52 protein-coding genes, 4 tRNA genes and 1 pseudogene are annotated in these 47,772 nt (G+C 68.4%); 27 read left to right on the top strand and 30 right to left on the bottom strand.

Annotated elements, in window-relative coordinates; all coding sequences use genetic code 11:
* Positions 1-194: 194 nt before the first annotated feature.
* The 13 genes from rplL to NB3_RS31375 all read right to left on the bottom strand — a co-directional run bounded on the left by rplL (position 195) and on the right by NB3_RS31375 (position 7,679).
* Positions 195-575: a 50S ribosomal protein L7/L12 gene (gene rplL / locus NB3_RS31435; RefSeq protein WP_043733084.1), complete on the bottom strand. Its 381-nt coding sequence runs from the start codon at positions 573-575 to the stop codon at positions 195-197.
* Between the two features lie 56 nt (positions 576-631).
* The gene (rplJ, locus tag NB3_RS31430; RefSeq protein ID WP_067810461.1) at positions 632-1,171 is read right to left on the bottom strand and encodes a 50S ribosomal protein L10; all 540 of its coding nucleotides are present in this window, start codon (positions 1,169-1,171) and stop codon (positions 632-634) included.
* Between the two features lie 409 nt (positions 1,172-1,580).
* A complete protein-coding gene (locus NB3_RS31425; protein WP_067810459.1) occupies positions 1,581-2,120 on the bottom strand; it encodes an NADPH-dependent FMN reductase in 540 nt (179 codons plus the stop codon).
* Between the two features lie 99 nt (positions 2,121-2,219).
* Complete coding sequence (gene rplA, locus NB3_RS31420) at positions 2,220-2,933, bottom strand: 50S ribosomal protein L1 (protein ID WP_067810457.1); 714 nt, start codon at positions 2,931-2,933, stop codon at positions 2,220-2,222.
* Positions 2,934-3,008: 75 nt separating this feature from the next.
* Positions 3,009-3,443 carry a 50S ribosomal protein L11 gene (rplK, locus tag NB3_RS31415; protein WP_040783829.1) on the bottom strand — a complete coding sequence of 145 codons (435 nt, stop codon included), beginning with the start codon at positions 3,441-3,443 and terminating at the stop codon, positions 3,009-3,011.
* A gap of 95 nt (positions 3,444-3,538) precedes the next feature.
* Complete coding sequence (gene nusG / locus NB3_RS31410) at positions 3,539-4,327, bottom strand: transcription termination/antitermination protein NusG (protein WP_067810456.1); 789 nt, start codon at positions 4,325-4,327, stop codon at positions 3,539-3,541.
* A gap of 117 nt (positions 4,328-4,444) precedes the next feature.
* Positions 4,445-4,843, bottom strand: a complete 399-nt coding sequence (gene secE, locus NB3_RS31405; RefSeq protein ID WP_067810454.1) for a preprotein translocase subunit SecE — start codon at positions 4,841-4,843, stop codon at positions 4,445-4,447.
* Positions 4,844-4,951: 108 nt separating this feature from the next.
* Positions 4,952-5,024 (bottom strand) — tRNA-Trp (locus NB3_RS31400).
* 222 nt (positions 5,025-5,246) lie between these two features.
* A complete protein-coding gene (locus tag NB3_RS31395) occupies positions 5,247-6,311 on the bottom strand; it encodes a fused (3R)-hydroxyacyl-ACP dehydratase subunits HadA/HadB (RefSeq protein ID WP_067810476.1) in 1,065 nt (354 codons plus the stop codon).
* A gap of 182 nt (positions 6,312-6,493) precedes the next feature.
* Positions 6,494-6,664 carry a 50S ribosomal protein L33 gene (gene rpmG / locus NB3_RS31390; protein WP_011211653.1) on the bottom strand — a complete coding sequence of 57 codons (171 nt, stop codon included), beginning with the start codon at positions 6,662-6,664 and terminating at the stop codon, positions 6,494-6,496.
* Between the two features lie 42 nt (positions 6,665-6,706).
* Positions 6,707-6,782 (bottom strand) — tRNA-Met (locus tag NB3_RS31385).
* 76 nt (positions 6,783-6,858) lie between these two features.
* Positions 6,859-6,931, bottom strand: a tRNA-Thr gene (locus tag NB3_RS31380).
* 665 nt (positions 6,932-7,596) lie between these two features.
* Positions 7,597-7,679: transfer RNA gene (locus NB3_RS31375), tRNA-Tyr, on the bottom strand.
* A 174-nt stretch (positions 7,680-7,853) separates the two neighbouring features.
* Between NB3_RS31375 and NB3_RS31370 the strand changes: the two genes are divergently transcribed.
* Entirely contained in the window at positions 7,854-8,345 is a 492-nt protein-coding gene (locus NB3_RS31370) for a YajQ family cyclic di-GMP-binding protein (RefSeq protein ID WP_067810453.1), read from the top strand.
* A gap of 16 nt (positions 8,346-8,361) precedes the next feature.
* Positions 8,362-8,826, top strand: a complete 465-nt coding sequence (locus NB3_RS31365) for a MarR family winged helix-turn-helix transcriptional regulator (protein WP_067810451.1) — start codon at positions 8,362-8,364, stop codon at positions 8,824-8,826.
* Between the two features lie 11 nt (positions 8,827-8,837).
* On the opposite strand, the gene htpX is transcribed toward NB3_RS31365, so the two are convergent.
* Positions 8,838-9,719, bottom strand: a complete 882-nt coding sequence (gene htpX, locus NB3_RS31360; RefSeq protein WP_067810450.1) for a zinc metalloprotease HtpX — start codon at positions 9,717-9,719, stop codon at positions 8,838-8,840.
* Between the two features lie 450 nt (positions 9,720-10,169).
* Positions 10,170-11,216, bottom strand: coding sequence for a polyprenyl synthetase family protein (locus NB3_RS31355; protein WP_280516610.1), 1,047 nt, complete (start codon positions 11,214-11,216; stop codon positions 10,170-10,172).
* 184 nt (positions 11,217-11,400) lie between these two features.
* Between NB3_RS31355 and NB3_RS31350 the strand changes: the two genes are divergently transcribed.
* The 3 genes from NB3_RS31350 to NB3_RS31340 are packed head-to-tail and all read left to right on the top strand — an operon-like array spanning position 11,401 to position 13,609.
* Positions 11,401-12,669, top strand: a complete 1,269-nt coding sequence (locus NB3_RS31350) for a geranylgeranyl reductase family protein (RefSeq protein ID WP_067810472.1) — start codon at positions 11,401-11,403, stop codon at positions 12,667-12,669.
* A 16-nt stretch (positions 12,670-12,685) separates the two neighbouring features.
* Positions 12,686-13,162 (top strand): helix-turn-helix domain-containing protein, encoded by a 477-nt coding sequence (locus tag NB3_RS31345; protein WP_067810449.1) that lies wholly within the window; start codon positions 12,686-12,688, stop codon positions 13,160-13,162.
* Between the two features lie 9 nt (positions 13,163-13,171).
* On the top strand, positions 13,172-13,609 hold the full coding sequence (locus NB3_RS31340; protein WP_067810448.1) for a VOC family protein: 438 nt from the start codon (positions 13,172-13,174) through the stop codon (positions 13,607-13,609).
* 45 nt (positions 13,610-13,654) lie between these two features.
* Here NB3_RS31340 and NB3_RS31335 read toward each other — a convergent pair whose 3' ends face one another.
* Positions 13,655-14,161 (bottom strand): DUF2505 domain-containing protein, encoded by a 507-nt coding sequence (locus tag NB3_RS31335; protein ID WP_067810447.1) that lies wholly within the window; start codon positions 14,159-14,161, stop codon positions 13,655-13,657.
* A 39-nt stretch (positions 14,162-14,200) separates the two neighbouring features.
* Between NB3_RS31335 and NB3_RS31330 the strand changes: the two genes are divergently transcribed.
* From NB3_RS31330 to NB3_RS31315, 4 genes are all read left to right on the top strand, one after another.
* Complete coding sequence (locus NB3_RS31330) at positions 14,201-14,674, top strand: DUF3592 domain-containing protein (RefSeq protein ID WP_084823826.1); 474 nt, start codon at positions 14,201-14,203, stop codon at positions 14,672-14,674.
* 98 nt (positions 14,675-14,772) lie between these two features.
* On the top strand, positions 14,773-15,915 hold the full coding sequence (locus tag NB3_RS31325) for a glycosyltransferase family 4 protein (protein WP_067810467.1): 1,143 nt from the start codon (positions 14,773-14,775) through the stop codon (positions 15,913-15,915).
* Between the two features lie 74 nt (positions 15,916-15,989).
* Positions 15,990-16,694, top strand: coding sequence for a demethylmenaquinone methyltransferase (locus NB3_RS31320; protein WP_067810445.1), 705 nt, complete (start codon positions 15,990-15,992; stop codon positions 16,692-16,694).
* Between the two features lie 102 nt (positions 16,695-16,796).
* Positions 16,797-20,954 (top strand): bifunctional nitrate reductase/sulfite reductase flavoprotein subunit alpha, encoded by a 4,158-nt coding sequence (locus NB3_RS31315; protein ID WP_067810443.1) that lies wholly within the window; start codon positions 16,797-16,799, stop codon positions 20,952-20,954.
* A 12-nt stretch (positions 20,955-20,966) separates the two neighbouring features.
* On the opposite strand, the gene NB3_RS31310 is transcribed toward NB3_RS31315, so the two are convergent.
* Positions 20,967-22,001, bottom strand: coding sequence for an aldo/keto reductase (locus tag NB3_RS31310; protein ID WP_067810441.1), 1,035 nt, complete (start codon positions 21,999-22,001; stop codon positions 20,967-20,969).
* 113 nt (positions 22,002-22,114) lie between these two features.
* On the opposite strand from NB3_RS31310, the gene NB3_RS31305 reads away from it, so the two are divergent.
* Positions 22,115-22,735, top strand: coding sequence for a TetR/AcrR family transcriptional regulator (locus NB3_RS31305; RefSeq protein ID WP_067810440.1), 621 nt, complete (start codon positions 22,115-22,117; stop codon positions 22,733-22,735).
* Here NB3_RS31305 and NB3_RS31300 read toward each other — a convergent pair.
* Positions 22,732-23,334 carry a TIGR03086 family metal-binding protein gene (locus tag NB3_RS31300; protein WP_067810439.1) on the bottom strand — a complete coding sequence of 201 codons (603 nt, stop codon included), beginning with the start codon at positions 23,332-23,334 and terminating at the stop codon, positions 22,732-22,734. The two genes, NB3_RS31305 and NB3_RS31300, sit on opposite strands and share 4 nt — an antisense overlap.
* Positions 23,335-23,460: 126 nt before the next feature.
* Here NB3_RS31300 and NB3_RS31295 point away from each other — a divergent pair, with 126 nt between their 5' ends.
* Together NB3_RS31295 and NB3_RS31290 are read left to right on the top strand one after the other, a co-directional pair.
* On the top strand, positions 23,461-23,709 hold the full coding sequence (locus tag NB3_RS31295) for a DUF8836 family protein (RefSeq protein ID WP_067810435.1): 249 nt from the start codon (positions 23,461-23,463) through the stop codon (positions 23,707-23,709).
* A gap of 129 nt (positions 23,710-23,838) precedes the next feature.
* Positions 23,839-24,075 carry an Rv3202a family protein gene (locus NB3_RS31290; RefSeq protein WP_067810433.1) on the top strand — a complete coding sequence of 79 codons (237 nt, stop codon included), beginning with the start codon at positions 23,839-23,841 and terminating at the stop codon, positions 24,073-24,075.
* An 8-nt stretch (positions 24,076-24,083) separates the two neighbouring features.
* On the opposite strand, the gene menD is transcribed toward NB3_RS31290, so the two are convergent.
* From menD to NB3_RS31275, 3 genes are all read right to left on the bottom strand, one after another.
* Entirely contained in the window at positions 24,084-25,727 is a 1,644-nt protein-coding gene (menD, locus tag NB3_RS31285; RefSeq protein WP_067810431.1) for a 2-succinyl-5-enolpyruvyl-6-hydroxy-3-cyclohexene-1-carboxylic-acid synthase, read from the bottom strand.
* A gap of 390 nt (positions 25,728-26,117) precedes the next feature.
* Positions 26,118-26,564 carry a DUF6918 family protein gene (locus tag NB3_RS31280; protein WP_039802041.1) on the bottom strand — a complete coding sequence of 149 codons (447 nt, stop codon included), beginning with the start codon at positions 26,562-26,564 and terminating at the stop codon, positions 26,118-26,120.
* Between the two features lie 74 nt (positions 26,565-26,638).
* Positions 26,639-27,295, bottom strand: coding sequence for a PaaI family thioesterase (locus NB3_RS31275; RefSeq protein ID WP_067810429.1), 657 nt, complete (start codon positions 27,293-27,295; stop codon positions 26,639-26,641).
* A 181-nt stretch (positions 27,296-27,476) separates the two neighbouring features.
* On the opposite strand from NB3_RS31275, the gene NB3_RS31270 reads away from it, so the two are divergent.
* The 3 genes from NB3_RS31270 (at position 27,477) to menE (ending at position 30,260) form a co-directional block, all read left to right on the top strand.
* Positions 27,477-28,370, top strand: coding sequence for a 1,4-dihydroxy-2-naphthoyl-CoA synthase (locus tag NB3_RS31270; protein WP_067810427.1), 894 nt, complete (start codon positions 27,477-27,479; stop codon positions 28,368-28,370).
* The gene (locus NB3_RS31265; protein ID WP_067810425.1) at positions 28,370-28,762 is read left to right on the top strand and encodes a VOC family protein; all 393 of its coding nucleotides are present in this window, start codon (positions 28,370-28,372) and stop codon (positions 28,760-28,762) included. The genes NB3_RS31270 and NB3_RS31265 overlap by 1 nt, the downstream gene beginning before the upstream one ends.
* 337 nt (positions 28,763-29,099) lie before the next feature.
* Positions 29,100-30,260, top strand: coding sequence for an o-succinylbenzoate--CoA ligase (menE, locus tag NB3_RS31260; protein WP_067810423.1), 1,161 nt, complete (start codon positions 29,100-29,102; stop codon positions 30,258-30,260).
* Positions 30,261-30,408: 148 nt separating this feature from the next.
* On the opposite strand, the gene NB3_RS31255 is transcribed toward menE, so the two are convergent.
* On the bottom strand, positions 30,409-30,837 hold the full coding sequence (locus NB3_RS31255; protein ID WP_067810412.1) for an organic hydroperoxide resistance protein: 429 nt from the start codon (positions 30,835-30,837) through the stop codon (positions 30,409-30,411).
* 98 nt (positions 30,838-30,935) lie between these two features.
* Here NB3_RS31255 and NB3_RS36875 point away from each other — a divergent pair.
* The 6 genes and pseudogenes from NB3_RS36875 to NB3_RS31230 all read left to right on the top strand — a co-directional run.
* Positions 30,936-31,532, top strand: a pseudogene (locus tag NB3_RS36875) (LLM class flavin-dependent oxidoreductase); the annotation flags it as partial.
* Positions 31,533-31,593: 61 nt separating this feature from the next.
* Entirely contained in the window at positions 31,594-31,872 is a 279-nt protein-coding gene (locus tag NB3_RS36460; RefSeq protein ID WP_244892158.1) for a hypothetical protein, read from the top strand.
* The gene (locus NB3_RS36455) at positions 31,869-32,573 is read left to right on the top strand and encodes an alpha/beta fold hydrolase (RefSeq protein WP_067810411.1); all 705 of its coding nucleotides are present in this window, start codon (positions 31,869-31,871) and stop codon (positions 32,571-32,573) included. The genes NB3_RS36460 and NB3_RS36455 overlap by 4 nt, the downstream gene beginning before the upstream one ends.
* 4 nt (positions 32,574-32,577) lie before the next feature.
* Positions 32,578-33,264, top strand: a complete 687-nt coding sequence (locus tag NB3_RS31240; protein WP_067810409.1) for a winged helix-turn-helix transcriptional regulator — start codon at positions 32,578-32,580, stop codon at positions 33,262-33,264.
* 115 nt (positions 33,265-33,379) lie between these two features.
* Positions 33,380-34,372, top strand: coding sequence for an ATP-binding cassette domain-containing protein (locus tag NB3_RS31235; protein ID WP_067810407.1), 993 nt, complete (start codon positions 33,380-33,382; stop codon positions 34,370-34,372).
* A gap of 64 nt (positions 34,373-34,436) precedes the next feature.
* Positions 34,437-35,270 (top strand): ABC transporter permease, encoded by an 834-nt coding sequence (locus tag NB3_RS31230; protein ID WP_067810405.1) that lies wholly within the window; start codon positions 34,437-34,439, stop codon positions 35,268-35,270.
* Positions 35,271-35,335: 65 nt separating this feature from the next.
* Here NB3_RS31230 and NB3_RS31225 read toward each other — a convergent pair whose 3' ends face one another.
* Positions 35,336-38,680: an AfsR/SARP family transcriptional regulator gene (locus tag NB3_RS31225; protein ID WP_307696243.1), complete on the bottom strand. Its 3,345-nt coding sequence runs from the start codon at positions 38,678-38,680 to the stop codon at positions 35,336-35,338.
* Positions 38,681-38,812: 132 nt separating this feature from the next.
* On the opposite strand from NB3_RS31225, the gene NB3_RS31220 reads away from it, so the two are divergent.
* Positions 38,813-39,277: an SRPBCC family protein gene (locus NB3_RS31220; protein ID WP_067810404.1), complete on the top strand. Its 465-nt coding sequence runs from the start codon at positions 38,813-38,815 to the stop codon at positions 39,275-39,277.
* A gap of 63 nt (positions 39,278-39,340) precedes the next feature.
* Positions 39,341-40,210, top strand: coding sequence for a 1,4-dihydroxy-2-naphthoate polyprenyltransferase (locus tag NB3_RS31215; RefSeq protein WP_067810402.1), 870 nt, complete (start codon positions 39,341-39,343; stop codon positions 40,208-40,210).
* Between the two features lie 86 nt (positions 40,211-40,296).
* Here the strand turns inward: NB3_RS31215 and NB3_RS31210 are convergent, their stop codons facing one another.
* The 5 genes from NB3_RS31210 to NB3_RS31190 form a co-directional block, all read right to left on the bottom strand.
* Positions 40,297-40,680, bottom strand: coding sequence for a phage holin family protein (locus NB3_RS31210; protein ID WP_067810400.1), 384 nt, complete (start codon positions 40,678-40,680; stop codon positions 40,297-40,299).
* 74 nt (positions 40,681-40,754) lie between these two features.
* Positions 40,755-41,336: a Clp protease N-terminal domain-containing protein gene (locus NB3_RS31205; protein WP_067810398.1), complete on the bottom strand. Its 582-nt coding sequence runs from the start codon at positions 41,334-41,336 to the stop codon at positions 40,755-40,757.
* Positions 41,336-41,557, bottom strand: a complete 222-nt coding sequence (locus NB3_RS31200) for a helix-turn-helix domain-containing protein (RefSeq protein WP_067810393.1) — start codon at positions 41,555-41,557, stop codon at positions 41,336-41,338. The genes NB3_RS31205 and NB3_RS31200 overlap by 1 nt, the downstream gene beginning before the upstream one ends.
* A 118-nt stretch (positions 41,558-41,675) precedes the next feature.
* Complete coding sequence (cds1, locus tag NB3_RS31195) at positions 41,676-42,761, bottom strand: L-cysteine desulfhydrase Cds1 (RefSeq protein ID WP_067810391.1); 1,086 nt, start codon at positions 42,759-42,761, stop codon at positions 41,676-41,678.
* Complete coding sequence (locus tag NB3_RS31190) at positions 42,758-43,120, bottom strand: DUF4229 domain-containing protein (protein WP_067810389.1); 363 nt, start codon at positions 43,118-43,120, stop codon at positions 42,758-42,760. The genes cds1 and NB3_RS31190 overlap by 4 nt, the downstream gene beginning before the upstream one ends.
* Positions 43,121-43,305: 185 nt before the next feature.
* On the opposite strand from NB3_RS31190, the gene NB3_RS31185 reads away from it, so the two are divergent.
* Positions 43,306-43,518: a BldC family transcriptional regulator gene (locus NB3_RS31185; RefSeq protein WP_039802103.1), complete on the top strand. Its 213-nt coding sequence runs from the start codon at positions 43,306-43,308 to the stop codon at positions 43,516-43,518.
* Positions 43,519-43,635: 117 nt separating this feature from the next.
* Positions 43,636-43,842, top strand: a complete 207-nt coding sequence (locus NB3_RS34620) for a hypothetical protein (RefSeq protein ID WP_043733248.1) — start codon at positions 43,636-43,638, stop codon at positions 43,840-43,842.
* 168 nt (positions 43,843-44,010) lie between these two features.
* Here the strand turns inward: NB3_RS34620 and NB3_RS31180 are convergent, their stop codons facing one another.
* Positions 44,011-44,619, bottom strand: coding sequence for a DUF8020 domain-containing protein (locus NB3_RS31180; RefSeq protein ID WP_067810386.1), 609 nt, complete (start codon positions 44,617-44,619; stop codon positions 44,011-44,013).
* A gap of 309 nt (positions 44,620-44,928) precedes the next feature.
* Between NB3_RS31180 and lppU the strand changes: the two genes are divergently transcribed.
* The gene (lppU, locus tag NB3_RS31175) at positions 44,929-45,579 is read left to right on the top strand and encodes an LppU family putative lipoprotein (protein WP_157112113.1); all 651 of its coding nucleotides are present in this window, start codon (positions 44,929-44,931) and stop codon (positions 45,577-45,579) included.
* Between the two features lie 279 nt (positions 45,580-45,858).
* Here lppU and NB3_RS35745 read toward each other — a convergent pair whose 3' ends face one another.
* The gene (locus tag NB3_RS35745) at positions 45,859-47,010 is read right to left on the bottom strand and encodes a GNAT family N-acetyltransferase (RefSeq protein ID WP_169810771.1); all 1,152 of its coding nucleotides are present in this window, start codon (positions 47,008-47,010) and stop codon (positions 45,859-45,861) included.
* A 52-nt stretch (positions 47,011-47,062) separates the two neighbouring features.
* Between NB3_RS35745 and NB3_RS35395 the strand changes: the two genes are divergently transcribed.
* The coding region (locus tag NB3_RS35395) for a helix-turn-helix domain-containing protein (protein ID WP_157112112.1) at positions 47,063-47,772 on the top strand (710 nt) is incomplete at its 3' end.

Genomic DNA, 47,772 nt, shown 5'->3' with positions numbered 1-47,772 from the left:
GCGCGCTCGGTCATCACGGTCGTCACGTGTGGGTTCGGTCACTGTAACTCATGGGACAGATCGGGCACACCCCAACCTGACTCCGTAGTAACTCCGCAATCCTTTCGGTATCGGCGATAGCGGCGAGATTGCCAGAAACGCAAAACGGGCGGTCCCCACAAGGGGACCGCCCGTTCGGCGTGTTCGGTCGTGAATTACTTGACCGAGACCTTGGCGCCGGCCTCTTCCAGCTTCGCCTTGGCGGCCTCGGCGGCCTCCTTGGCGACCTTCTCCAGGATCGGCTTCGGAGCGCTCTCGACGAGGTCCTTGGCTTCCTTCAGGCCCAGGCCGGAGACGATCTCGCGGACCACCTTGATGACCTGGATCTTCTTGTCGCCCGCGCCCTCGAGCACGACGTCGAACTCGTCCTGCTCCTCGGCGGCCTCGGCCGGAGCGGCGGCACCGCCGACGGCGGCGACGGCGACCGGAGCAGCCGCGGTGACCTCGAACTTCTCCTCGAACTTCTTCACGAAGTCCGACAGCTCGAGCAGGGTCATGTTGCCGAAGGTCTCGAGCAGTTCGTCAACGTTGGCCATTGTTGTGTTCCTTTCGGTAGTTGATGTCTATGCGGGCAGGTCGTGCCGCACGGGTATTACTCGGCGGCCGATCCGCCTTCTTCGGCCTGCTTCTTCTCCTGCAGCGCGGCGGCCAGGCGGGCCACCTGCGAGGCGGGAGCGTTGAACAGACCGGCGGCCTTGGTGAGGTTGCCCTTGAGCGCGCCCGCCAGCTTGGCCAGCAGCACCTCGCGGGTCTCCAGGTCGGCGATCCGCTCGACCTCGGCCACGGACAGCGGAGCGCCGTCCATGTAGCCGCCCTTGATGATGAGGGCCTTGTTGTCCTTCGCGAAGGTCTTCAGGGCCTTGGCCGCGTTGACCGGCTCACCCGTGATGAAGGTGATCGCGGTCGGTCCGACGAACAGCTCGTCAAGACCTTCCACGCCCGCCTCGGCGGCGGCACGCTTGACCAGGGTGTTCTTGGCGACGGAGTACGTGGCTTCGGCGCCGAGCGCGCGCCGCAGCTCGGTGAGCTTGCCGACCGACAGGCCACGGTATTCCGTGACGACGGTGGCCGTCGAGCTCTTGAACTGCTCCGCGATCTCCTCGACCGCGGTGACCTTCTCGGGTTTCGCCATACTTCGCCTCCTCTCTGATTGGTCGGTTCGTATACGCGAACTACCGATCAGGGGCCGGCGACAAAACAAACGCCCCGAACGCAGAGCGTTCCGGGGCGCAACAGAAAACCGATCCGGTGCACGCCCGGATCAATTCCCAGCCTCGGCTCTCCCTGCGTGGGCCGCCGGCAATGTCGCCGGACCTTCGACCGAACCCATGCGGGATCGGCGACCAACGGTCTTCGGTAGAACGGATTGGGTAGCGATCGAACTCGTCGATAACTGAACTCCAATGTACCCGGATGGGCCTCCATCTGCCAAAACGGGGTCAGGCCGCATGCCGGACCGAAACCGTCCGGCCGCCGAATCGTTGTGTGCCGACGTGTATTCCACTACGCCGCTCGACGGGAAACCCCGCCGGTGACGGTTCTCACGACGTCGCGCTCTCGGCATGCCGGACCAGCTCGCGCAGCACGTCCACGGCGCCGGACCGGAATTCCGCGCCTGCGATCAATCCGTCCGGACCGACGTCCTCGCGCAGCACCGGCAGCCGCAGACAGGCATCGGAAACGATGTCGGCTCCGACGTAGCCGAGCACGCTGCGCAGCGTCGCGGTCGCGCCGTCACCGCGCCCTGGGACCGCGACGGTGATCCAGGCGACCGGTTTGTCATGCAGATCGCCCGCGCCGACGGTCCAGTCCAGCAAGTTCTTCACGCTGCCCGGCAACGTACCCGCGTATTCGGGCGTGCAGAACAGCACGGCGTCGGCGCGCGAAAGGTGTTCGCGCAGAGCGACAACCGATGGATGAGCGGTGCCGTCGTCGTCCGGGTTGAAGGCGGGCAGGTCCGCCAGGCCGTCGTACCAGACGGTTTCGGCACCCGCCGGGGCGACGGCCGAGACGGTGCGCAGCGCGGCGGAATTGGTGGAGGCGGCGCGAGTGCTGCCCGAGATCAAGAGAACGACGGTCACATCGAGCCCAACCGCGCGGCGGGCCGGATTAGTCCGCGAACGCGCGACGGCGGGAACGCAGTACGCGTTCCCGCCGTCGTGGTTCGGCTCAGCCGCTGTTTACGCGTCCTCTTCGAGGAGGTTGCGGGTGCGGTTCGGGTCCACCGGGATGCCCGGTCCGGTGTTCGTCGAGACCGTCACCTTCTTGACGTAGCGGCCCTTGGCGGTCGACGGCTTGGCCCGCAGGATCTCGTCCAGCGCGGCGCCGTAGTTCTCCACCAGCTTGCTGTCGTCGAAGGACGCCTTGCCGATGACGAAGTGCAGGTTGGCCTGCTTGTCGACACGGAAGTTGATCTTGCCGCCCTTGATGTCGTTGACGGCCTTGGTCACGTCGGTGGTGACCGTGCCCGTCTTCGGGTTCGGCATCAGGCCGCGCGGGCCGAGAACGCGCGCGATCCGGCCGACCTTGGCCATCTGGTCCGGGGTGGCGATCGCGGCGTCGAAGTCCAGCCAGCCGCCCTGGATCCGCTCGATCAGGTCCTCGGCGCCGACGGCGTCCGCACCGGCGGCCTCGGCCTCGGCGGCCTTCTCGCCTGCGGCGAAGACGATGACGCGGGCGGTCTTACCGGTGCCGTGCGGCAGGTTGACCGTGCCGCGAACCATCTGGTCCGCCTTGCGGGGATCCACACCGAGACGCACGGCGACCTCGACGGTCGCGTCGGTCTTGGTGGTTGCGGTCTCCTTCGCCAGGCGCGCGGCGGCCAGCGGGGAGTAGAGCTTCGTGCGATCGACCTTCTCGGCCGCGGCGAGGTACGCCTTGCTTCGTTTTGCCATGATTCTCTGTCCTTGTTGCTAGTTCAGACGTGGTTATCGGGCCTGGCCGGCCCTCCCACCGGGGAGCGGTTCCGCTCAGCCCTCGATGGTGATGCCCATCGAACGCGCGGTACCGGCGATGATCTTGGCCGCCTGATCGAGGTCGTTGGCGTTCAGATCTTCCTGCTTGGTCTTGGCGATCTCGCGCACCTGGTCCATGGTCACCTTGGCGACCTTGTTGCGGTGCGGCTCCGCCGAGCCCTTCTGCACGCCCGCTGCCTTCAGCAGCAGCTTGGCGGCGGGCGGGGTCTTCAGCTTGAAGTCGAACGACCGGTCCTCGTACACCGAGATCTCGACCGGGATGACGTTGCCACGCTGCGACTCGGTCGCGGCGTTGTACGCCTTGCAGAACTCCATGATGTTGACGCCGTGCTGACCGAGCGCGGGGCCGACCGGAGGGGCCGGGTTCGCCTGGCCGGCCTGGATCTGGAGCTTGATGATCCCGGCGAGCTTCTTCTTCTTGGGGGGCATCTTTCTTTCCTAGGTGTTGGTGTCCCTTGCTCTTTGCAAGTCTGGTGCGTCGACCCGCGGCGCGGGCGCATCGTCCCGTCGTGGACGGAACCGATCTAGATCTTCGCGACCTGGGTGAACGCCAGCTCGACCGGGGTCTCGCGGCCGAAGATCGACACGAGCACCTTGAGCTTCTGCTGCTCGGCGTTGACCTCGGAGATGCTGGCGGGCAGCGTCGCGAACGGTCCGTCCATGACGGTCACCGACTCGCCGACCTCGAAGTCGACCTCGATGACCGGCTTCGGCGCGACCTCGCCGCCCCCGGTCTCCGTGGTGGCCGCCGCGGCCGCCGCGGCGGGCTTCTTCTGCTGCTGCGCGGCGGGGACGAGGAACTTCACCACGTCGTCGATGGACAGCGGCGACGGGCGCGAGGTGGCGCCGACGAAGCCGGTGACACCGGGGGTGTTGCGCACTGCGCCCCACGACTCGTCGTTGAGCTCCATGCGGACCAGGATGTAGCCGGGCAGCACCTTGCGGTTGACGTGCTTGCGCTGCCCGTTCTTGATCTCGGTGACCTCTTCGGTGGGCACCTCGACCTGGAAGATGTAGTCCTCCAGGTCCAGGTTCTGCACGCGGGTCTCGAGGTTGGCCTTCACCTTGTTCTCGTAGCCGGCGTAGGAGTGGATGACGTACCACTCGCCGGGGGCGCGCCGCAGCGCTGCCTTCATCTCGGCGACCGGATCGGCGGGCTCGGCATCGACGGGGGCGGCAGGGGCGGACTCAGCGGGCTCCGATTCCTCGACCGCGGGCTCGTCGGTCGCGATCTCCTCGACGGAGTCGGTGGGCTCGGCCACCGCGTCGTCGGCCGGGAACTTGTCGTGTGTGTCGTTCTCCGGGGTGCTCACTGGGGCACTCGCTTCCTGTGTCGTCACGTACATCCTCTGCGTGCCGGGCCGGGCGCGCGGCGAAACAACTGCCACCTGTCCGCCCCGGGATCGGCTACCGGCGTCGGCGTCGTTCAGCTAGCCGAACAGCCAGTTGACACCCTTGATGAACGCCAGATCCAACCCGCTGATGAACGCGACCATGAAAATCACGAACACCAGAACAACGCTCGTATAGGTGACCATCTGCTTCCGGTTGGGCCAGATCACCTTGCGCAGTTCCGCGATGACCTCACGCAGGAACTTGATCAAACGCTTGAACGGATTACCCGACTTCTTGCGTTCGGCCCGATCGGTCGCCTTGGTTGCCTTCCGCGACGGGCGGTCGAGCGTGGCGAGAGCGCCCGTGTCGACCTGTGCGGACCCAGCGCGAGTCCGCCGCGCGGACCGCTTTCCGCTCGGCCGTGCCGCTGCGGCGGTGTCATCGCCGTCGTCGGCGGCATGTGCGCCGCGGCGAATATCCCGCTCGTCGCTCACGCCTTCTCCTCGCTGCGCTCGGTGCCGTCGTGCGCGATGCGCGCTGTGCCAATGGCTCGCTCGCTACGCTCGCTCACGTCGATCCTCTCTCGTCGCTGGCATCCAGGGCAGGGGCGACAGGACTTGAACCTGCAACCTGCGGTTTTGGAGACCGCTGCTCTGCCAGTTGAGCTACGCCCCTTCGGTCGGACGATATCGGCTGTCCAACCACTGTTCCGATATTCAGTTGTGTCCTGGTGCCACACAACACGCGCGCCACTCCGGCAGTTGCCGGCCCCGTGGGCGATCCGCGCGGACCGCCTGGAACCAGCCCCTCAGAGCAGCGCGCAGCGGCTGGCGACCCCAGAAACCTGAGTGTACGTTACCGTGCGCGCCATTAGCCAATCCGGGTCGCTGTCCCTGGTCAGGCCAGCTGCACCGTCGCGGTGGCGCGGCCGAAGATCTTCTTCCCCGCCGCCTTCGCCACGATGGCGACGACCGCGGTCCTGGTCTCCGGATCGACCGACTTCACCTTACCCGTGTACTCGATTTCGGCGGCCTCCTCGGAGCCGACGTATACGGGGCTGGTGAAGCGAACGTTGTATTCCTTGACCGCGCCGGGGTCGCCGAGCCACGAGGTGACGAAACCGCCGCCGAGTCCCATGGTCAGCATGCCGTGCGCGACCACGTTGTCCAGGCCGACCAGCTTCACGACCTCGTCGCTCCAGTGGATCGGGTTGGCGTCGCCGGAGACGCCCGCGTAGTTCACCAGATCGCCGCGGGTGAGCCGGACGATGCGCGTGGGCAGTTCGTCGCCGGCCGAGACGTCCTCGAACCGCAGGGCGTGCTTCGTGCGCACGCCCTCCGCGGGCGGCACGACCGGAGCGGGCGCCTGGCTCACCGCGAGCGAACGCGGGCGGTGCCCCGGCGCGTCCTCGCCGATGCCGTGCATGAGCACGTTGCGGACGGCGGCGTTGAGGTTCGGGTCGATGTCGCCGCCGCTGCGGCCGACGAGGGTGGTGTAGGTGGTGAGCACCAACTCGTCGTTCTGCGCGGTGACGATGTTCTTGGTCACGATGATGTCGCCGCCGAAGGCCTGCCGGAACGAATGCAGGTGGACGTCACAGGTGAGCTGGTCGCCGACCTTGATCGGGCGGTGGAACTCCAGGATCTGGTCGGTCTGCATGATCTGGCTGAGGTCGTAACCGGTGACGACCTCTTCGAACAACTTGCGCTGAGCGAGAATCCCGACCAGGGAGATGAAGGTGACCGGCGCGAGCAGGTTGTCGTACCCGTACTCCTGCGCCGCGTCCTCGTCCCAGTGCACCGGGTGGTAGTCCTGCACGGCGCGGGCGTATTCACGCACCTTCTCGCGGCCGACCTCGTAGTAGTCGTCGACGCGGTAGTGGTGTCCGACCATCGCCGCGGCGTTCGTCGCGGGGTCGAGCGCCTCGCCCGTCTGGACCGCTTCGTCTGTACCGGTGTTGATTGTCACGGGAGGACTGTACCTATCTGACCCCGTCACCGGAGTCTGCGGAGCGCTCACCACCGCACCCACACCGTGAAAATGCGTCAGGGCCGGACAGTTGTCCGGCCCTCGCGGTGCCACGGCCCGAGATACCGGGATGCGACTCCCGGCGCTACACCACGCGGTAGGTCACGCGTGGATGACTAGCGGGATTCGCGGTGCGCCCGGTGCGTGCCGCAGTTCGGGCAGAACTTCTTCAGCTCCAGCCGGTCCGGGTCGTTGCGCCGGTTCTTCTTGGTGATGTAGTTGCGGTGCTTGCACTGCTCGCAGGCCAAGGTGATCTTTGGCCGGACATCGGTGGACTTCGCGGCCACGATATGCCTTCTTTCCGGTACCTGATGGGCTTGTATCGGTTGTGGTAGCGATGGCCGGACTTGAACCGGCGACACAACGATTATGAGTCGTTTGCTCTACCGACTGAGCTACACCGCCACGGCGTCGCATTGCCATGGTGCCGAGCCCGCACTACGGGAGCGATGCCGAGTCGGTCACCACCGGCAATCCGGCGAGCCCCCTAACGGAATCGAACCGTTGACCTTTTCCTTACCATGGAAACGCTCTGCCGACTGAGCTAAGGGGGCATGACTACTTCCGCACCGAGCCCCAAACACTCGACCTCAGCGCGGTGAAGTCTTGAACGAGGTTACACACTCGACGCTCCCACTACCAAACCGCGTGGTCAGAAGGGCATTTTCCCCCCGCGCGAACGCGGCGAGCCGCCATTCTTGGCCCACCGAGAAGCGTCCACCACTCCCGATCATGCCGCATGCGCGACACCGATCCGACGAGCAATCCGCGAAGCCTCCCGGCGAACCACACCGCACGGTGACCCCGGAACCGCGAGGCGCCACCTCTCGACAAATACCCGATCGAATCGCCTACCCGAAGTGACCGAAATCTCCACGCGACATCTGTCGATCGACGAACAAAGCAACCGATGAGAACGACCGAAAGGCATCCAAACGGCCGCCATGCCCGGACGCGAGGCCACCCATCACCCACGAATGACGGTAGGCGATCAGCGCACCCAGACAACGGCACGCATGAGACCAATACGCCCACGCCTGTCCGCACTCGAGAACACGCGCCGTACGAACGAAAGATCCGCGCCCACCGCAACCACTGGAAGGGGGTTCCGGGGGGCGAAGCCCCGCCGGGCGGGGCGTGGGGGTTGCACCCCCACAAGACATACAAAGTGAGCCCTGTACGCGCTTTTTGCGTACAGGGCTCACTCAGCGAACGACGGTGGCAGGTGTAGGATTCGAACCTACGTAGGCTTTCACCGACAGATTTACAGTCTGCTCCCATTGGCCGCTCGGGCAACCTGCCGTTCGCGCTTTCTCGGCGCGCTGAGCAGAATACATCGAACCCGCACCCTGAATGCAAACCGGCTGGCTATCGGCCGTGCGACGCGACTACCCTCGGGTCTCCGGGTAGAACTGACGGTGGCTGGAAGCGTCCGGATTCAGCTCACCCGTCGGACCGTCAGAACAGGAGCGCAGCGTGGCTGATTCGTCTTTCGATGTTGTGAGCAAGGTCGACCGGCAGGAGGTCGACAACGCCCTGCATCAGGCGGAGAAGGAGCTCAACACCCGCTACGACTTCCGCGGCACCGGCGCGTCGATCGAATGGTCCGGCGAGGACAAGATCGTGCTCACCGCCGAGGCGGAGGAGCGCGTCAAGGCCGCGCTGGAGGTGTTCAAGGAGAAGCTGATCCGCCGCGACATCTCGCTGAAGGCGTTCGACGCGGGTGAGCCGGTCTCCTCCGGCAAGGTGTACAAGATCACCGGTTCGCTGGTGCAGGGCATCGATTCCGAGCACGCGAAGAAGATCTCCAAGAAGATCAGGGACGAGGGCCCCAAGGGTGTGAAGGCGCAGATCCAGGGCGACGAGCTGCGGGTGAGCAGCAAGAAGCGCGACGATCTTCAGGCCGTCATCTCCCTGCTGAAGGGCGAGGATTTCGGGATCGCGCTGCAGTTCGTCAACTACCGCTGAACGCCGACCGCGGCGCATGTCGACCGAGGAGCGCGCCGGACTCGGTGTGGACGCGGGCATCAGGACGTTGTTGCTGCTGATGCCCCGCGTGGTGGGCCGGGCCAAGAAGCTGGGCGTCCCGAAGGAGCTGGAGTCGTTCTCGCTGGCGCCGCGGCACCTGTCGCTGCTGGCCAACCTGGTGTTCGACGGACCGACCACGGTGACGGATCTGGCCGCCCGCCTGGAGGTGGCGCCGACGACGGTGAGCTTGATGGTCGGCGAACTCAGCAAGCAGGGTGTGCTCGAACGCGGCGCGGACCCGCACGACCGCAGACGCACCATCGTCGCCATCGCGCCGGCGCATGAGAAATCCGTCCACAAATGGCTCGGGCGCAGCGCCCGCGCCTGGCGCGCGGTGCTGGAGCCGCTCACGCCGCAACAGCGGAAGTTGTTCGTCGATACATTCCGAGCCTTCGAAGCCCAGCTGGCCGCGGACGACTGAGACCGCGGGACTCAGTACCGGCGCGGTCCGCCCGCCATCTCCTCCAGCCGGGCGACGCGCTCGTTCATCGGCGGGTGTGTGGAGAACCAGCGCGCCACCCGCTCGCCCGGACGGAACGGGTTGGCGATCATCAGATGCGACTGCGACGCCAGCCGCGGCTCCGGCGGAAGCGGAGCGGTGTGCACGCCGCGTTCGATCTTCCGCAATGCGGAGGCCAGCGCCAGCGGGTCGCCGGTCAGCTCGGCGCCGGATTGGTCGGCCTGGAACTCGCGGGAGCGCGAGACGGCCAGCTTGATCAGTGTGGCCGCGATCGGGCCGAGCAACGAGACCAGCAGCACGGCCAGCACGTTCGGGCCTTCGCCGTTGCGATTGCCACCGAACATGGACAGGTAGACGGCCATGTTCGCCACACCCGAGATGACCGCGGCGAGCGCTCCCGCGATCGAGGAGATGAGGATGTCGCGGTTGTAGACGTGCGACAGCTCATGGCCGAGCACGGCCCGCAACTCTCGTTCGTCGAGCAGTTGCAGGATGCCGCTGGTACAGCAGACCGCGGCATGGCGGGGATTGCGTCCCGTGGCGAAGGCGTTGGGCGCGTTCGTGGGGCTGATGTACAACCGCGGCATCGGCTGGCGCGCGAGCGTGGCCAGCTCGCGCACGATCCGGTACATGACGGGGGCCTCCAGCTCGCTGACCGGCTGCGCGTGCATGGCCCGCAAGGCGATCTTGTCGCTGTTGAAGTAGGCGTAGGCGTTCATGCCCACCGCGAGCAGGATCGCGACGACGAGGATCGTCGGGTTGCGGAACAGCGCGCCGATGAACACGATCAGGGCCGACAGACCCACCATCAGCCCGAAGGTCTTCAGCCCGTTCGCAAACCCGTGCCCGTGCATACGTCTCCCTTGCCGCTCCCCCGTTCACCGAGTCGCCTTACAGCAGATAAACGATAGAAGCCCCAGGCAAAGTTCCGGTGAAGCCCACCCCGCTGCCGCCTACGGCAGTGTGCCCTTGGCCCCTGCGACTCCCCCGCGACCACGCCGAACGCACCGCGACCTCATCTTCCGACCGAGCATCTGCCGTTCGCGGCCCGGCTCACGTCTGCGCACCACCTGAGCGACGAAGAAGGCAGTACACCGGGTCCCGCCCTCGGACACTCACGAGCCCAGCGCACCCCGACCACGACTTTCGAGCGAAGCGAGACCGAGCACCCGCCGTTCGCGGCCCGGCTCGCGTGTGCGCGGCCGCCGCGTACGCGACGAAGGAGCAAGCGGCGGTCGCGCACACGCGAGCCACAAAGGGGCCGCGAACACGCCGCGACGAAGTCGCGGCAAATCAAACACAGCTCACCCCACGCGTTCGATGGTGTAGCGGACCAGCCGTTCCAGCGCGTCGTTGGCGGGGCCGCCGGGCAAGGCGGACAGCTCGGCGTAGGCGAGGTCGGCGTAGCCCTGGAGCTTCTCCTTGGCCAGGGCCATGCCGCGGGAATCGGCGAGCAGGTCGAGCGCTTCCTTCACCTCGTCGTCGGTCTCCAGCGGGCGGGCCAGCAGTTTGCGCAGGCGGTCGCCTTCGGCGCCCTCTTCGCGCAGCGCGTACAGCACCGGCAGGGTGTGCACGCCTTCGCGCAGGTCGGTGCCGGGGGTCTTGCCGGACTGTTCGGAGGCGGAGGAGATGTCGATGATGTCGTCGGAGATCTGGAAGGCGGTGCCGACCGCGTCGCCGAGGCGGGCCAGTCGCTCGACGTGCTCGGGGTCCGCGCCCGAGAAGGTGCCGCCGAAGCGGCCCGCCGCGGCGATGAGCGAACCGGTCTTCTCCCACACCACCCGCAGGTAGTGCTCGACGGGGTCCTGGGTTTCGCGGGCGCCCATGGTCTCGCGCATCTGGCCGGTGACCAGTTCGGCGAAGGTCTCGGCGATGATGCGCACCGCGTCGGGGCCGAGGGTGGAGGTGAGCCGGGACGCGTGCGCGAACAGGTAGTCGCCCGCGAGGATGGCGATGTTGTTCCCCCACCGCGAGTTGACGCTCGGGGCGCCGCGGCGCATGGGTGCCTCGTCCATCACGTCGTCGTGGTACAGCGTGGCCAGGTGCACGAGTTCGACGACCGTGCCCGCGGTGACCAGAGCGGGATCGGCCGGGCGCGGGCCGAGCTGTCCGGTGAGGATGGTGAACAGCGGACGGAATCGCTTGCCGCCGGCCTTGGCCAGGTGCAGCGCGGCCTCCTGGAGGAACTCCGCGCCGTCGGACAGCTCGTCGACCAGGAGTTTCTCCACGTCGGCCAAGCCGTTGCGCACGGTGTCGGCTAGTCCGATGTCACCGAGGTCGACCCCGGCCACGACCGTGCCCGCCGTGTCCATGATTCGCTCGCTGCGCTCGCTCATGGCCGATGTGCTCATTCCTTCTCCCAGCGATGCGTCCGACCCCACGGTAGAGAACCTAGCGTGTCCCGGGCGGATGGCCCATGAACACCGTCACTCTGTGGTGGATCGCCCAGTGCCGCAGCGGCTCGCTGGTGACCGCCGACGACGCGAGCGTGACCGCCGTCGACATGGGCGAGACGGCCCTGCGAGTATGGACCGCATGGGTTCACCGGAAGCGAGTCCCGCGCGCGACGAGGACGCGTTGCCCAGCCGGGCCGAGGTGCTGGTCGTCGGCGCGGGCCCGGCCGGATCGGCGTCGGCGGCCTGGGCGGCGCGGGCGGGACGGGACGTGGTGCTCGTCGATTCCGCCGTCTTTCCCAGGGACAAGACCTGCGGTGACGGCCTCACGCCGCGCGCGACCGCCGAGTTGGAGCAACTGGGGCTGGGCGAGTGGGTGCGCGCGCACGTCGTCAACCACGGGCTCCGGATGACCGGTTTCGGCCGCGAGGCGCTGTTGAGCTGGCCGGGCGGTTCCTTCCCGACGTACGGAAGCGCGGTCCCGCGAACCGAACTCGACGACAAGCTGCGTGAGACGGCGGTGAAGTCGGGCGCGCGCATGGTGGACGGCACGAAAGTAATCGATGTCACCCGGGAGGGTGATCGGGTCACGGGTGTGACGGTGCGTACGGCGGGCGGCGCGCGCACCATCGCCTGCCGGACGCTGGTGGTCGCCGACGGGGTGCGTTCGCCGATCGGGCGGCTGCTGGGGCGCGTCTGGCACCGGCAGTACGCCTACGGCACCGCCGCGCGCGCCTACATCAAGTCCGGCCGCAGCGACGATCAGTGGATCACCTCGCATCTGGAGTTGCGCGACGCCTCCGGCGACCTGGTTCCCGGCTATGGCTGGGTGTTCCCGCTCGGCAATGGCGAGGTGAACATCGGTGTGGGGTCGCTGGCCACGGAACGCCGCCCCTCGCACATCGCGTTGAAGCCGCTGCTGGCGCACTACACCGCGCTGCGCACCGAAGAATGGCAATTCGAGGGTTCGCTGCGCGCGGTGGCATCGGCCCTGCTGCCGATGGGCGGGGCGGTCTCGAACGTCGCGGGCCGCAACTGGGTGCTGATCGGCGACGCCGCCGGGTGTGTGAACCCGCTCAACGGTGAGGGCATCGATTACGGCTTGGAGGGCGGCCACATGCTGGCCGCCCTGCTGGACGAACCCGATTTCACCACGATCTGGCCGCAGACATTGCGCGCTCGCTACGGCCGCACGTTCTCGGTGGCCCGGCGGATCGCCGGCCTTGCCACGCACCCGCGCATGGTGCCGCTGGGCGGTCCTCCGGTGATGCGATCGAAGTACTTGCAGCGCACCGCGGTCCGGGTGATGGGCAATCTGGTCACCGACGAGGACGTCGATCTGACCGCGCGGGCGTGGCGCATGGCGGGCCTGGCGTCGTTGCGCTTCGACGAGCGTCCGCCGTTCGCCTAGGGAAGAGGGCGGCGCGATGGCCGAACGTGAAACGCGCGGATCGCCCCCGCTGGATCTGCTGCCGCATCTGCGCCGAGCCAGGGATCTGGCCGATCGCCATTACGCCGACCCCCTGAATCTGGACGAGCTGGCGGCGGCCGCCGGGGTGTCGAAATACCACTTCCTTCGCGCGTTCGCCGCGGTCTACGGCCGCACCCCGGCCGTGTATCTGGCCGAGCGGCGCATCGAACGCGCCCAGGATCTGCTGCGCGCGACCAATCTCACGGTCACCGAGGTGTGCATGCTGGTCGGCTACAGCAGCCTCGGCTCGTTCAGCAGCAAGTTCCGGCAGCTGGTCGGGGTCACGCCGTCGGAATACCAGGCGAAGTTCGCCGACGGCGCTCCGCGCATCCCCGGCTGCTTCGTGTTCATGCACGGGCTCTCCGACCGCACCCCGCCCGGCCGAGCGAACGGCGCAATTTCGGAGAAGCCGCAGGCACGGCGCTCGCCATAGCCTGGCCGCATGACGACGATTACGAACGTTTCCCTGGTCACCGTGTACGTCACGGACCAAACCGCCGCGAAAGAGTGGTACGTCGACAAACTCGGGTTCGTCGAGACCAGCGACGTCACGATGGGCGACAACGGCTTCCGCTGGGTCACCGTCGCGCATCCGGCGCATCCGGAACTGGAGATCACGCTGATGCTGCCGGGCCCGCCGCTGGACGAGAACTACGCCGACGCCGTCCGGCGCGCGCTGGCCAACGGCACGCACGGCTCGCTGGGCCTGCGGACCGAGAACTGCCAGAAGACCTTCGAAGAACTCACCGCGAAAGGGGTGGAATTCGTGCAGCCGCCCGCCGAACGGCCCTACGGCACCGAGGCGATCATCCGGGACAACTCGGGGAACTGGCTGGTGCTGGTGGAGCCGAAGGAGTTCTCGCCGCAGGACTTCGCCTAGGCCGCGACGGCGTTGCCCCGGCACGAGCTGGGGCAACGCGCCTGCTCATGCGGTCGGTTCGGCGGAAAGCCACTCCTCGATGAACTTGCGCTCGCTGTTGAGCACCCGATGGTGCAACTGTTCCGCGAGCGGCTCGATCGCCCCGCCGACCACCGGGACCTTCACCTGCACGGTGCCGGCGACCTCGATCTCGGCACCTTCCGCGGTGGAACGGATCTCGTAGGACCCGGACATCGCGGTGTTGATGCCGCCGGTGCTCGCCTCGAAGGTGCCTTTGGCGACCTCCCCGACCAGCGGCTGCCAGTGGTCGGTGCGGGAGAAGGTGAGTTCGCTCTTGAGCACCTTGCGGACCAGCGCGGGCACCTTGTCCTCGGCGGCCTTTTCGGTCATATGGATGCGAATGGTGCCCGCGCCGTCGGGATGCGACAGGTCTAGCGTCGCCGTCGGTGCGTCGGCGAAGCGGGCCCGCCAGACGTCGTCGGTGGTGAGTGCCCGGTGGAGATCTTCGACCGGGACTGTGTACGGCACGGTGAAGCTGAATTTTCGGGACATGGCCGCCACCGTAGCCCAGCCGGTCGGTAGCCTGTGGCGGTGTCGGAAACCAGCCAGTTCACCGGGCGGCCGATCCGCCTGCGACGGGCCAGGATCGGCGTGCTCATCGCCGCGACGGCGGTGAGCGTGCTCGTCGGGCTGCTGGTGCTGGCCGCGTGGCGCAACGACTATCTGATCAGCTCGGACAAGGGCAGCACCACGGGCGAGGTGCTCTCGGCGGGGCGGCTGCGCTCGGCGGTCATGTACGTCACGCCGGACGGCGAGACGCACAATCCGAAGGTCGGGGTGCTGTATCCGACGAACCTGACCGCGGGTGAGCGGATTCGTGTGGAGTACCGCCGCAGCGACCCGGACCTGGTGCGTGTGGAGGGCCGGGACGTGCGCGTCGCCATTCCGCCCGCGTTGTCGGTGATCGTCGTGGTGTGGTTGCTCGCGCTGCCCACGCTGTGGCTGCTCGTCCGCGCGGGCAGGCGTGATCCCGCGCCGGTGGGCAGGCCCGCGCCGCAAGCCTGAGATCCGTTTCTCCGGGGCTCCGACAGTTCGCCGGATCTTCCCGTGCGCTTCACTTCGCCGTGGCGGGGTGGCGCGGTGCGACGGTCAGGCTGGAAGACGTGCGTGTAGTGATCGTCGCGGAGTCGTTCCTGCCGAACATGAACGGCGTCGTCAACTCGGTGCTGCGGGTGCTCGAACACCTGGACCGGAACGGGCACGACGCGCTGGTCATCGCGCCCGACACCCCGCGCGGGCAGCCTGCGGCACCGCGCCACTACGAGCGCTTCCCGGTCCACCGCGTCCCCGCGGTCATGGTCCCGAAGATCAGTTCGCTGCCGGTCGGGCTGCCACAGCCTGGCATCGTCTCGGCCATCGAGGACTTCGGGGCCGATGTGGTCCACCTGGCGTCGCCGTTCCTGCTCGGCGCCGGCGGTCTCGGCGCGGCATTACGGCTGGATCTGCCCACGGTCGCGGTGTACCAGACCGACGTGGCGGGTTTCGCCAAGAGCTATGGGCTCGGGCTGGCCAGCCGCGCCGCCTGGGGTTGGACCCGGCGCATCCACGAGGGCGCCACCCGTACGCTCGCTCCGTCCAGTGCCGCGGCGGAGGACCTGATCAGGCACGGCATACCGCGCGTGCACCGGTGGGGGCGAGGGGTGGACATCGCGCGGTTCACGCCGCGCGCCCGCTGCGCCGAACTGCGGGACGCCTGGCTCGCCGGTCGTGATCGGCTGCTGGTCGGTTTCGTGGGGCGGCTCGCACCGGAGAAGCACGTCGAGCGGCTCGCGGTGCTGGCCGCCGACCCGGATATCCAGCTGGTGATCGTCGGCGACGGGCCGGAGCGCAGGCGGCTGGCCCGGCTGATGCCGACCGCGGTGTTCACCGGCGAACTCGGCGGTGGCGCGCTGGCGCGGGCGTACGCCAGCCTGGACGTCATGGTGCACGCGGGCGAGCACGAGACGTTCTGCCAGGGCGTGCAGGAGGCGCTGGCCTCGGGCGTCCCGGTGATCGGTCCCGACGCGGGCGGCCCGCGCGACCTGATCGCGCACTGCCGCAACGGCTACCTGCTCCCGGTGGACCGGTTCGGCGAGCTGCTGCCGAGTGCCGTCGGGGCGCTGCACGATGCGCGGCTGCGGACCCGGTTCGCCGGTGCGGCGCGGAAGTCGGTGCTGTCCCGGACCTGGCCCGCGATCTGCGCCCAGCTGATGGGCCACTACGCCGAAGTGACCGGCACGCGGATTCGGTTGCCGCATACGGCTTGATCCCGGCCGGAACGTGACGGAGGTATCCACGCGCCGCGCTCGGTTCGTAACAGACCGCGAGTTAGGGTCTTGGCGTGGCGAAAACGCAATCGAACCGTGCCTCGCTGGACAAGCAGCCGCATGAGGTCGCGGCGATGTTCGACGGCGTCGCCCGGCGTTACGACCTGACCAACACGGTGATCTCCGCCGGGCAGGATCGCTACTGGCGCTGGGCGACCCGCAAGGCGCTGGCGGCACGGCCGGGCGAGCGGCTGCTCGATCTCGCCGCAGGCACCGGTGTATCGACGCTGGAACTGCAGAAATCCGGCGCTTGGTGCCTGGCGGCCGACTTCTCCAAGGGCATGCTCAGCGCGGGACGGTTCCGCGACGTGCCGATGGTGGCGGCGGACGCGATGGCGCTGCCCTTCGCCGACGACTCCTTCGACGCGGTGACCATCTCGTTCGGGCTGCGCAACGTGGCCGACACCGACCTCGCCCTGCGCGAGATGCTGCGGGTCACCAAGCCCGGCGGCAGGCTGGTGGTGTGCGAGTTCTCCGCACCGGTGCTGCCGGTGTTCCGCACGGTCTACCTGGAGTACTTGATGAAAGCGCTGCCCAAGGTGGCGCGCGTGGTGAGCAGTAACCCCGACGCCTACGTCTACCTGGCCGAATCGATCTCCGAGTGGCCCAATCAGCGCAGACTGGCGATCCGGATCGCGGCGAACGGGTGGTCGTCGGTGCAGTGGCGCAACCTCACCGGGGGCGTGGTGGCCCTGCACCGGGCCTACAAGCTGGGCTGATCCGGAGACATCGATCACACCTCACCGGCCGATCCGGAAGCGGTGAGGAGGAATGTCACCTGCCGCTAACGCGAGGTAAATCCGGCGCAATCGGCGGTCCGCATGATCGGAGACATGACCGATCCACTGACCGGCCGCGGCGACGGCACCGCCAGAACGGCGTGCTCGTACTGCGGCGTGGGCTGCGGGATCACCGTGTCGACCGCCGACGGCGCGGGCAAGCCGGTGATCGCCAAGGTCAGCGGCGACAAGCTGCATCCAGCGAACGCGGGCAGGCTGTGCACCAAGGGAGCGACGCACGCGGAGTTGATGCGCACGCCTGGGCGGATGGAGACCGCTTACCGGCGCTTCGAGCGCGGCCAGGTTCCGGTGCCGTTTCCGGTCGACGAGGCCGTCCACGAGGCCGCCGCCCGGTTGCGCGCGATCCTCGACGAGCACGGGCCGGACGCGATCGCGCTGTACGTCTCCGGGCAGATGTCGCTGGAGGCTCAGTACCTCGCGACCAAACTCGCCAAGGGTTATCTGCGCACGGTGCACATCGAGGCGAACTCGCGGCTGTGCATGGCAGGCGCGGGCACCGGATACAAGCAGTCGCTCGGCGCGGACGGGCCGCCCGGCTCCTACGACGACTTCGAGCACGCGGACCTGTTCTTCGTCATCGGCGCGAACATGGCCGACTGCCATCCCATCCTCTTCCTGCGGATGGCCGATCGGCTCAAGGCCGGAGCGAAGCTCATCGTGGTCGATCCGCGCCGCACCGAGACCGCCGCGCGCGCCGACCTGTTCCTGCAGATCGCGCCCGGCACGGATCTCGCGCTGCTCAACGGCCTGCTGCACCTGCTGGTGGCGGGCGGACACATCGACGCCGAGTTCATCGCCGAGCACACCGAGGGCTGGGACGCGATGCCGGAGTTCCTGGCCGACTATCCGCCGGAGCGGGTGGCGGAGATCACCGGCTTGGCCGAGGCCGACATCCGGACCGCCGCCGAGTGGATCGGCGCGGCGGGCGAGTGGATGTCGCTGTGGACGATGGGACTCAACCAGTCCACGCACGGCACCTGGAACACCAACGCGCTGTGCAATCTGCACCTGGCCACCGGCGCGATCTGCCGTCCCGGCAGCGGGCCGTTCTCGCTCACCGGTCAGCCGAACGCGATGGGCGGGCGCGAGATGGGGTACATGGGCCCCGGCCTGCCCGGTCAGCGCAGCCTGCTCTCCGCGGCGGACCGCACGTTCGTGGAGACCGTGTGGGAACTGGAGCCAGGCACCCTGCGCACCGAAGCCGGGCCCGGCACGGTGGAGATGTTCCGCGGGCTGGCCGAAGGCACGATCAAAGCGGCCTGGATCATCTGCACCAACCCCGTCGCCACCGTGTCGAATCGAAAGACCGTGATCGCGGGGCTGGAGGCGGCCGAACTGGTGATCGCCCAGGACGCCTACACCGAGACCGCGACCAACGCCTACGCCGACCTGCTGCTACCCGCCACGCTCTGGGCGGAAGCCGATGCGGTGATGGTGAACTCCGAACGCAACCTGACCCTGCTGCAACAGTCGGTGCCGCCGATCGGCGACGCGCGCCCGGATTGGCGGATCATCGCCGACGTCGCCACCGCCATGGGCTTCCCCGGCTTCGACTTCGCCTCCAGCGCCGAGGTGTTCGACGAGATCAAGCGGTTCGCGAATCCCGCCACCGGCTATGACCTGCGCGGCGTGAGTTATGCGGCGCTGCGCGAAGGGCCGATGCAGTGGCCGTGCGCGGAGCCGGACCGCAGGCGCAATCCGATCCGTTACGTCAACGACGGAGTGAGCCAGACGCTGTTCGTCGACGAGAACGGCCACCGGCCCCGGCTGGCTTTCGCCACGCCGAGCCGCCGCGCCGTGTTCTGGCCCCGCCCGCACATGCTGCCGGAGGAGATGCCCGACGACGACTACCCGTTCCTGCTGAACACCGGCCGCCTGCAACACCAGTGGCACACGATGACCAAGACCGGCAAGATCGACAAGCTGACCAAGCTGACCGGCACGCCGTTCGTCGAGGTGCATCCGGCCGACGCCGAGCGGCTCGGCCTGCGCGCGGACGACCAGCTCGAGATCGCCTCCCGCCGTGGCCGCGCCGTGCTGCCGGTGCGGATCAGCGACCGGGTGCGGCCGGGCGATTGTTTCGTGCCGTTCCATTGGAACGACGAGCACGGCGAATACCTGACCATCAACGCGGTCACCAACGACGCGGTCGATCCGGCCTCGCTGCAACCGGAGTTCAAGGCGTGCGCGGTGGCGTTGCGCCGGGTGGCTTCGGTGCCGAAGCCGCAGGCTCCCGCCGCGTTGCCCGTGGCAGAGGCGGCGCACCCGCTGGCCGCCGTGCTCGGTCTCGACAGCGGCACAGCACCCACGCTCAGCGAGACCGAGCGGATCTACCTCAGCGGCTATCTCGCTGCGCTGCAAGCGCTTCCGGTGACCGGTCAGCCGGTGCTGCCGGATTCGGCGCCGATGTCCGCGCACACCAGGCTGTGGGTCGACGGACTGCTGGCCGGGATGTATTCGCGTGGTGCGGCGACCACGACGGAGGCGAACGACGCGCGCACGGTCACCGTCCTGTGGGCCTCGCAGACCGGCACCGCCGAAGAGTTCGCCGCCGCCGTCGCCGCGCACCTCGCCGAGCACGACTTCACACCGCGACTATCGGATCTGGACTCCTGCGACCCCGGCGCGCTCCAGGGCGACGTGCTGGTGGTCAGCAGCACGTTCGGCGACGGAGGGCCGCCGGACAACGGAGCCGATTTCTGGGATCGGCTGGCCGAGAGCGTCGTGCGGCTGACCGGTGTGCGCTACGCCGTGTTCGCGCTCGGCGACTCCTCCTATGACGACTTCTGCGGTTACGGCCGCAAACTCGACCGCAAATTCGCCGAACTGGGCGCGACCAGGCTGCTCCCCCGCGTCGACAGTGAGCCCGACTACGCAGACGCGGCGCGGCGCTGGCTCGATGACGTGCTGGTCGCTCTGGGCGAGGGCCCCTCGCCCGATGTGCCGGTGGGCGGCGAAACCGGCCCCGGCCGTCCAGTGCCCCGTGGCGGTGGGGTGGCCACGGTGGAGCTGCCGAGCGTCGCCCCGGCGCCCGCCCGCACTCGCACCGCGCCGTTCACCCGCAACGCGCCGGTTCGGGCCGCTCTGGTACGCAACGAGTTGCTTTCGGCCGTGGGATCACCGAAAGAGGTGCGCCGCTTCGCGTTCGATCTGCGTGGCTCGGACGCCAGGTACGAGGTGGGCGATTCGCTGGGCGTGCGGCCGGTGAACAACGCCGCTCTGGTCACCGAATGGCTTGCCGCCACCGGGCTGGACGGCCGCAGGACGGTCGAGGTCGACTCGCGGGAAATCCCCCTCGCCGATGCGCTGCGCACGCACTTCGACATCACCAAGGTCGGCCCGGATCTGCTCGGCTTCCTCGCCGAGCGCAACCCCAGCGGCAAACTCGCCAAACTGCTGCGCCGGGACAACCGCAACGAGCTGGCGAACTACCTGTGGGATCGGCAGGCCGTGGACGTGCTGCGCGATTTCCCCGTGCGAGCCGATCTGGTGGAGTGGCTCGGCACCATGAAGAAGCTGCAGCCGCGCCAGTATTCGATCTCGTCGAGCCCGCTGGTCAGCCCGGACGAGGTCGAGCTGACCGTCGGCATCGTGCGCTACGGCGACCCGGCGGCCACCGGTTCGGCGGCGCGGCGCGGCGGTGTGTGTTCGACTTTCCTGGCCGATTTCGCCGACGCCCCGGTGCCGATCTTTTTGCAGCGCGCACCGCATTTCCGTCCTCCGTCCGACCCCACAGCACCGATGATCATGGTTGGCCCCGGCACCGGCATCGCCCCCTTCCGCGGCTTCTTGCAGGAGCGCAGGGCCCTCGGATGCACCGGCCGGAACTGGCTGTTCTTCGGCGATCAGCATGCGGCGCACAACTTCTACTACCGCGCCGAGTTGGAGGACATGTTCCGTTCCGGCTTCCTCACCCGCCTCGACCTGGCCTTCTCCCGCGACCAGCGGGAGCGGATCTACGTGCAGCACCGCATGATCGAGCACGGCGCGGAGCTGTGGTCCTGGCTGCGCGACGGCGCCCACCTCTACGTCTGTGGCGACGCCAGCCGCATGGCCAAGGACGTCGACGAAGCGCTCCTGCGAATCGCCCGCATCCACGGCAAGCTCGACGAGGACGGCGCCCTGGCGTTCAAAAAGCAGCTCATCGCCGAAAAGCGTTACGTCCGCGACGTGTACTGACAGCGATTCCGTTCACACCGCGGGCGGGTTGAGGCGGGTGAAGTCCGGGAGGCGGTAGTACGGGTAGTAGGGGTAGGGCGGGGTGGTGGCGCTGACCTTGTCGAGGCGGGCGATCTGGTCGGCGTCGAGTTCCCAGCCGATCGCGCCCAGGTTCTGGCGCAGTTGCTCCTCGTTGCGGGCGCCGACGATGACCGTGGCGACGGTGGGGCGGCGCAGCAGCCAGTTGAGGGCGATCTGCGGGACGGTCTTGCCGGTTTCGGCGGCCAGCTCGTCGAGGACGTCCACCACGTCGTAGAGCTTGTCGTCGTCCACCGGCGGGCCTGCCTCAGCGGTCCGGTGCAGGCGGCTGCCCTCCGGAAGTGGTTGCCCGCGGCGGATCTTGCCGGTGAGCCTGCCCCAGCCAAGCGGACTCCAGACCACCGCGCCGACGCCTTGGTCGCGGCCGAGCGGCATGAGTTCCCATTCGTAGTCGCGCCCGACCAGCGAGTAGTAGACCTGATGCGCGACGTACCTGGTCAGCCCGTTGCGATCCGCCACGGCAAGCGATTTCATCAACTGCCAGCCCGCGAAGTTCGACGCGCCGACGTAACGGATCTTGCCGGCGCGCACCAGATCGTCCAGCGCGGCGACGACTTCCTCCACCGGTGTGCCCGCGTCGAACGCGTGCAGCTGGAACAGATCGATGTAGTCGGTGCCCAACCTGCGCAGCGATCCCTCCACCGCACCGATCAACCTGGCCCGCCCGGAACCCGCGTCCCGCGCCCCCGGTCCGGTCGGCAGTGTCGCCTTGGTGGACAACAGCACCCGATCCCGCCTGCCCTTGACGGCGGCACCGAGCACCTCCTCGGAGGCTCCGTCGGAATAGACGTCGGCGGTGTCGAACATCGTCACACCCGCGTCCAGACTGATGTCGACCAGCCGTCGCGCCTGTTCGGCATCGGTGTCGCCCCACGCGCCGAACAGCTCGCCGCGACCGCCGAAGGTGCCTGCGCCGAAGCTCAAGGCCGGGACGTGCAGGCCCGATGCGCCGAGCCGCCGGTACTCCATCTGCGCATCCGTCGTCCGTACGTTCACTGGACCGCCCTCCTAAAGGGTCTATAGTTCCGTTAACACTTCGAACGGTACACCCATCCGCGCATAAATGAAACTGGAGTCCCGTTATGGCAATGGAAGAGGCGACGCCCGGCTCGATCCGGCCCGGTGGACGGACCGCACGCGTCCGCGCGGCCGTCCTGCGAGCCGCGGGTGACCTGCTCGCCGAGCGAGGCTTCGCCCACCTCGATCTCGCCGAGGTCGCGACGCGCGCCGAGGTCGGCAAGACCACCGTCTACCGCCGCTGGCGCACGCCAACCGGCCTGATCGCCGACCTGCTGGACGAGATGGCCGAGCAGTCGCTACCGCACGCCGACACCGGCTCGCTCCTCGGCGACCTCACCGCCAACGCCCGCCTGGTGGCGAAAACCTTGTCCGATCCCCGCCAGGGCAGGCTCTTCCGCGCCGTGATCGCGGCCGCCACCTGCGACGAGTCCGCCGCGGCCGCCCTGCGCCGCTTCTACGACGTTCGCCTCACCGAATGGTCGGCCTGTGTCGCGGCGGCGATCACGCGCGGCGAAGCGCCCGAGCGCACCGACGCGCGCGCCGTGCTGTCGGCGGTGTCGGCGCCGCTGTACTACCGGCTGCTCGCCAGCGGCGACCCGATCGATGACGCCGTGGCCGACACCGCCGCCCGCGCCGCCGTCGACGCCGTACGGGCGGGCACGTTCGTGCCCACCGCCGACTAACCGAGCACCGCTCCGCTGTCCCGCGCCGACCAGTCGGCGCGGCGGCCGGTGAGAGCGAGGACTCGCTCCAGAGCGGTGGCATCGGCCGTCACCGGCAGCACCGGCCCGAACAGACCGGGCACCCCTTCGGCGGGCGTGTCTCGCAGCATGTCCAACAGGGTCGCCGCATCTCCGGCGGCACACGAGAAGGGCTGGCCGGTGGCCTTCGCGAGGTCCCAGCCGTGCACGACCACCTCGTCCAAGCCGATCCTGGCCATCACGGGGGCGGGCTCGCTCACTCCCCCTGCCTCCGTCACGCCGTCCCAGGCCGCCGGCTCCCGCCACGCCGCCACCAAGGCGTCGAGCTGCGCCGGAATGCGCTCACGCCAATCCTCCGGCAGGGCGCGCTCCGCGGGCGGCGCCGGCGGCACCGAACCACCGACCGCCTCCTTCGTGGCCGCCTGCCGGAACGCCTCGGTCAGATCGACCACGTGGGCGAGCAGATCGCGGACCGTGGTGTCGACGCACGGCGTCGCGGCGGCGAGCTGATCGTCGGTTATGCCGCCGACCACGGTCGCCAACGCGGCTGCGGCGGGCTCGAAGTCGAACTCGGGGTTCATCTGGCCTCCTCGGGTGTGGGACGTCTCCGGATATACAGACGGCGCGAGGCGCCGAAACTGATCGGCGAGCCGTTCCGAGATCAACCCGTAGCAGCGAAAAGCCCTGGAAAAGCGGACAATTGAAAGATGAAGGGTGATCGGGTGGAGATCGTCGTCGACGTCGGCGACGGGTCCAGGAGTTATGAGATCGCGGCCACCCGAGCGGGGCGGCGAGTCGAGGTACGGATCGCGCGAGGGGTGGTCGAAGTGAGCGAAGTGACGCGATCCGGGACGGCGGTGCGGACCGCGCGGTTCATGGCCGGGCGCATGCTCGCGCTGGTCGAACACCCCGCGGACGCGACTGCGCCGCGGGCGGGCGAAGAGCCACAACCGTAAGCCTGTAGTGCTTGCTCTGTGGCCCGGCCGCGGGCATCCTCGATGCAGTCGGAGTTGATCGTCCGCCTCGATTGCGGCGTGCCACGACGGGTATGCCGAGCGAGAGGCCTACGCGGAGAGGAGCGCACGATGTCAGATCCCCTTGCCGACGCGGTCCCTGAGGCCGATCTCGCCGAGCAGTCGGTTCCGGCGTATCCGGAGGAGCCGGTGCTCGCCGACGACCTGCCCGAGCAGGATGAGCAGGACGAGTTCGTCGGACGGGCGGCTCTGGAGCGCGACACCTTCGAGGCGAACCCGGCGGACGTGATCGAACAGTCCATCGCCGTTCCGATGGATGACGATCCCGAGGAGGAATTCGACTTCTGACCGCCCGGTCAGGGTTGAATTCCGGCCCGCACCGTCGCGTGCAGTTCCCGCAGGCTGGACCGCTCGGTGGCCACCTCGAGCACCCGCATGCCATGCGCGTGCGCGGTCAGCTCGACGGCCAGCTGCTGCGGGTCCACCTGCCGGTGCGGGATGCGATAGGCGGCGCACAGGGCGGCCAGGTCCATGCCGTGCGGGGTGCCGAAGACCCGTTCGAACACGCCCGCGTATTGCGGGTCGCCCTGCTCGAGCAGTTCGAAGATGCCGCCGCCGTCGTCGTTGGCGACGACGATGGTCAGGTCCGAGGGCCGCGGTTCGCCCGGCCCGATCAGCAGGCCGGACGCGTCGTGCAGGAAGGTCAGGTCACCGATCAGCGCGATGGTGCGCCCGTCGTGGTGCAAAGCGGCGCCCACCGCGGTGGAGACCGTGCCGTCGATACCCGCCACGCCTCGATTCGACAGCACCCTGACGCCGGGACGCGGATGCGACACCAGCGCCGCGTCCCGGACCGGGTTCGAGGCGCCGAGCAGCAGTTGGTCGCCGTCGCGCAGCGCGTCCATCACGACCGCGGCCACGTGCAGCCCGGTGGGTTTCGGGTGGCGTGCGAGTTCGGCACGCACCACCTGGTCGGCTTTCGCGTTCAGTTCGCGGCACTGCTCCAGCCATTGCGGCCTCGGGGCCCCGACGGTGACGGCGCGGGTGCCGGTGCCGACCACGTTGCCGGACACGTCGGGCCACCGCGGACCGGTGGTGAGCGCGTAGACCCGGATGTCCGGGTCGGCGAGCACCTTCGACACCTGCCGGTGCAGGGTCGGGCGGCCGGTGATGATCGCCTGCGCCGGTCGCAGCAGCGACAGTGCGAGCGGATGGAGCGCGGGACCGTGCATGGGGGCGGTGGGCTCGGCGACGGTCGGCAGGCCCGCCAGTTCCGGCCGCAGACCCGCGCCGTGTCCGGAGATCACGACCGTGTCCGGTGTGAGGTCGAGATCGAGTGGCACGTCCAAGGTGGCGTACTGGGTCTCGGTCCAGGCACAGTCGCCCGCGCGCCCCACCGGAGCCGTCTCACCCGGCGCCAGGTCGGGAACCAAAGGCTCACGCAGCGGGACGTCGAAGTGCACCGGGCCCGCGTTGCCGGAGCGGGTGCCGCGCGCCGCCGCCAGCACCCGGCAGACCGCCGAACGCCACTGGCTGTTCTGCTGGCCGTACGGCGGGTGCTCGGCGTCGCCCGCCTCCTCCTCCGCCAGACCGAGTGAGATGGTCGCGCGCACCTGGCTGCCGAACAAGCCGAACTGCTCGACGGTCTGGTTGGCGCCGGAGCCGAGCAACTCGTAGGGCCGGTTCGCGCTCAGCACCACCAGCGGGACGCGGGCGTAGTTCGCCTCCAGCACGGCGGGCCCGAGATTGGCCACCGCGGTGCCCGAGGTCATCACGACCGGGACCGGAAGGCTGCTCGCGAGCGCGAGCCCGATGGCGAGGAAGCCCGCCGTTCGCTCGTCGATCCGCATGTGCAGGCGCAGTCGCCCGGCCGAATCGGCGGCTTGCAGGGCGAACGCCAGCGGAGCGTTCCGGGAGCCGGGGCACAGGACGACATCCCGCACGCCCCCGCGCACCAGTTCGTCGACGACGACCTGCGCTTGTGCTGTAGACGGGTTCACGCCTCCAGACTGGCAGACAGTCACCTGGAAGTCCCCGGCGGGAGGTTCGCAATCACACTGTGTCGTCGCCCACGGGGGTGGCGTGCAGTCCCCAGAGGCAGGGCTCAAATCGCAACCCTGCCTCGTCACGCAACGGCACTAGCACAACTACCGGTTTCGAGCGAAGCGAGACCGAGCATGCGCCGTTCGCGGCCCGGCTCGTATCCGAGTGGCCGCCGCGTCCGCGACGAAGTCGCAAGCGGTGGTCGCTCGGATGCGAGCCATAAGGGGGCCGCGAACACCCAGCGCCGCAGGCGCTGGAAAAACCAACACAGCCCGGCTCGTATCCGAGTGGCCGCCGCGTCCGCGACGAAGTCGCAAGCGGTGGTCGCTCGGATACGAGGCCGAGAATTACTTCGCGTGCTTCTCGATCAGGTCGCCGACCCGCGGCAGCGCCTCGATGACGTTCTTCTTCGCCGAGGAACGCATCGAGGAGTAGACCTTCTGCAGGGCAGGGCGGCTGGAGGCCTCGGCGCGGGCGTCGGTGACGGCGAGCAACGCCTCGGCGACCTCGTCGGACTTGGCGACGAGCAGGTCGGCGAACTTGCCGGTGCCCGAGGCCGTGTACTCCTGCCAGAACGGCTCCAGCTGCGCGACCAGCTTGGGCGCCAACGACTCCAGCGCATCGGGCACGATGGACGGGCTGATCTTCTTGACCGCCGCGTAGCCACCCTTCACAGCCAGGCCGGACGCACCACCCTTGTCCGACACCTCGGCGTCGAGAACCTCGACGGCATCGGCAAGGAAAGCCGGGCGCTTCGCGTCGTCGAGCAGGGATTCAGACAGTGCTGCAACCACTTTCAGGTTCCTCCGGATCGGTATCGATGAACGAGCGAGGGCAACTATACGTGCCCGCGCCAGCATTCACCCGGCTACGGCTGCCACGGTAGCAACTCGACCATCAGTCCTTCGCAGTCGGCGAGGAGATCGCCCTGCTCATCGAGCAATTCGGCGGTGATAAAAGTTTTTCGCCCTTCGATACGGTCGACCCGTCCGCGAACCGTCAGTTCCGTTTCGAGCGGAGTGATCTTGCGGTAGTTGACGTGAAGGTACGCGGTGCGGCTGATCGGCCGTCCGGCGTAGTGCACGATCATGCCGAGCAGGTCGTCGAACAGCAGCGGCAGCACACCGCCGTGCGCGGCTCCGTTCCCGCCGAGATGGAATCGGCGGAACACACCCGTCATCTCGATGCCGTCCGGCCCCGCCGCGACCACCTGCCACGGCAGCAGCAGAAGGCTTCCCCGCCCTGGCAATTCGACGGCGCGGCCCGCCGGGCCTTGCAATTCGGGCGCGCGGTAGGGCTCGAGCAGGTCGATCAGCTCGCGAGCTTTGGCTTGCGCGGCCCCGAAGACCTCGTCCGGCGCGTCCACGGACACCGCGAGATCCTGCAACGTCCGCATGGCGTCCACGAATCCGCCGAAGTTCGGCCCGACCTTCGCGGACGTGACCTTCGGGAACCCGCCGTGCTTCTCGTACCGGGATCGGTCCACCGCGCTCCGGTCGATAACCGGTTTCACTTGCTCGCTCATACCTGCACGGTAACGCGTAGTTTTACACCGTCAAATCGAGGTCCCGGCGACCTGGCGCGAAGATCCGGGATCAGGGGCTGGCCTCCCTTGCCTCCGAGACCGATGGCCTACACGCTCCGGGTCGTCGCTGTGCACAGGCCCGACCACGACTTTCGAGACCAGCGAGACCTAGCATTGCCCGGTGACGTTCAATCCGAAGCTGTGGCGCCCCGTTCCGGGATTCGAGAACCTGACCGACATCACCTATCACCGGCACATCGAGCAGGGCACCGTGCGTGTCGCGTTCGACCGGCCGGAGGTGCGCAACGCGTTCCGCCCGCACACGGTCGACGAACTCTATCGGGCACTCGATCACGCGCGGATGACCTCGGACGTCGGCGCGGTGCTGCTCACCGGCAACGGCCCCAGCCCCAAGGACGGCGGCTGGGCCTTCTGCTCCGGCGGTGACCAGCGCATCCGCGGCCGCAGCGGCTACCAGTACGCCAGCGGCGAGACGGCCGACACGGTCGACCAGGCCCGCGCCGGCCGCTTGCACATCCTCGAGGTGCAGCGGTTGATCCGCTTCATGCCGAAGGTGGTGATCGCGCTGGTGAACGGATGGGCCGCGGGCGGCGGGCACAGCCTGCACGTGGTCTGCGATCTCACCTTGGCCAGCCGCGAACACGCCCGGTTCAAGCAGACCGACGCCGACGTGGGCAGCTTCGACGGCGGCTACGGCAGCGCGTATCTGGCCAAGATGGTCGGCCAGAAGTTCGCCCGCGAGATCTTCTTCCTCGGCCGTCCCTACACCGCCGAGGAGATGCACCAGATGGGCGCGGTGAACAAGGTCGTCGACCACGCCGAGTTGGAGGACGTCGCGCTGGAGTGGACCGCCGACATCAACGGCAAGTCTCCGCAGGCCCAGCGCATGCTGAAGTACGCGTTCAATTTGCTGGACGATGGTCTTGTGGGCCAGCAACTTTTCGCCGGCGAGGCGACGAGGATGGCCTACATGACCGATGAAGCCGTCGAAGGCCGCGACGCGTTCCTGCAGAAGCGCAAGCCGGACTGGACCCCCTACCCCTGGTACTTCTGATGGACATCCTCAGCAGCCGCATCATCCTGCGGCCCGCCGACTACGAGGCCACGCTCGCGTTCTATCGGGACGGGCTGGAACTGGCCGTCGCGCGGGAGTATCCGGGCGGAACGGTGTTCTTCGCTGGACAGTCGCTGATCGAGGTGGCCGGACACGGCGGGTCGGGCGGCTCGTCGTCGTTCGACGGCGCGATCTGGCTTCAGGTGCGCGATGTGTCCGACGCGGCGGCGGAGCTGGCGCTGAAGGGCATCCCGATCGATCGGGCTCCGGTCGAGGAGCCGTGGGGTTTGCACGAGATGTGGGTGCGCGATCCCGACGGTGTGCCGATCGTTCTGGTCGAGGTCCCGCCGACCCATCCCATCCGGCGGGATTCCCGCTGGCAGGAGCCCTAGAAACGGTTCCGTTCGGTAGTAGGGCGGGCCGCATCGAGTTGCCAACGCGTCAACTGGCGAGGACGATAACGCTCGGATGGCCACCCGACCGCCGACGTCCGGGCCGGCTGTGTCCGTGTCCCATCCGACGAGTGAATCGCAGCATCGATGCCTGTCGTACTTGAGCCCCGATCTCACCGGGTGGCCGCGCCACGGGCGCGCCACTCCGGCAAACCGACCCGTTCCGCACGCGGCGGCGCGGGCATGACACGATCCCTATCGTGAGGGAGTGCAGCGAGCGAGCCATAGGCACTGCGGCTCTGGGCAGCACCGAGCCGGGCGAGCGGCGAGGCATGGCATGACCAAGAAACTGCGTACCTTGCCGATGCCGACCGGCTCCGGTCTCGGCGACGTCATGCCGCACCTGCGGGAGGCGCTGGAAGGTAGCGGGACGGCCTGGCTTCCCATTCCCACCAGCGATCGGCGCGAGGCGAGACGCCTGAGCGACGCCTTGTCGCCGGGTGAGCCGATCGACGAGGACATCGCCCTGGTGGTGACCACCTCCGGCACCACGGGCGTGCCGAAGGGCGCGATGCTCAGCTCGGCGGCCCTCCGCGCGAGCGGCACCGCGACCCACGACCGGCTCGGTGGCCCCGGCAACTGGTTGCTGGCCCTGCCGACCCATCACATCGCCGGTATCCAGGTGTTGTTGCGCAGCATCCTGGCGGGGACCGAACCCACCGTGCTGGACGTGTCCGGCGGATTCCTGCCCGAGGCACTCGCGGGCGCCATCTCGGGCATGCGCGGGGAGCGGCGCTACACGTCCTTGGTCCCGACCCAGTTGATCAAAGCGCTGGAATCGCCGGTCGCCACCACCGCGCTGGCCGAACTCGACGGCGTGCTGGTGGGCGGCGCGGCCACTCCCCTGCCGGTTTACGAACGCGCGCGAGCGGCGGGAATCACCGTGGTGCGCACCTACGGCATGAGCGAGACCTGCGGCGGCTGCGTCTATGACGGCGTGCCGCTGGAGGGCACGAAGGTCCGGATCGAAGAGGGCCGGGTGGTGCTGGGCGGCGCAATGATCGCCTCCGGTTACCGCAATCAACCCGACCATCCCGCCTTCGCCGAACCGGGCTGGTTCCGCACCGAAGACGCGGGCACCTTCGACAACGGCGTACTGAGCATCACCGGGCGGCTGGACGAGGCCATCACCACCGGCGGCCTGCTGGTGATCCCGCAGGTGGTCGAGGCCGTGCTGATCAACCACCCGACCATCAGCGAAGTGGTCGTCCTCGGCCTGCCCGACGAACGGCTCGGCCAGCACGTCGCCGTCGCGGTGATCCCCGCCCCCGGCGCCACGCCCAACCTGTCCGAGCTACGCGAATACGTCGCCGCCGAACTGGACTCCATCGCGGCCCCCCGCGAACTCGCCGTCCTCGACGAGTTCCCCCTCCGCGGCCCCGGCAAGCCCGACCGCGCCAAGCTCCGCGAATACCTGCTGGCCGACTCGAACCGCTAGCAGATCACCGGGGCAGCGCCCACCACCGGCGCCGCCCGCGACCGCGCCACCACTGACTCGATCCAGCTACCGAGTGGCAGCGGCACTTCGATGCTCGCTCGATCCGAAACCGGGCATGGATCGAGCGAGCTGGTTTCAGAGCCGGTCGCTACAGCCGGACGTCGTTGACCACCAGGGCGACGGCGATGTTGTTTCGCGTGGCATTGGAGTACGGGCAGACCTGATGGGCCGCTCGGACCAGTTCGATCGCCTGTTCGTCGGTGACCGACGGCAGCCCGATACGCAGTTCGACGCCGAGTTCGAAACGACCGCCGTCGATCGGGATCAGCGCGACCGACGAGTCGATTTCCGCGTCGTCGGCCTTCAGTCCGCCGCGCTGCCCGACGAGGGCGAGCGTCGTCCCGAAGCACGCTGCGTATCCGATCGCGAACAGTTGCTCGGGATTCGCACCCTCCCCGTCACCGCCCAGCTCCTTGGGTTGGCGCAAAGCCAGATCCAGACTTCCGTCGGACGTTCGTCCGCGGCCGTTCCTGCCACCGGTCACGTGCGCCTGCGCTCGGTACAGCACCCTCGTCATCTCGATACCTTTCCTTGCTACTTTTAATTGAACTTCCCACTTCAAAAACAGGAAGTCAAGCGCTACGCTCGGGAACCGGACGACGACCCGGAGGCGAGATGGCAAGGTTGGAAATCGGATACCTGCTGCCGACACGTGACCAAACCGTGCTCGGCGACCACGACCCGAAACGGCTTGTCACACAGGCGCGGCGAGCGGAGCACCTGGGTTTCGACTCGGTGTGGGCCGGCGACAGTCCGGTCACCAGGCCACGCGCGGATCCACTGCTGGTGCTGGCTGCCGCGGCCGAGGCCACCGAGCGGGTCACCCTGGGGACCGCGGTGCTGCTCCCGGCGCTGCGCCATCCGATCCTGCTGGCGCACCAGCTCGCCACACTCGACCGACTGTCGAACGGGCGAGTGATCGCGGGCATGGGCGGCGGGTTTCCGACCCCGGCCACCGAGGCCCAGTTCACCGCGCTGGGTGTCGAATTCACCAGCCGGGTCGGCCGGATGGCGGAGTCGATCGACGCCATGCGCCGACTCTGGTCGGGAGAATCGGTGTCCTATCGGGGGGAGCACTTCGGCTTCGCTGACGTGCGGCTCGCGCCGCCGCCGTCGCGACCGGGTGGTCCGCCGATCTGGCTGGCCGGCAGCGGCGGCCCGGCGATGCGGCGGGTGGCCCGCCTCGCCGATGGGTGGCTGCCCTATCCGACCGAGGCCGCGACCTACCGATGTCATCGAGCGTGCGGGGCCGGCACGACCGGTCACGCGCGCCTTGTACGCGACGTTGTGTCTGGACGAGGACCCGGAGAAGGCACGCGAACGCCTGCGGACGAGTATCCAGGGCTATTACAACGCCCCGCTGGGATTCATCGCGTCGGTGCAGGCGATCTTCGCGGGTACCGCACGCGAGGCCGCGGACTGGCTGGCCGGCTATGCCGCGGCCGGTGCCCGGCACCTGGTGATCAGGCTGGCGACCGCGGACCACGACGCGAGCCTCGAGCAATTCGCCGATCAAGTGCTGCCTTTACTGCGTGCGGAGGATTCACAATGACCACGTTCGTTCTCGTCCACGGCGCCTGGCACGGCCCCTGGGCCTGGGAGCGGGTCGTCCCGCTGCTGCGCGCTGCCGCGGCGCACCCTGTTACCCCCGATATCAGCGCGGTCGGCGACTACGGCCTGCACGACCACGCCGCCATCGTCGCCGCCGCACTCGACGCCGTACCGGACGACGAGGAGATCGTGCTGGTCGGACACAGTTACGCGGGACTGGTCGTGCGGGAAGCAGCCGATGCCCGGCCCGAGGCCGTCGACCACATCGTCCTCGTGGACGGATGGGCGGGGCGGGATGGCGTCGGCATGTTCGATCTGGCCCCCGCCGCTTTCGTCTCGGCGGTCCGCGCGGCGGCCGAGTCGCGCGGGGACGGCCGGCATATCCCCGCACCGCCGACGGAGGCATTCGGCATCGTCGACTCCGGCGACGCGGCCTGGTTGGCCGCGCGCTTGCTTCCGCAACCGCTGCGCACGTTCACCGAAGGCACTCGCCTGGGCGGCGCCGTCGACCGCATCCCCGGCACCGCCATCTACTGCCGCCCGCAGACGTATCCCTTCGCGCGGTTCGGCGCGGCCCTCGGATACCGGACCCGCTCCTTGGACGGGCCCCACGATGTGATGCTCACCCACCCCGAATCGCTCGCCGGGATGCTGCTGGACGCATCTCGCATTCAAAATCGAGAAGTGCGAAGTCTAGAGTGATGAAGTGGACCAGCGGACTTACAACCAGTACTGCGCCACAGCGCGCACCCTGGACCTCGTCGGTGAGCGCTGGACCCTGTTGCTGATCCGCGAGCTGCTCACCGGACCGAAACGGTTCGGTGACCTGCAGGCGGCCCTGCGTGGACTCGGCACCGGGCTTCTCGCGGCCCGGTTGAAGCACCTGGAAGCCGAAGGACTCGCCCGTAAGATCACGCTTCCGCCGCCCGCCCGCACTCCCGCCTACGCGCTCACGGAGGCCGGCGCGGAACTCGCTCCCGCGATTCTGGCGCTGGCCCGATGGGGCTTGAAATGGGCGATGGGACAACCGCGGGAAACCGAAGCCTTCCACCCGGGCTGGGCCGTGCTCGGCCTGCGGGCTTGCTTCGACCCCGACGCCGCGGCAGACCTGCGCGCGGTCTACGAATTCCACATCGACGACGAGGTCTTCCACGCCCGTATCCAGGACGGAACGATCGAGGCGCTACACGGCCCCGCGCAACACCCGGACGCGACCGTCACCATCGGCACTGCCACGTTCCTGCGCCTGACCAGCCAGGAACTCACCCTGGCCGAAGCGATCGAGAGCGGCGAGGCGTCGGCGACCGGCGACAGCGCGGCGCTGCGCCGACTGCGGAACCTGTTCCGGCTGCCGCCCCCGCATACCCGTACAGCGACGCAGCCTGCCCCCTGAAAACCGGTGGTCAACGACTCCCGACGCAAGCCACGAGAGGGCCGCGACGCAGCCGCGGCCGATGTGACAGCGCTGCGCAAGAGCCGTGCAAGTGCGGGCATCCACAGTTGTCCACATGACTTCTTTCGCACCACATTCAGCGCTCGCCGTCGAGGCGGACGGCCTGGTCAAGGTGTTCGGGGAACAGCGGGCCGTCGACGGCGTGAGCCTGGCGGTGCCGCAGGGCTCGGTGTACGGCGTGCTCGGACCGAACGGCGCAGGCAAGACCACGACCATCCGGATGCTCGCGACCCTGTTGCGACCGGACGGCGGCACCGGACGCATCTTCGGCCACGACGTGGTCGCCGAGCCGACGGCCGTCCGCTCGCTCATCGGCGTCACGGGGCAGTACGCCTCGGTCGACGAGGATCTGAGCGCCACCGAGAACCTGATCGTCTTCTCCCGCCTGCTCGGTCTCGGTCGCGTCGAGGCCCGGCGCAAGGCGGCCGAACTGCTGGAGGAATTCGACCTCACCGAGGCGGCGAACAAGCCGCTGCGGCATTTCTCCGGTGGCATGCGGCGCCGCCTCGACCTGGCGGCCAGTCTCATCGCGACGCCGCCGCTGCTGTTCCTCGACGAACCGACGACCGGTCTCGACCCGCGCACCCGCGCCCAGATGTGGGATACCATCCGCCGCCTCGTCCGTGAGGGCGCGACGGTGCTGCTCACCACGCAGTACCTGGACGAGGCCGATCAGCTGGCCGACCGGATCGCGGTGATCGACCACGGCAAGGTGATCGCCGACGGCACGGCCGATGAGCTGAAGGCCTCCGTGGGCGGTTCGTCGCTGCATCTGACCCTGGTCGATCGCGGCCAGCTCGAGGAAGCCCGTCGCATCATCGGCGATTTCCTCGGCGCGGAAGCGCAGATCACGCCGGAGGCGGGGCGGCTCACCGCACCGCTGACGGACGCGGGCGTTACCGCCGATCTGCTGATCCGCCTGCGGGAGTGGGAGATCGGCGTGGACGAGATCACCGTGACCAAGCCCAGCCTGGACGAGGTCTTCCTCACCATCACCGGCCACCCCGCCGACGACACCACCGACGATTCCGCGAAAAGCGCGGCATGAGCGTCCGGACCGCAGGCGTCGGCCTGTGTGACCACCCCGGAGCCGGCCGAGAAGGAGCACAACCATGACCACCATCACCGCGACCGAGACGCGCCGAACGGCGCCGACGAGCATTCCCGAAGTGAGCAACCGCGTCCCGCTCGTCCAGGCGGCGGCGAACTCGTTCACCATGGCCTACCGCGGCCTGCTGAAGATCAAGCACAAGCCCGAGCAGCTGTTCGACGTGACGATCCAGCCGATCCTGTTCACCGCCCTGTTCGCCTACATCTTCGGCGGTGCCATCGGCGGCAGCGTGCAGGACTACCTGCCGGTCCTGATCCCCGGCATCCTGGTGCAGACGGTGGTACTCACCTCGGTCGTCACCGGCACCCAGTTGCGCGAGGACATGGACAAGGGCGTCTTCGACCGGTTCAAGTCCCTGCCGATCGCCCGCATCTCGGCGCTGGCCGGCGCCCTGCTGGCGGATATGGTGCGCTACGCCCTCGCCACCGTGCTCACCATCGTCGTCGGCGTCGCCATCGGCTATCGCCCGGAGGGCGGTGTGCTCGGGGTCGTCGTGGCGGGTCTGGTCATCGTCTTCTGCTCGTTCGCGATCAGCTGGATCTGGGCGCTGGTCGGGGTCACCGGCAAGAGCGCGGCGGGCGTGCAGGGCATCTCGATGATGATCATGTTCCCGCTGACCTTCATGTCCGGCGCCTTCGCACTGGTGAGCACGATGCCGGGCTGGATGCAGGGCCTCAACCACGTGAACCCGGTGTACTACATGGTGAACACGTGCCGAGGGTTGATGAACGGCGCCGCCTTCGGCAGCGATCTGGCGTGGTCGTTGCTCGGCTCGCTGGTCGTCATCGCGATCTTCGCCCCCCTCACGGTCCGGGCGTACATGCGCCGGGCGTGAGCCGTCCGACAAATGCGGGCCGGGTGACCTCGTCACCCGGCCCGTTCTCGTATCCCGCGCGGAGGTCAGTGCGCGTCGGCCACGCTTGCGAGCATCCGCATGATGCGGTCCGCGGACTCGTTGCGGCGCAGGTGGCCGAGGCGGCGGCGGGCTTCGTCGACCCGCTCCGCGCCGAGTTTCGCGATCGCCGCGTCCAGGTGCCGTTGCCACCGCATCGAGGGGTAATCCTGTCGGCACAAAACGTTCGGAGCCAGCACCAGCATGTCGAGACCGACGGTGGCCGTACGGTCGACGGCGATGAGGTAGGAGCCGATCGCGCAGGAGACGGCGCCGATCTGCGGGAGGTCCCGGTATTGGGACATCATCGGCACGGCGATCTCGGCCAGCTGCGCGGCCAGGGCCGCGCTCCGGTCGGCGGCGCCGTGCAGTACCCGCGCGTCCAGCGCCGCCGCGGCCAGCATCAGGGCGCCGGGCCCTGGATTGAGGAAGTTGTTGTCCGGCCAGCCGAACAGCTCCAGCGCGCGCTCGTAGCGGGCGAACCCGTCTGCGATGTCGCCTTCCGCGAGCGCCACCTCCGCCGAACTCTGCATCACGGTGGACAGCAAGCGATTCTGCCCGAAGGACGAGTTGTCCAGGTCCGGGGTGCCGAACACGATGGCGAGGTCCCGCCGGGCCTGCTCGAGTTCGCCCGCGCCGACCAGCGCACCCACCAGATAGCTGTGGATTTCCACGGTGTCCTCGTAGGCGCCGAGCCGTTGCAGCACGTCGAGCGCACGGCGGTAGTAGGTCACCGCTTCGGCGTACTGGGCGACCTGTCCGCAAACCTGGCCGAGATGCCTGGACACCATGGCGACGCTCCAGACGTTGTCGCGTCCAAGGACGTGCAACGCCTTGTCCGCGTCGAGGGTGGAGCCGCGCACGTCACCGAGGTTCTCCCGGATGTTGGCGCGCAACAGCAGCGCCGAGGCCCTGGTCTCGGGATCGGGCGAGCGCACCGCCTCGGCGAGCAACCTGCTCAGCCCGCGTCCGTCGGCTCTCGTGAGCACGACACGGCCGACGAAGCGGATGGTCTCGCTGACCTCGGAGCAGGTGCGGAGCAACCGGCGCACGCGATGGCGCAGCCGCGCGAGTTCCCTGGTGCCGCCGTTGGTATAGGCGAGATGCAGGAGGGTCATCTGATACGTGACGAGCACGAGGTCGGGACGTGGCCCGTCCTGGCCGAGGTCGGCCATCTCCAGTTCGATGACCCGCTCGGCCCACGCGATCACTTCCGAGTGCGATCCTCGGATCAACCACAGCGCGCCGACGACCGGAAACACCGTGTACGCCGTTGCCGCGTCCCGTCGTTCGATCGCGCAGCGCAGCGCGGCGAGCAAGTTGTCCAGCTCCGCCGCGAGGGCCAGCGCGAGGTGGAACTGATCGCCGGTCATGTACCGGCCCGCCACGTCGTCGGCGTAGTCCCTGGCCCACCGCATCATCCGGGCATCGACCGTTTGCGGCTCTCCCGTCGCGGCGGCGAGCTGCTCTTCACCGTATTCCCGCACCGTCTCCAACATCCGGTACCGGGTGCCGAGCGTCTCGTCGTCCAGCACGGTGAGCAGCGATTGGTTGACCAGACCGTCGACGGCCGCCGCGACGTCGGTCACGTCGGGTCCACCCGCGACCGCCTCGGCCGCCGACAGCGTGAAACCGGCCGGGAACCGGCACAACCGGCGCAGTGTCGCCTGCTGTTCGATGTCGAGCAGGTTCCAGCTCCAGTCGATCACCGCGTGCAGCGTGCGGTGGCGTTCGGGTGAGCTGCGGTCGCCGTGGCGCAGCAGCGCGAACCGATCGGCCAGCCGCTCGTTGATCTCCTCGACGCTCATCACGCGCACCCGGGCCGCGGCCAGCTCGATGGCCAGCGGCAGCCCGTCGAGGGTGTGGCACAGCTGGGCGACCACGTCCGGATCCAGCCGGACGCCGGGCCGCACCGCTCGCGCCCGCGCGGCGAACAGCTCGGTGGCGGGTGAGCCCGCCGGATGGATGGTCAGCGGCGGCAAGGGATACACCGTCTCGGCCGTGATGGTCAGCGGCGAGCGGCTCGTGGTGAGCACGGTCAGCCGGGGTGCGGCGCCGATCAGATCGGCGACCACCACGGCGATGGCGTCGATCAAGTGCTCACAGTTGTCCAGAATCAGCAGCATCGCGCGGGCCGACACCGCGTCGTGCAGCCGTCTGCGCAGGTCGACGGGCTGCCCGGACCGCAGCGTGGCGGTGTCGAAGGTGACCTCGCTGAGCCCGAGCACCGCGGCGATCGCCGCCTCGATCTCGACCCTGGCGTCGTCGCCGTCGGCACGCACCGAGGCCAGCTCGACCAGCGCGACCGGACAGGCGGCCGCCGCCTGCCAGCCGATCTCGTTGGCGACCCTGGTCTTGCCCGCACCGCCGGGGCCGAGCACGGTCACCACCCGGGCATCGCGGAGCAGCTCGGTCAAGGCGGAGATGTCGGCGTCCCGGCCGAGCAGTGCGTTGGGCGCGGCGCGCAGGCCGATGGCGGCGAGGTGCGGGGTCCGCGGTGGGTGGTCGGGCGATGGTCTCGTCTCGGCCGCCAGCCCGCCTCGGGGAACGCCGTCCTCGCTTGCGGCGCTGCCCGAGCGCGACGGCCCGGTGCGTCCGACCCGCTCGCCACGCAAGATGGCGGTATGGGTCTCGGTGAGCGCGGGACCCGGGTCGGTGCCGAGTTCCTCGGCCAAGCGGGAACGGAACACGGCGAACGATTCCACTGCCTCGTTGGGCCGCCCCGCCGCCGCCAACAGGCGCATCAGGGTTTGCTGCGCGGGCTCGTCCAGCGGTTCGGCAGCGGCGCGCAGCCGGGCGAGGCCCAAAGCGCCGTCGATGTCGCCGCCGTCCTCGCGTGCGGTGAGTTCGAGCTCGTCGAGTTCGGCCAGGCGCCGTCCGGCCGCGGCACGCAGCTCGTCGGCGAGATCGCCCGGCGGCAGATCGGCGCCTGGGTCCCCGCGCCACATTGCCCGCGCTTCCGCGATCTGGGCCAGGCATCCCGGTAGGTCGCCCGCCACGTGCAGTTCGCGCGCCCGCGCCACCCGCTCGCCCACCGAGGACAAGTCGACCTGATCCGCGCCGAGGGTCAACCGGTAGCCAGCCGGACCGATCTCCAGCGCTCCTTCGGGCAGCGCCGACCGCAGCCGGGAGACCTGGGTGTGCAGCGCGTTCATCGGCGATCGCGGCGGCTGTTCGCCCCAGACGTCCTCGATCAGGGCCTGCGCGCCGCGACTACGGCCGGGCCGCAGGGCAAGGGCGGTGAGCAGGAGCCGGGAGCGCGCACCGGGCAGGGGCGTCAGCAGGCCGTCCCGGCGCAGCGCGACCTCGCCCAGCAAGGCCACCACGACCGATTCGCCTGCGGGCGTCGTCACTGCTCGACTGTGGCCGTGCGGGCCGCTGTGCTCCGGAAACATCCCGCGGTCATCGTAGGCGAGCGGGCCGGAGAAGCTCGACACGAATTCTTTGCCGCCGCTGCGAGCGGTCGGTCGCATAGTGTGACCCCCATGGCTGAGTTCGAGGTGGTCCGATCGGCCGTGATCACGGCCGACCCCGCGCGCGTGCACGGGCTGATCAACGATTTCCACAAGTGGGTCGAGTGGTCGCCCTGGGAGGACCTCGACCCGCAGCTGCAGCGCAGCTATTCCGGCGCGGAATCCGGGGTCGGCGCGCGGTATGCCTGGAGCGGCAACCGCAAGGCCGGAGCGGGCAGCATGGAGATCATCGGCAGCGCCGACCGGGAGATCAGCGTGCGCTTGGAGTTCCTGAAGCCTATGAAGGCCACCAACATGGTGACCTTCCTGCTGGACCCGGTCGAGACCGGCACCCAAGTGACCTGGCGGATGACCGGGCGGCAGACCGGTCTGATGAGCGTCATCGGCAAGTTCATCCCGATGGACAAGTTCGTCGGCCGGGATTTCGAAAAGGGACTCGCGCGGATGCAGGAGGCGGTGATGGCCGGAACGGCCTGATCGCTGCTGCCAAGCGCGGGCTGAGGACGGACTCCGTCCGGCTGCGCACATTATGCTGCGAACATGGCTACTGCAGCGCAATGGATCGAGGGCGCGCGACCACGTACCCTGCCGAACGCGATCGCCCCGGTGCTCGCCGGTACCGGCGCCGCCGCGTCGATCGACGGCGCGGTGTGGTGGAAAGCGATTCTCGCGCTGCTCGTTTCGCTGGCGCTGATCATCGGCGTGAACTACGCCAACGACTACTCCGACGGTGTCCGCGGCACCGATGACGTCCGGGTCGGCCCGCTGCGCCTGGTGGGGCAGAAGCTGGCCTCGCCCGCCGCGGTGAAGACGGCGGCGATCGTCAGCTTGGTCGTCGGGGCCGTCTTCGGCTTGGTGCTGGTGTTGACCAGCGCTTGGTGGCTGCTGCTGATCGGCGCGGCCTGCCTGGCCGGCGCCTGGTACTACACCGGCGGCAGCAAGCCCTATGGCTACAGCGGATTCGGCGAGGTCGCGGTCTTCGTCTTCTTCGGCTTGGTCGCCGTGCTCGGCACCCAGTTCGTGCAGGCGGGCCGGATCGACTGGGTCGGCGTGCTGCTCGCGATCGCGGTGGGCGCGTTCTCCAGCGCGGTGCTGGTCGCGAACAACCTGCGCGACATCCCCACCGACACCGGCTCGGGAAAAGTCACGCTCGCGGTGAAACTCGGCGATCCGCGCACCCGCACGCTGCACCTGGTTCTGCTCACCGTGCCGTTCCTGGTGACGTTGGCGCTGGTCGCCCGCACACCCTTGGCGCTGGCCGGACTGCTCGCGATTCCGCTCGCCGTGCGCGCCAACGCCCCGGTGCGGGGCGGCAAAGGCGGTCTGGAACTGATTCCCGCGCTGCGTGATTCCGGCTTGGCGCTGCTGGCCTGGTCGGCGATCACGGCGCTGGCGGTCGGGCTGGGCTAGCACGCCCGGCCTCGCGGATCGAGTCGACCGCGTGGGCCCGATCACGCGAAGCGCGACGAAGCATCGCGCGTTCGCGCCTGCGCGGACTAATCCTCGTCCGGGACCAGGATGCCGAGCACCCAGTTCACGAGCGAGACGATGATGCCGCCGAACACCGCGGCCCAGAATCCCTCCACGCGCAGGCCGTAATCGGTGAAGGCTTCGGTGATCTCGGCGGTCAGCCACAGCATGAGCGCGTTGATCAGCAGCAGGAACAGGCCGAGCGTCACGATCACCAGCGGTAGTGACAACAGCTGCACGATCGGCTTGACCAGGGCGTTCACCACCGTGAACACCGCGGCCACCGCGAGGACCACCCCGATTTTGGCGCCGTTGCCGCCTTCGGGGGCGAGAATATCGATCTTGTCGATCCAGAAGGCGGCCAGCCAGATGGCCACCGCGTTGATGATCAACCGAATCACGAGCTGCATGGCCCAATGCTAGGCGTCGGAGGCGGACATGCGCCGCTGAAGAACCCGAACTCCGGCGGCGCATGTCCGCCCGCTCAGGCCGCACGGTCGAGCAGGGCGTGCACCTTGGGCCGCAGTTCACCGATCGCGGCGGAACCGCCGAGCAGGCGCTCCGTCGTCTGGTTCGGGGCGCGCAGTATGCCGAGCAGCATGTGCCCCGACTCGATGGTCTTGTCCTTGCGGCCCAACGCCTCCCGCAAGGCGAGCTCGAGCACCTTCTTCGCGTCCTTCGTGAACGGAATGTGCCCGTAGTACCCACCGCGGCTCCAGGGGAACGGCCCGCGGCGCGGGTCCGGCGCGGCCCGGTCGAGCGCGTCCTCGCCGAAATGCGCTTCCAGCGACTCACGGACGGCGTCCAGATCGATGCCGATGGAGCGCAAGGCCTCGGCGTCCTCGGGGCCGAGCGGTATCCCGTTGCCTTGCTCGGCCAGCGCTCGGCGCACGCTGTCGCGAGTAAGTCCCGCTTCGGCGAGCAACGTCGTCAACTCCGGCTCGGCCTGCGCGAGCACGCCGAGCAATACGTGCTCCACCTCGATATTCGACGCGTGGAGTTCGCGCGCGTCCTCCTGGGCGACGATGATCGCCGTGCGCGCAGACCTGCTGAACCGCTCGAACATCAGCGGATCCTGCCTTTCCGGTTGTACTTCTGGTGCACTGCCTGCTTGCTGACCTCGAGCGCCTCCGCGATCGCCTGCCACGACCAGCCCTGAGCACGGGCGTTGGCCACCTGGATCGCCTCGAGACGTTCGAGCAGCCTGCGTAGCGCGAGCACCGCGCGCAGCCCGACCTTGGGATCGGGGCTGCCCGCGGCCGCCGCGAGTGTGGTTGCTTCCGTCATGTCGTCAATTTTGGTTGACGCTCACGCACGATGTCAACAAAAATTGACGATCCAGGACATGACAGAGCCCCGTTCCGCTTCAGGCGAACGACGAACCCCTAACCGGGGCGCGAACGGATCAGGCGTCCCAGATTCCGGTCGCCACGAACTTCTCCAACACGGCGGTCGGCTCCGCGAGCTCCAAACCCTGGGACGCCACCCACCCGTCGTCGAAATACGTTCCGGCGTAGCGATCCCCGCCGTCACACAGCAGGGTGACGACGCTGCCGCCGCGTCCATCCGACAGCATCTCGGCGATCAACGCGAAGACGCCCCACAGGTTGGTGCCGGTCGATCCGCCGACCCGGCGGCCGAGCCGCGCGCTCGCGAACCGCGCCGCCGCGATGGACGCCGCGTCGGGCACCTCGAACATGCGGTCCACGATCTGACCGACGAACGACGGTTCGACGCGCGGACGGCCGATGCCTTCGATCCGGGAGGGCATTCCGGTCTGGTAACCCGCGTCCCCGGTCTCGTAGCCGCCGTAGAAGGCGGAGTTCTCCGGGTCGACCACGGCCAGCTTCGTCGCGTGCCTGCGGTACCGGATGTAGCGGCCGATCGTGGCGCTGGTGCCGCCGGTGCCCGCGCCGACCACGATCCACTCCGGCACCGGATTGGTCTCCAGCGCCATCTGCTGGAAGATCGATTCGGCGATGTTGTTGTTGCCGCGCCAGTCGGTCGCGCGTTCGGCGTGGGTGAACTGGTCCATGTAGTGCCCGCCGCATTCGGCCGCCAGCCGCGCCGCCTCGGTGTACATGTCCGGCGGGCGCCGCACGAAATGACAGCGACCGCCCTGCGCCTCGATCAGCGCGATCTTCTGCGGAGAGGTGCTCGCGGGCATCACCGCGACGAAGTCCAGACCGAGCAGCTTCGCGAAATAGGCCTCGCTGACCGCCGTCGAACCCGACGACGCCTCCACCACGGTCGTCCCCTCGGTGACCCAGCCGTTGCAGATCGCGTACAGGAACAGCGAGCGGGCCAGGCGGTGCTTGAGGCTGCCGGTGATGTGGGTGGACTCGTCCTTCAGGTAGAGCTGGATGTTCCACTCGGCGGGCAGCGGGTAGCGCAGCAAGTGAGTGTCCGCGCTGCGCTGGGTGTCGGCGTCGATCAACCGCACCGCGTTGTCGACCCAGTCGCGCGGCGCGGTGCGATCGCAGGACTTCACGAAGACGTCCCCGACTCCGGCCCAGCGGGCGGCTCCTCGCCGCGCAACCGCGCCCGTAGCTCGGCCTTGTCCCGGCGTCTGCGCTCGTCGACCAGGGCGATGTCCTCGTTCACCTTGGCTCGCAGCCGCTTGAACAGCACCAGCGACAGCGGCATCGCGATGATGAGCGCGAACAAGGCGGCGACCACGATGGGGATGTCCACCGACACCAGCCGTGCGGCGAGCACGATCAGCGCGGCGAGCACTACCACGAGACCCAACCTCGCGACGGTGTAAAGGGCCAGATTGCGGGCCAGACGACGACCAGCGCCAGCCGTTTGCTGTCCGGAAGCACCTTTTGGTGGATTCGCGTCACGCACATCCCTCAGCCTATGCGAAGCTGTTGCCCGCCCCCGGTGCACGCCCAACAGCCGGGGGTGGGGCGCGCATCCGATTTGTCTATTACCTCCCCTTTACCAACTGTAGGTGGTTCGAGTACCTAGGGGTTTCAGTGCGACGATGGCGCCATCTGATGAGGGAACTGTCGAGAACGGAGAGGTTTGCTATGACTGCGATCACCGTCGGCGGCCAGGACACCCTGCTGACTCCGGGCCAGGTTGCTGCCCTGTTCCACGTCGACCCCAAGACCGTGACGCGCTGGGCTCACGCCGGGCGCCTCGGGTCGCTGCGCACACCGGGCGGACATCGCCGGTTCCGCGAATCGGAAGTACTCCAGCTGCTCAAGTCGCTGACCACCGAGGCGACCGCAGCACGCTGATCGCAGGGCGCGCGGACCTGTCGTGCTCGGGTCCGCGCTCGCCCGCAGACCATTTTCGCGTCTGCGGTGTGCTGGAGTCACGTCCGCGGCTACCCTCGTAACCAGGAGGTGAGCGACGTGACGTACCTGTTGGCACTCATCGCGGTGGTGGCAATAGCGGTGTTGTGCTGGAAGGCGTTCGGCCCCGAGCGGACTGGACCCACTGCCCCGCAGACGCGTTCACCACAGCGCAAGCGCGTCATCGGACCCGACGACGACCCGGAGTTCCTCTGGCGACTATCCCGCCAGCACCGTGACGGCGAGTCCGGTTCCGCCGAGCGCTGAGCTTCGCATCAGCCGCGCGATAGCACGCGTCCAGCGGTATCCGGCGTTCGCGCGTTCTTCTTCGCTCCGCCGTGGGGTCGAACCTTCAACGCCACGGCGATCGACGACCCGGTCCGGGTGCGGCAGGCGCGCTGCGGTGCGCCTGCCGCACCCGATCCGCGGTGCCGATCAGGGCTCGCCGTTGACGACCGCCATCAGCGCGTCCATGAACGGCTGCCCGCCCTGGATGGCTCCGCCCGCGATCGCGCCGACGACCAAGCCGATCGGGCCGGTGATGATGCTGAAGAAGCCCAGGCCGATCAAGGCCCCGAGCAGTCCGCCGAGCAGCGCGCCCCCGACCACGCCGACCACGTTCTGGTTCAGCTCGGCGATGAGTCGGTTCATCGAGCTGATCGGCTGCATCTCGCCGATCTCCTTGGCGCCTGCCACCGGGGTGAGCGCCAGACGCCGTCCGCTGTCGCTGATTTCGTGCGCGACCGACAGCTTGCTGCCGGAAACCTGGAAGGTCAGCGGCACTTCGGCCACCACGGCTCCGGTGTCGGAGGTCAGCCTGATCTTGGTGCCGTCGTCGGCCACCGCGAAGGCGCCGTGCTCGACGGCGGTGGTGATCGCTCCGGTCTCGCGCGAGACCGTGGTGTGGTAGTCGACCCCCTGCTCTACGCCGGTAGTCGTGATCTCACGCTCCGGCTCCACGGGTTTCGCGTTCGCGGCCCCCGCTGTGATGCCCACTGCGGCAACCGCACCGAGCGCAATGGCGGCAATAGTGCCGAACTTCATTCTGGAATTCCTTCTCACCGAGACACCGGCTCCGGAGGCCGGATGGCGTGTGACTGTACAGCGCCCGTGACTTGTTTCCAGACTCGGCGACCGGCACACATGATCGAGCGGTTTGTTATCCGATCGTGATCACTACCGCCGACGACGGGCACACTGGTGAATTCCCATGGCGTATCACTGCTCCTGGGAAGGAAAACTCGACGCGGACGTGCCGCGTAGTGTAAGCATGGCGTGGTCTTCGATACGCAAGATTCACAACTTCGGGTCGCTAGGTGGGTTCGAAGGGTTTACAGCTCGGGAGGACGTGACGTGTCGCGCCAACGTGTCCGCGCCGGTATCACCCTGGCCGCCTTCATGGTCGGGACCGGGGTGGCGGCCACCCTCGTGGTCGTCGCCGCGCTGTCGATGTCCGGTCCGGCCGACGAGCCGGCCAAGGCCGCCGCCCAGGCCGCCACCGCCTCGACCGCATCGACGCCCCCGCCGACCACCGAGGAGCCGCTGCCGACCACCACGGAGGCATTGCCCACCACGTCGGCGCTGCGCGGCGCGTCGAACAAGAGCGCGACGAGCATGCAGGTGAACATCGGCGACTGCGTGCAGCTCGGCGGCGCGGGCGCGATCGACAAAACCGCTTGTGGCAGCCCGAATTCGGTCTACAAGGTGATCGAGAAGGCGCCGGCCAACGCCACTTGTCCCACCGACGCCGACCACACCTACAACGAAACCTTGCACGGGGCGACCCAGGCCGCGCTGTGCCTGGACATCGACTGGGTCGTCGGCGGTTGCATGGAATTGACACCCGGCAGCCCCAAGCGCCTCGACTGCGCCGCCCACACTCCGGGCGCGGTCCGGGTGATCGACATCAAGCAGAACACCGTCGACGTCAACGCCTGCGGCTCGGCCGACAGCGGAATCGTTTATCAGCAACGACATTTCGTCGTCTGCGTGGCTCGCCTGTAGGGCTCCGTACGCGCGCGTACCACACGCCGCGAGGCACGACACGGCCGCCTACACTGGCTTATTAACAGACATGTGAAGTCAGGTGTCCCTTAAGACGCCGGGGCTCGAAACGTTATTCGTTCTGTCGGTGGATATTTCGGCATGTTACCGCGAAACTATGTCCCGAACCGAAGTCGCTCTCGCGCAATTCGAGCTGCACAATCTGAAACGTCCGCATTCAATTCTTTTGGCGCAGACGTGCCAATAAAAACCCCACAATTCCGCGAAATACTTGCTGCGTCAGGCCGCGTCGTTCAGCGGCAGCCCCATGAGCACCGCGTCCCACAGCTCGCCGCTGCGCCGCCGGTAGTGCCCGCGCAACACGCCCTCGACCTCGAAACCGGCTCGGGCGTAGAGCGCCATCGCGCGCTGGTTGTGCGGCCACACTTGGAGACTCACCTTGTGGGCACCCTGATCCCGAGACCAACGGATCACCCGCTCGAGCAGTGCCGTCCCGGCGCCGCGTCCGCGTAGGTCCGCCGCGACCATCATCGCGAACGTGGTGACGCCAGGTGTGGTGAAGTAGACCGTCGCCGTGCCCGCGATGCCGCCGTCGGCCTTCGCCGTCACGAAGACTCCATGCTTCTCGTCACTGACGTGCGCCCGGATCTGACGGGCAGTGTCTTCCGTGTCGAACGGCGCCTCGGCGCCGATCCATTTGCCCTCCCCGGCCACCGCGAGGCGCAACTGGACGATCCCGTCGACGTCGACTTCCCGCGCGACGCGGGCCGTGGGCCGATCGGTCGGCGATTTCGGGCTCGCCGACGGACGAGCCGGAGGGAGCCGCGCGTACATGAACATGTCACGACGCCTGTCGCCGACTTGCTGCCACCCACACAGCAGCCCCTCACGCCGGAACCCCGCCCCCTCGGCCGTACGGATCGAAGCGGTGTTCCACGGTTCGACATAGAGCTGGAGCCGGGCAACGGCCAACTGCTCGAACGCCCAGTCCGCCACCGCTCGCAACGCGTGCGCGGCCACACCTCGTCCACGAGCGGACCCCACCAGCCAGTACCCCACCGACGCCCGGCCTTCGCCGAGATCCGTTGTCCACACACCGATACTCCCGAGCGGCTTTCCGTCCGCCGCTCGCGCGATCACAAAGGGATACCCGCTTCCGCTCACGGGTCGATCCCACTGCCGCTCGACGAACTTCTTCGCCGCGTCCTCGGTGTAGATCGACGGCACAGTGGTGATCAACGGGATCAAGTCGTCATCCGACGCTTCCCGCACCAAGTCGAGATCCGCAGACGACATCGACCAAGGTCGAAGAACCAGTTCACCTGCTGCCGCGGCCAATTCCGGCACTCGACAAAATCCGGCCGTATCCGAGTTCTTCCCCACCAGACGATGATCACCGGCCACGGTGGCGGGCGCCACGGATTCGGCCATGTTATTTCAGCAGGAGCCTGACGAGTATCGGAAGGTCCCGTAGCCTCGGGCCATGAGCACAGATCTCGGGGAACGCCTGCGATCGGTTCGTAAGCGAAGTGGTCTGACGCAACGTGAACTCGCCCAGAGTTCGGGGGTTTCGCTGTCTCTGATTCGCAAGATCGAACAGGGCGAGCGCGACGACACTCGCATTCAGACGCTTCGACGGCTGGCCGTGGCGATGGGCTGCCCGCTCTCGGCGCTACTCGGCCCCACTCCTGGCCGACCCGAGACCGAGGGCGGCGAGCTCTGGCTTCCTACTCGGCGGGCTCTCGTGTCGATCGCGGACGGACACGCGGCCGAAACTCCCGCCGAGCGGAGCATGAACGAATCACTGGTCGCGGCCGTGAAGCTCTACCACGACAACGAGTACGAGCAGTTGAGTCGGCTACTTCCCCACCTGATAGTCGATGGACGCGCCGCGACGCCGCTCATGCGCTCCCGGATTCTGCAATTGGTCGGGTCGGTGCTGGTCCAGACTCGGCAACTACAGTCCGCGAGCACCGCACTCGAGCAGTCACTGAGGGACGCGGAGTCGACCGGGAACGTACTCGACGCCGCGTCGGCAGTGATCACTCTGTGCTGGCTGCTACTCGTGGAACGGCAGTTCGAGCAGGTCCGCACCCTGGCGGTGTCGTGGGCAGACCGTATCGAGCCGCGCCTGTCTGTTGCCACGACACGTGAGCTGTCGACATGGGGATGGCTGCTGTTGCGCGGCTCGGT

The sequence above is a fragment of the Nocardia beijingensis NBRC 16342 genome (assembly GCF_001612785.1).
Classification (GTDB): domain Bacteria; phylum Actinomycetota; class Actinomycetes; order Mycobacteriales; family Mycobacteriaceae; genus Nocardia; species Nocardia beijingensis.
Note: the sequence above shows the minus strand (reverse complement) of the source record. Positions and strands in the feature narration are given on the sequence as shown.

Coding starts and splice junctions, on each gene's coding strand:
- rplL (WP_043733084.1), bottom strand. CDS start 575: ATGGCCAACGTTGACGAACTGCTCGAGACCTTCGGCAACATGACCCTG.
- rplJ (WP_067810461.1), bottom strand. CDS start 1,171: ATGGCGAAACCCGAGAAGGTCACCGCGGTCGAGGAGATCGCGGAGCAG.
- rplA (WP_067810457.1), bottom strand. CDS start 2,933: ATGGCAAAACGAAGCAAGGCGTACCTCGCCGCGGCCGAGAAGGTCGAT.
- rplK (WP_040783829.1), bottom strand. CDS start 3,443: ATGCCCCCCAAGAAGAAGAAGCTCGCCGGGATCATCAAGCTCCAGATC.
- NB3_RS31365 (WP_067810451.1), top strand. CDS start 8,362: ATGTCGACCGAGGAGCGCGCCGGACTCGGTGTGGACGCGGGCATCAGG.
- htpX (WP_067810450.1), bottom strand. CDS start 9,719: ATGCACGGGCACGGGTTTGCGAACGGGCTGAAGACCTTCGGGCTGATG.
- NB3_RS31355 (WP_280516610.1), bottom strand. CDS start 11,216: ATGAGCACATCGGCCATGAGCGAGCGCAGCGAGCGAATCATGGACACG.
- NB3_RS31350 (WP_067810472.1), top strand. CDS start 11,401: ATGGGTTCACCGGAAGCGAGTCCCGCGCGCGACGAGGACGCGTTGCCC.
- NB3_RS31345 (WP_067810449.1), top strand. CDS start 12,686: ATGGCCGAACGTGAAACGCGCGGATCGCCCCCGCTGGATCTGCTGCCG.
- NB3_RS31340 (WP_067810448.1), top strand. CDS start 13,172: ATGACGACGATTACGAACGTTTCCCTGGTCACCGTGTACGTCACGGAC.
- NB3_RS31335 (WP_067810447.1), bottom strand. CDS start 14,161: ATGTCCCGAAAATTCAGCTTCACCGTGCCGTACACAGTCCCGGTCGAA.
- NB3_RS31315 (WP_067810443.1), top strand. CDS start 16,797: ATGATCGGAGACATGACCGATCCACTGACCGGCCGCGGCGACGGCACC.
- NB3_RS31310 (WP_067810441.1), bottom strand. CDS start 22,001: ATGGAGTACCGGCGGCTCGGCGCATCGGGCCTGCACGTCCCGGCCTTG.
- NB3_RS31305 (WP_067810440.1), top strand. CDS start 22,115: ATGGCAATGGAAGAGGCGACGCCCGGCTCGATCCGGCCCGGTGGACGG.
- NB3_RS31300 (WP_067810439.1), bottom strand. CDS start 23,334: ATGAACCCCGAGTTCGACTTCGAGCCCGCCGCAGCCGCGTTGGCGACC.
- NB3_RS31295 (WP_067810435.1), top strand. CDS start 23,461: ATGAAGGGTGATCGGGTGGAGATCGTCGTCGACGTCGGCGACGGGTCC.
- NB3_RS31290 (WP_067810433.1), top strand. CDS start 23,839: ATGTCAGATCCCCTTGCCGACGCGGTCCCTGAGGCCGATCTCGCCGAG.
- NB3_RS31275 (WP_067810429.1), bottom strand. CDS start 27,295: ATGAGCGAGCAAGTGAAACCGGTTATCGACCGGAGCGCGGTGGACCGA.
- NB3_RS31265 (WP_067810425.1), top strand. CDS start 28,370: ATGGACATCCTCAGCAGCCGCATCATCCTGCGGCCCGCCGACTACGAG.
- menE (WP_067810423.1), top strand. CDS start 29,100: ATGACCAAGAAACTGCGTACCTTGCCGATGCCGACCGGCTCCGGTCTC.
- NB3_RS31255 (WP_067810412.1), bottom strand. CDS start 30,837: ATGACGAGGGTGCTGTACCGAGCGCAGGCGCACGTGACCGGTGGCAGG.
- NB3_RS36455 (WP_067810411.1), top strand. CDS start 31,869: ATGACCACGTTCGTTCTCGTCCACGGCGCCTGGCACGGCCCCTGGGCC.
- NB3_RS31235 (WP_067810407.1), top strand. CDS start 33,380: ATGACTTCTTTCGCACCACATTCAGCGCTCGCCGTCGAGGCGGACGGC.
- NB3_RS31230 (WP_067810405.1), top strand. CDS start 34,437: ATGACCACCATCACCGCGACCGAGACGCGCCGAACGGCGCCGACGAGC.
- NB3_RS31220 (WP_067810404.1), top strand. CDS start 38,813: ATGGCTGAGTTCGAGGTGGTCCGATCGGCCGTGATCACGGCCGACCCC.
- NB3_RS31215 (WP_067810402.1), top strand. CDS start 39,341: ATGGCTACTGCAGCGCAATGGATCGAGGGCGCGCGACCACGTACCCTG.
- NB3_RS31210 (WP_067810400.1), bottom strand. CDS start 40,680: ATGCAGCTCGTGATTCGGTTGATCATCAACGCGGTGGCCATCTGGCTG.
- NB3_RS31205 (WP_067810398.1), bottom strand. CDS start 41,336: ATGTTCGAGCGGTTCAGCAGGTCTGCGCGCACGGCGATCATCGTCGCC.
- NB3_RS31200 (WP_067810393.1), bottom strand. CDS start 41,557: ATGACGGAAGCAACCACACTCGCGGCGGCCGCGGGCAGCCCCGATCCC.
- NB3_RS31185 (WP_039802103.1), top strand. CDS start 43,306: ATGACTGCGATCACCGTCGGCGGCCAGGACACCCTGCTGACTCCGGGC.
- NB3_RS31180 (WP_067810386.1), bottom strand. CDS start 44,619: ATGAAGTTCGGCACTATTGCCGCCATTGCGCTCGGTGCGGTTGCCGCA.
- NB3_RS35745 (WP_169810771.1), bottom strand. CDS start 47,010: ATGGCCGAATCCGTGGCGCCCGCCACCGTGGCCGGTGATCATCGTCTG.